General features: G+C 59.8%; 48 protein-coding genes and 1 pseudogene (2 of these 49 running past the window's edge). 15 read left to right on the top strand and 34 right to left on the bottom strand.

Annotated elements, in window-relative coordinates:
- A protein-coding gene (locus tag KSX58_RS02680; RefSeq protein WP_117836941.1) for a DNA translocase FtsK crosses the window boundary here: on the bottom strand, window positions 1-1,214 show its beginning. It extends 1,591 nt beyond the left edge of the window; only the first 1,214 of its 2,805 coding nucleotides appear in the window; it begins with the start codon at window positions 1,212-1,214; the stop codon falls past the left edge of the window.
- A 262-nt stretch (window positions 1,215-1,476) separates the two neighbouring features.
- Between KSX58_RS02680 and KSX58_RS10370 the strand changes: the two are divergent.
- The 3 genes and pseudogenes from KSX58_RS10370 to KSX58_RS10355 form a co-directional block, all read left to right on the top strand.
- Window positions 1,477-1,926, top strand: a pseudogene (locus KSX58_RS10370) (glycosyl hydrolase); the annotation flags it as partial.
- Between the two features lie 40 nt (window positions 1,927-1,966).
- Window positions 1,967-3,046 (top strand): glycoside hydrolase family 26 protein, encoded by a 1,080-nt coding sequence (locus KSX58_RS10365; protein ID WP_254882470.1) that lies wholly within the window; start codon window positions 1,967-1,969, stop codon window positions 3,044-3,046.
- Window positions 3,047-3,051: 5 nt separating this feature from the next.
- The gene (locus KSX58_RS10355) at window positions 3,052-4,485 is read left to right on the top strand and encodes a carbohydrate binding domain-containing protein (RefSeq protein WP_249746602.1); all 1,434 of its coding nucleotides are present in this window, start codon (window positions 3,052-3,054) and stop codon (window positions 4,483-4,485) included.
- A gap of 128 nt (window positions 4,486-4,613) precedes the next feature.
- Here the strand turns inward: KSX58_RS10355 and miaA are convergent, their stop codons facing one another.
- Both miaA and miaB read right to left on the bottom strand, forming a co-directional pair.
- Window positions 4,614-5,624: a tRNA (adenosine(37)-N6)-dimethylallyltransferase MiaA gene (miaA, locus tag KSX58_RS02670; RefSeq protein WP_035010731.1), complete on the bottom strand. Its 1,011-nt coding sequence runs from the start codon at window positions 5,622-5,624 to the stop codon at window positions 4,614-4,616.
- Window positions 5,608-7,062: a tRNA (N6-isopentenyl adenosine(37)-C2)-methylthiotransferase MiaB gene (gene miaB, locus KSX58_RS02665; protein WP_033499694.1), complete on the bottom strand. Its 1,455-nt coding sequence runs from the start codon at window positions 7,060-7,062 to the stop codon at window positions 5,608-5,610. The genes miaA and miaB overlap by 17 nt, the downstream gene beginning before the upstream one ends.
- A gap of 190 nt (window positions 7,063-7,252) precedes the next feature.
- Between miaB and KSX58_RS02660 the strand changes: the two genes are divergently transcribed.
- Complete coding sequence (locus KSX58_RS02660) at window positions 7,253-7,936, top strand: GTP pyrophosphokinase family protein (protein WP_021913827.1); 684 nt, start codon at window positions 7,253-7,255, stop codon at window positions 7,934-7,936.
- 71 nt (window positions 7,937-8,007) lie between these two features.
- On the opposite strand, the gene KSX58_RS02655 is transcribed toward KSX58_RS02660, so the two are convergent.
- The 3 genes from KSX58_RS02655 to KSX58_RS02645 all read right to left on the bottom strand — a co-directional run bounded on the left by KSX58_RS02655 (window position 8,008) and on the right by KSX58_RS02645 (window position 10,853).
- Window positions 8,008-8,982 (bottom strand): DMT family transporter, encoded by a 975-nt coding sequence (locus KSX58_RS02655; RefSeq protein WP_038444633.1) that lies wholly within the window; start codon window positions 8,980-8,982, stop codon window positions 8,008-8,010.
- Between the two features lie 102 nt (window positions 8,983-9,084).
- Window positions 9,085-9,966, bottom strand: a complete 882-nt coding sequence (locus KSX58_RS02650) for a Bax inhibitor-1/YccA family protein (RefSeq protein WP_003810620.1) — start codon at window positions 9,964-9,966, stop codon at window positions 9,085-9,087.
- A gap of 116 nt (window positions 9,967-10,082) precedes the next feature.
- On the bottom strand, window positions 10,083-10,853 hold the full coding sequence (locus tag KSX58_RS02645; protein WP_021913829.1) for a DUF5067 domain-containing protein: 771 nt from the start codon (window positions 10,851-10,853) through the stop codon (window positions 10,083-10,085).
- Window positions 10,854-11,087: 234 nt separating this feature from the next.
- On the opposite strand from KSX58_RS02645, the gene KSX58_RS02640 reads away from it, so the two are divergent.
- The 3 genes from KSX58_RS02640 (at window position 11,088) to KSX58_RS02630 (ending at window position 15,310) form a co-directional block, all read left to right on the top strand.
- Window positions 11,088-12,389, top strand: a complete 1,302-nt coding sequence (locus KSX58_RS02640) for a sensor histidine kinase (protein WP_172790501.1) — start codon at window positions 11,088-11,090, stop codon at window positions 12,387-12,389.
- Window positions 12,386-13,078, top strand: a complete 693-nt coding sequence (locus KSX58_RS02635) for a response regulator transcription factor (RefSeq protein ID WP_081028284.1) — start codon at window positions 12,386-12,388, stop codon at window positions 13,076-13,078. The genes KSX58_RS02640 and KSX58_RS02635 overlap by 4 nt, the downstream gene beginning before the upstream one ends.
- Before the next feature lie 129 nt (window positions 13,079-13,207).
- On the top strand, window positions 13,208-15,310 hold the full coding sequence (locus tag KSX58_RS02630; RefSeq protein ID WP_034984639.1) for a DUF262 domain-containing protein: 2,103 nt from the start codon (window positions 13,208-13,210) through the stop codon (window positions 15,308-15,310).
- 63 nt (window positions 15,311-15,373) lie between these two features.
- Here the strand turns inward: KSX58_RS02630 and KSX58_RS02625 are convergent, their stop codons facing one another.
- Both KSX58_RS02625 and KSX58_RS02620 read right to left on the bottom strand, forming a co-directional pair.
- Window positions 15,374-16,078 carry a response regulator transcription factor gene (locus KSX58_RS02625; RefSeq protein WP_217735872.1) on the bottom strand — a complete coding sequence of 235 codons (705 nt, stop codon included), beginning with the start codon at window positions 16,076-16,078 and terminating at the stop codon, window positions 15,374-15,376.
- The gene (locus KSX58_RS02620) at window positions 16,078-17,292 is read right to left on the bottom strand and encodes a sensor histidine kinase (RefSeq protein ID WP_003810629.1); all 1,215 of its coding nucleotides are present in this window, start codon (window positions 17,290-17,292) and stop codon (window positions 16,078-16,080) included. The genes KSX58_RS02625 and KSX58_RS02620 overlap by 1 nt, the downstream gene beginning before the upstream one ends.
- A 216-nt stretch (window positions 17,293-17,508) precedes the next feature.
- On the opposite strand from KSX58_RS02620, the gene KSX58_RS02615 reads away from it, so the two are divergent.
- The 4 genes from KSX58_RS02615 to KSX58_RS02600 all read left to right on the top strand — a co-directional run bounded on the left by KSX58_RS02615 (window position 17,509) and on the right by KSX58_RS02600 (window position 21,574).
- Window positions 17,509-18,495: an ABC transporter ATP-binding protein gene (locus KSX58_RS02615; RefSeq protein WP_113736316.1), complete on the top strand. Its 987-nt coding sequence runs from the start codon at window positions 17,509-17,511 to the stop codon at window positions 18,493-18,495.
- A gap of 44 nt (window positions 18,496-18,539) precedes the next feature.
- Window positions 18,540-19,790, top strand: coding sequence for an ABC transporter permease (locus tag KSX58_RS02610; protein ID WP_038444645.1), 1,251 nt, complete (start codon window positions 18,540-18,542; stop codon window positions 19,788-19,790).
- A complete protein-coding gene (locus KSX58_RS02605) occupies window positions 19,777-21,066 on the top strand; it encodes an ABC transporter permease (RefSeq protein ID WP_038444647.1) in 1,290 nt (429 codons plus the stop codon). Before KSX58_RS02610 ends, KSX58_RS02605 begins: the two co-directional genes overlap by 14 nt.
- Window positions 21,067-21,181: 115 nt before the next feature.
- Complete coding sequence (locus KSX58_RS02600) at window positions 21,182-21,574, top strand: VOC family protein (RefSeq protein ID WP_011743401.1); 393 nt, start codon at window positions 21,182-21,184, stop codon at window positions 21,572-21,574.
- Window positions 21,575-21,598: 24 nt separating this feature from the next.
- Here KSX58_RS02600 and KSX58_RS02595 read toward each other — a convergent pair whose 3' ends face one another.
- Both KSX58_RS02595 and KSX58_RS02590 read right to left on the bottom strand, forming a co-directional pair.
- Window positions 21,599-22,960: an MATE family efflux transporter gene (locus KSX58_RS02595; RefSeq protein WP_038444648.1), complete on the bottom strand. Its 1,362-nt coding sequence runs from the start codon at window positions 22,958-22,960 to the stop codon at window positions 21,599-21,601.
- A gap of 100 nt (window positions 22,961-23,060) precedes the next feature.
- Window positions 23,061-23,726 carry a sugar O-acetyltransferase gene (locus tag KSX58_RS02590; protein WP_021913840.1) on the bottom strand — a complete coding sequence of 222 codons (666 nt, stop codon included), beginning with the start codon at window positions 23,724-23,726 and terminating at the stop codon, window positions 23,061-23,063.
- 140 nt (window positions 23,727-23,866) lie between these two features.
- On the opposite strand from KSX58_RS02590, the gene KSX58_RS02585 reads away from it, so the two are divergent.
- Entirely contained in the window at window positions 23,867-24,889 is a 1,023-nt protein-coding gene (locus tag KSX58_RS02585) for an AraC family transcriptional regulator (RefSeq protein ID WP_217735873.1), read from the top strand.
- Window positions 24,890-24,970: 81 nt separating this feature from the next.
- Here the strand turns inward: KSX58_RS02585 and KSX58_RS02580 are convergent, their stop codons facing one another.
- The 15 genes from KSX58_RS02580 to KSX58_RS02510 all read right to left on the bottom strand — a co-directional run bounded on the left by KSX58_RS02580 (window position 24,971) and on the right by KSX58_RS02510 (window position 43,707).
- Window positions 24,971-25,189, bottom strand: a complete 219-nt coding sequence (locus tag KSX58_RS02580) for a peptide synthetase (protein ID WP_217735874.1) — start codon at window positions 25,187-25,189, stop codon at window positions 24,971-24,973.
- The gene (locus tag KSX58_RS02575) at window positions 25,186-25,413 is read right to left on the bottom strand and encodes a hypothetical protein (protein ID WP_003810648.1); all 228 of its coding nucleotides are present in this window, start codon (window positions 25,411-25,413) and stop codon (window positions 25,186-25,188) included. The genes KSX58_RS02580 and KSX58_RS02575 overlap by 4 nt, the downstream gene beginning before the upstream one ends.
- Window positions 25,414-25,577: 164 nt before the next feature.
- Window positions 25,578-26,606, bottom strand: coding sequence for a LacI family DNA-binding transcriptional regulator (locus tag KSX58_RS02570; protein ID WP_217735875.1), 1,029 nt, complete (start codon window positions 26,604-26,606; stop codon window positions 25,578-25,580).
- 26 nt (window positions 26,607-26,632) lie between these two features.
- Entirely contained in the window at window positions 26,633-29,332 is a 2,700-nt protein-coding gene (gene acnA / locus KSX58_RS02565; RefSeq protein WP_039775401.1) for an aconitate hydratase AcnA, read from the bottom strand.
- 78 nt (window positions 29,333-29,410) lie between these two features.
- Window positions 29,411-31,885: an HAD-IC family P-type ATPase gene (locus tag KSX58_RS02560; protein WP_217735876.1), complete on the bottom strand. Its 2,475-nt coding sequence runs from the start codon at window positions 31,883-31,885 to the stop codon at window positions 29,411-29,413.
- A 137-nt stretch (window positions 31,886-32,022) separates the two neighbouring features.
- A complete protein-coding gene (locus tag KSX58_RS02555; protein WP_039775405.1) occupies window positions 32,023-32,616 on the bottom strand; it encodes a sugar ABC transporter substrate-binding protein in 594 nt (197 codons plus the stop codon).
- Window positions 32,613-33,878, bottom strand: a complete 1,266-nt coding sequence (locus tag KSX58_RS02550) for a class I SAM-dependent RNA methyltransferase (protein ID WP_085380414.1) — start codon at window positions 33,876-33,878, stop codon at window positions 32,613-32,615. The genes KSX58_RS02555 and KSX58_RS02550 overlap by 4 nt, the downstream gene beginning before the upstream one ends.
- Window positions 33,878-34,618, bottom strand: a complete 741-nt coding sequence (locus KSX58_RS02545) for a DUF3159 domain-containing protein (protein ID WP_085380415.1) — start codon at window positions 34,616-34,618, stop codon at window positions 33,878-33,880. The genes KSX58_RS02550 and KSX58_RS02545 overlap by 1 nt, the downstream gene beginning before the upstream one ends.
- Window positions 34,619-34,647: 29 nt before the next feature.
- Window positions 34,648-35,496, bottom strand: a complete 849-nt coding sequence (locus KSX58_RS02540; RefSeq protein WP_011743413.1) for a DUF3710 domain-containing protein — start codon at window positions 35,494-35,496, stop codon at window positions 34,648-34,650.
- A gap of 121 nt (window positions 35,497-35,617) precedes the next feature.
- The gene (locus tag KSX58_RS02535; protein WP_003810666.1) at window positions 35,618-36,478 is read right to left on the bottom strand and encodes an exodeoxyribonuclease III; all 861 of its coding nucleotides are present in this window, start codon (window positions 36,476-36,478) and stop codon (window positions 35,618-35,620) included.
- A gap of 73 nt (window positions 36,479-36,551) precedes the next feature.
- On the bottom strand, window positions 36,552-38,561 hold the full coding sequence (locus KSX58_RS02530; protein WP_039775414.1) for an ABC transporter ATP-binding protein: 2,010 nt from the start codon (window positions 38,559-38,561) through the stop codon (window positions 36,552-36,554).
- A gap of 21 nt (window positions 38,562-38,582) precedes the next feature.
- Entirely contained in the window at window positions 38,583-39,551 is a 969-nt protein-coding gene (locus KSX58_RS02525; protein WP_003810669.1) for an ABC transporter permease, read from the bottom strand.
- A gap of 20 nt (window positions 39,552-39,571) precedes the next feature.
- Window positions 39,572-40,498, bottom strand: coding sequence for an ABC transporter permease (locus KSX58_RS02520; protein ID WP_070122475.1), 927 nt, complete (start codon window positions 40,496-40,498; stop codon window positions 39,572-39,574).
- Between the two features lie 327 nt (window positions 40,499-40,825).
- Window positions 40,826-42,478 (bottom strand): ABC transporter substrate-binding protein, encoded by a 1,653-nt coding sequence (locus KSX58_RS02515; RefSeq protein WP_039776239.1) that lies wholly within the window; start codon window positions 42,476-42,478, stop codon window positions 40,826-40,828.
- Window positions 42,479-42,780: 302 nt separating this feature from the next.
- Window positions 42,781-43,707, bottom strand: a complete 927-nt coding sequence (locus tag KSX58_RS02510) for a tyrosine recombinase XerC (protein WP_035010681.1) — start codon at window positions 43,705-43,707, stop codon at window positions 42,781-42,783.
- A 166-nt stretch (window positions 43,708-43,873) separates the two neighbouring features.
- Here KSX58_RS02510 and KSX58_RS02505 point away from each other — a divergent pair, with 166 nt between their 5' ends.
- From KSX58_RS02505 to KSX58_RS02495, 3 genes are read left to right on the top strand one after another with little or no spacing between them, the layout of a single operon-like run.
- The gene (locus KSX58_RS02505; protein WP_085380999.1) at window positions 43,874-44,719 is read left to right on the top strand and encodes an ABC transporter ATP-binding protein; all 846 of its coding nucleotides are present in this window, start codon (window positions 43,874-43,876) and stop codon (window positions 44,717-44,719) included.
- The gene (locus KSX58_RS02500; protein ID WP_198051544.1) at window positions 44,716-47,562 is read left to right on the top strand and encodes an ABC transporter permease; all 2,847 of its coding nucleotides are present in this window, start codon (window positions 44,716-44,718) and stop codon (window positions 47,560-47,562) included. Before KSX58_RS02505 ends, KSX58_RS02500 begins: the two co-directional genes overlap by 4 nt.
- 34 nt (window positions 47,563-47,596) lie before the next feature.
- Entirely contained in the window at window positions 47,597-47,854 is a 258-nt protein-coding gene (locus KSX58_RS02495) for a DUF6725 family protein (protein ID WP_021913854.1), read from the top strand.
- A gap of 97 nt (window positions 47,855-47,951) precedes the next feature.
- Here KSX58_RS02495 and KSX58_RS02490 read toward each other — a convergent pair whose 3' ends face one another.
- From KSX58_RS02490 to rplT, 9 genes are all read right to left on the bottom strand, one after another.
- Window positions 47,952-48,989 carry a prephenate dehydrogenase/arogenate dehydrogenase family protein gene (locus KSX58_RS02490; RefSeq protein WP_113736385.1) on the bottom strand — a complete coding sequence of 346 codons (1,038 nt, stop codon included), beginning with the start codon at window positions 48,987-48,989 and terminating at the stop codon, window positions 47,952-47,954.
- Window positions 48,986-49,966, bottom strand: a complete 981-nt coding sequence (locus tag KSX58_RS02485; RefSeq protein WP_033499758.1) for a prephenate dehydratase domain-containing protein — start codon at window positions 49,964-49,966, stop codon at window positions 48,986-48,988. The genes KSX58_RS02490 and KSX58_RS02485 overlap by 4 nt, the downstream gene beginning before the upstream one ends.
- Before the next feature lie 69 nt (window positions 49,967-50,035).
- Window positions 50,036-50,596 (bottom strand): hypothetical protein, encoded by a 561-nt coding sequence (locus KSX58_RS02480; protein WP_011743422.1) that lies wholly within the window; start codon window positions 50,594-50,596, stop codon window positions 50,036-50,038.
- Between the two features lie 150 nt (window positions 50,597-50,746).
- Entirely contained in the window at window positions 50,747-52,678 is a 1,932-nt protein-coding gene (typA, locus tag KSX58_RS02475) for a translational GTPase TypA (protein ID WP_039775427.1), read from the bottom strand.
- A gap of 191 nt (window positions 52,679-52,869) precedes the next feature.
- Complete coding sequence (locus KSX58_RS02470; protein ID WP_011743423.1) at window positions 52,870-54,225, bottom strand: MFS transporter; 1,356 nt, start codon at window positions 54,223-54,225, stop codon at window positions 52,870-52,872.
- Window positions 54,226-54,292: 67 nt separating this feature from the next.
- Window positions 54,293-55,102 carry an NUDIX domain-containing protein gene (locus KSX58_RS02465; protein WP_138296735.1) on the bottom strand — a complete coding sequence of 270 codons (810 nt, stop codon included), beginning with the start codon at window positions 55,100-55,102 and terminating at the stop codon, window positions 54,293-54,295.
- Window positions 55,103-55,229: 127 nt separating this feature from the next.
- Window positions 55,230-56,069 (bottom strand): ParA family protein, encoded by an 840-nt coding sequence (locus KSX58_RS02460; protein ID WP_011743425.1) that lies wholly within the window; start codon window positions 56,067-56,069, stop codon window positions 55,230-55,232.
- 98 nt (window positions 56,070-56,167) lie between these two features.
- Complete coding sequence (gene xerD, locus KSX58_RS02455) at window positions 56,168-57,121, bottom strand: site-specific tyrosine recombinase XerD (RefSeq protein ID WP_003810696.1); 954 nt, start codon at window positions 57,119-57,121, stop codon at window positions 56,168-56,170.
- Window positions 57,122-57,366: 245 nt separating this feature from the next.
- Window positions 57,367-57,671, bottom strand: the 3' portion of a protein-coding gene (gene rplT / locus KSX58_RS02450; protein WP_003810697.1) for a 50S ribosomal protein L20. The gene runs 79 nt beyond the window's last position; the window shows 305 of its 384 coding nt (coding positions 80-384); its start codon lies off the right edge, out of view; its stop codon occupies window positions 57,367-57,369.

Raw genomic sequence — 57,671 nt, 5'->3', positions numbered from 1 at the left:
TCGCCGGTCGCGGCATCCACCATGACTTCCTTGCCGCTGGAGGTGCCGTCCTCGTCGATGACGGCCCATGGGTCGCTTGGAGCGACGCCAACCGGCTTGATTTCGCTGGACGGCACCGGCTCGGCGACGCTGGGCATGGTGCCGCTCGCGGTGCCGATCGGCGCGGACGAGAAGGAGCGTCCGCGACCGTTCTGTGGCATGGCCGTGGTGCCGGACGGTGCAGCGGCGGAATAATCATCTGAATCATAATCATCGGCACGATAATCGTCCGAAGAAATGCTGCGTGGCGAATCGACCTGTTGGTACGGCTCGTCGACGATGGTTTCTGCGGTCTGTCCGTGCCGTTCGGCGGCATTAAGAAACGCTTCGTCGCCGGCGTAATGGTCAAGGTCGCCATCATCGACGTTCTTGCTCTTATGGGATGCGAAGCGTTGCTTCATACGCGTAAGGAAGCCCGGCCTATCGTCGTTTTCTCCATCCGCATCGGTGCCGTCGTGGGCGGGAACGCCTTCGGCGAAGGCGAGTGTCGTGTCCCCAACGCGTACTTCGTTCGGGAACTGTTCGGCCTCATCGTCAATGTCATCACGGTTTTTCGGCGTTCCAACAAACTTGGCCGCCAGAGCCTTCGCCTTGTCCGGTATCTGCGTGACCCGGGTATGGGTGATCAACAGCAACGAAAACAGGATGACGACTACGAAAATCGCAATGGAAAAGCCTTTGGAAAGCCCCCACGCCAACGGACAGCCAAGCACATAGCCAAGCAGGCCGCCTGCCCGTTGCAGCAAAGACATATCGAACTTCTGGGAGTCGGAGGCAATCGCCGCGTCAAGAATAGAGCAGACGGACCAGAGGATCATGAACCATCCGAGGGCCATATGGAGGTTCTCATCCTTGTTTTGCGTCTTGCGCATCAGACTGAACACCACAAGCGCCAGGAATACCGGCAGAATCACGCTGGTCAATCCGAACAGTCCGGAGGCCATGGCATGTAGGACCTGTCCGAAAGCGCCCTGGACACGGAACCATTCGGATGCGCAGAACAGCACCGCGAGAATGGCCATGATGAAACATGCGATGTCGCGGCGATATTTACGCAGTATGCCGGCGATCGGCGAGGAATCGACCTCGTCCATGACTTTGGTATCGCCGGAACGCGATTTGCCTGCGGAACCCTTGCCGCCTGATTTCGGGTTGGAAGATGCTGTTCGTGCCATAACAGAACTTGATTTTACCGATGTCCGACGTCATGACACGGCATTAACCAAATCGAACAATTATTCGAACTTAATCGAACATGCTTTTTCAGCGAATCAAACATTGTTAAGCGTTTATTCAGCGCTGTAACTGAAATACAAGCAATTCCGGCGGAACACGCCCTCGTGCACTTAAACGATTAAATAACTAGCGCGGATATTAACGCGCTTAATCCCAATGTTGGGGTGCGCGTGGAACATCAAGGAAGATAAGTGAAGGACCATGAAAACCACAGTCACCAAACTGCTGGCAACGGTTGCGGCGACATCGACCATTTTTGGCATGAGCACCCTCCCAGCCTTTGCTGCAGAAGGAAAATCGGCATCCAATGGCAACTCCGTGAACATCAGCGACGTCAACGCCACAGCAGAAACCCGCGCCTTGTTCGACAAGTTGAAAAACAGCGGAAAAGGAGATCTTCGTTTCGGACAGCAGCACACCACCGACGAGAACATAAGCTCAAGCGCTTCACAGGGAGACGTCTATGAGATGACCGGAAAATACCCGGCCGTCTTCGGTTGGGACGCCGGTCTTGCGCTGCGCGGCGCGGAGAAGCCTGGATCAGGTGCCGACAAGAACGCCAACGCCAAGGCGCTCGCCCAGAACATCACCGATGCGGACAGCAAAGGCGCCATCGTGACACTGTCCGCACACTGGTACAACCCCAGGCACCGGCAAGGATTTCAACGACACCACTGCCGTTGCTTCCGAACTGCTTCCCGGCGGCAAATACTCCGACACCTTCAACAAGGAGCTCGACGCCATCGCCGCCACCGCGCAGCAGGCCAAACGCAGCGACGGCACATTGATTCCAATCATCTTCCGTCCACTGCACGAGAACAATGGCAGCTGGTTCTGGTGGGGCGCCACGCATGCTTCCGCTAGTGAATACAAGGAACTGTACCGCTACATCGTTGACTATCTGCGTGACGTCAAAGATGTGCACAATCTGCTTTATGCCTACTCCCCCGGCGGCGTATTCAACGGTGATTCCACTGATTATCTCGCCACCTACCCGGGCGACCAGTGGGTGGACGTACTCGGTTATGACGAATACGACTCCGATGATTCCGCAGACGATTCCAGCGCATGGATCAACACTGTGGTCAAGGATATGAAGATGGTTTCCGACCAAGCTTCGCAGCGTGGCAAAATCGTGGCGCTCACCGAATTCGGACGTTCCGGCGACCGCAAGTTCAAGGAATCCGGCACCGGAGACAAGGACACCAAGTTCTTCTCCGAACTTGCCGAAGCACTTGCCGAAAACGTGCCAAGCACCGCATATATGATGACTTGGGCCAACTTCGGTGGAGGTGGAGACAATTTCCAGGCGTATACGCCGTGGAAGGGCTCCGACGGCGAAGCCGATTTCAAGGCGTTCGCGGACAGCAACAAGAACCTCATGGCCTCCAAGGACAACGTCGACTATTCGAACGCCCCGGCAGCCGCCATGCAAAATGGCTCCGCGCGTATCGTCACTCCAGTGGACGGCAATCGTGTGACCGACACCAAGGTGGTCGTCCGGGTCAAGACCGAAGGTGTGAAATACTCCGACCTTGATCTTAATTCCGCCATCGTGACCACCGATCGAGGCCAGAACGTCAAACTCAAGTATTCCTGCAATGGATATTTCACGGGCATACTGGATTTGAACGCGGCCGGTATCAATCTTGACCAGTCCAAACTCACTTTGACTCCGCAGGTCAAGACCAAGGACGGCAAGACACTCGCAGCGGCCGACGGCAACGGTTCCGTCACAGTAAAACTGGTGCCAAACCAGAGCAGACGGTAGACAACGTGGAGGACTTCGACTCCTATGACAACGAAGCCGAATTACAGTCCGTCTATTCGCCGAGCCACAGCACGAAATCGAATCTCACGCTGGTGGACATCCCCGAGGACAATGGCACCAAGGCCGGTAACATCCACTATGATTTCGTGAGCTATCCGGAGTATAACGGCTTCCAGCGTTCCCATACGCCGAAGCAGGACTGGTCCGGCTTCTCCAAGCTGAACATGTTCCTCAAGGCCGACGGTTCGGATCACAAGTTTGTGGTGCAGGTCAATGCCGGCGGCGTGACCTTCGAAGCCTATCCGAAGATCGATGGCACGGACGGACACGTCGTCTCACTGAACTTCGGTGACGCCGACGGCAACGGAGGCGACTTCGCACCGGCATCCTGGGACACCGCGCATGCGGGCATGAAACTCTCGCAGAAGCTGCTGTCCAAAGTCGGTTCGTTCGCCCTGTACATCAACGACAATGGCGGCAACCGTCCGAAGAGCGGCGATTTGACGCTCGACTCCATCAAGCTCGACGGCAAACGCGACGCTTACGCGCCGAACACCAATCCGACGCCGGGCAACACAGCCAAAGCGCAATCCGTGGATGATTTCTCAGGCTATTCGGATGATGCCGCAGCACAATCGGCTTGGGGCAACCGCGGACATACGGAAGTCCTATCCCTCGATGAAGGCCCGACCGATGGGTCCAAGGCGCTTCGCTTCAAGTACGACTTCTCCAATGGAGGCTGGTACGATGTGGCGAAATATCTTGACGGCGCGAACTGGTCCGGCGAATCCGTATTGGCTTTCCAAGTCAAGGGGGATGGTTCCGACAACGCCATCGGCCTGCAGATCGGCACAAGCGATGGCAAATACTTCCTCGCCAGCGTCAAACTTGACTTCACCGGCTGGAAGCAGATTGAGATTCCATTGGTCGATAACGCCAATCTGACCCAATCCTGGCCGGAGGACGCCAATAAAGACAATCCGATGACCGAAGATGATCTGGCCTCCATCAAGGAACTGGTGTTCGCCTCCCAGCAATGGAATAGCGAAAGCGATGGGCTTGATTCCTCCATCGCCGATATCAAGGTCGAGCCCGCCGAGAATACGTCCAACGAGCAAACCCCGAAGGACGAAAGCAAAACCGAGGTCAAGGCCGACAAGGAGCAGGAACAGTCCGAGGACACCTCCGCGGATGTGACCGCCCAAGATCCGGCCACTTGCCCGATTTCAGACGAAGATTCCAAGGGCTCGACCGGCAATACGACGGTTACGGTCAAGCCCACGCCCGACACCAAGGAACCGGCCGACAACACCGGCAAAGATGGCCTGTCCCGCACCGGTTCAAACATAATCTCTGCCATTGCTGCCGTGGCCGTACTGCTGCTGGGCGGCTGCGCCATGCTGATCGCACGCAAGCGGAAGGGAGGCGATATCGAATAGTCCAATAGGAATGAACTTTCTCACGTAGGACATTACAAAACGGGAGTCCCGCAATCCAACTGGTTGCGGGACCCCCGCCCGTATTTCCGCAGAACCCTGCAAAAAGAGGCTCCGCAGTGATGAATCATTTAGGCGATATCGCCAAGATGATGCTGCGTGTACGCATCCGCCTGCGCGTCGATCGCGTCGTAATCGCCGGCGTCGGCATGCTCGATGATGGCCATGGCATTGCCCAGCAGCGCGGGGTTGAGAGCCTGCAGCCAGTGGATACGCGGATCGCGGCCAAACCATCCCATCTGTTTGCGTGCCAGACGCTTCGTCTTCTGCGCGATGCTCATGAACGTGTCATTTAAATCGCACAGGCCATCCAAATAGTCGACAACCTGCTGGTATCCAAGAGCCTTGCCTGCGGTGATGCCAAGCCGGGGACGGATACGCTCCACTTCCTCGACGAAACCGTTCTCCAGCATCTGCTTGGTACGGATGTCGATGCGGCGGTCAAGTTCCTCACGCGGCAAATCAAGGCCGATCTGCACGGTGGGAATCACATACCGGTAATGCGGCAGGCTCGCCGAATACGGCCGGCCCGTCACTTCGATGACCTCAAGCGCGCGGATGGTGCGTCGAGGATTGTGCGGATCCATGCGGGCCGCGGCTTCGGGATCCTTTGTCTTGAGCTCGTCGAACAGCGCACCGGCGCCTTCGACCTTTTCACGTTCCTCGAGGCGTTTGCGCACCTCTGGGTCAGTGCCAGGAAAGGAAATGTCGTCGATGGCGGCACGGGCGTACAGACCGGAACCGCCCACGAGGATAGGGCGCACTCCCCTGGCCTGCAGTTCGGCGATTTTGGCGCGGGCGATCTCCTGGAAACGTGCCACGGACATGGCGTCGTCCGGTTCGATGATGTCGATCAGGTGGTGCCTGACCTCGGCCTGTTCCTCAGGACTCGCCTTGGCGGTGCCGATATCCATGCCCTTGTACATCTGGTAGGCATCGGCGTTGACGATTTCCGCCTGCTCGCCCTTGGCCTCCAACGCCTTGGCAATGGCGATGCCAAGCCCCGTCTTGCCGGACGCAGTGGGACCGACGATGGACACGACCTTACGGGTTTCGGGCTTGCTTTCAGTGGCGGACGGCATAGGTTTGCCCCGCTTCCGGATTCGGATCGGCGATGAGATTGTGGCGTCCCGCATGGGTGACGGTGGCGGTCACGAAATCACCCACCTGCGGCATCGACTCGCCTTCCGGCACGCCGACATGCACGAGCACGCCGGTTTTCTCACGTCCGGTAACACGATGGGTGGCGGCATCCTTCTTGCCGGATGCGCCGGTGACCATCACCTCGACGTCACGGCCTTCGAAAGTCTTGAGATTCTCTTCGGTGATACGTTCCTGCAGCGCCACAAGACGTTCGAATCTGTCCTGCACCACGTCATGCGGAACCTGCTCCATCTCAGCCGCCGGCGTGCCGGGACGCGGCGAGTAGATGAACGTGAACGCGGAAGCGAATCGCGCCTCCTCCACCACGCGCAGGGTTTCCTGGAAGTCCTCCTCCGTTTCGCCGGGGAAGCCGACGATGATGTCGGTGGAAATCTGCGCGTCCGGCATGGCCTCGCGAATCTTGCGCAGAATGTCGAGGAACTTGGCGGAACGGTAGGAGCGGCGCATCGCACGAAGAATCCTGTCGGAACCCGACTGCAACGGGAAATGCAGCTGGTGCATGACGTTCGGCGTCTCGGCCATTGCTGCGATCACGTCGTCGGTGAAGGCCGCGGGATGCGGCGAGGTGAATCGTACGCGTTCCAAACCGTCAATCTCGCCGCACGCGCGCAGCAGCTTGGAGAAGGCAAACCGGTCGCCGATGCCGTAGCCGAAGGAGTTCACATTCTGGCCCAGCAACGTGACTTCCTTGGCGCCTTCGTCCACGCATTGGCGGATTTCGGCGAGGATGTCTCCGGGACGGCGGTCATGTTCCTTGCCGCGCGTGGTCGGCACGATGCAGAAGGTGCAGGTGTTGTTGCAGCCTACGGAGATGGCCACCCAGCTCGACACCTTCGACGCACGGTCGGTTGGCAGCTGGCTTGGGAAGTAGTTGAGTTCCTCCTGCACCTTCACCTGCGCATGGCCTTCGATGCGGGCCTGGTCGAGCAGCTGAGGCAGGGATCCGATGTTCTTGGTACCGAACACGGCGTCGACCCACGGGGCTTTTTTCGCGATCTTCTCACGGTCGAGCTGCGCCATGCAGCCGCCGACCGCGATCTGCAGGTTCGGGCGTTCCCTCTTCAATTCGGCCCACAGTCCGATGGTGCCGTACATGCGTTCGGCGGCGTTTTCGCGCACCGCGCAGGTGTTCATGACGATCAGGTCGATGTCATGGTTGAGATACTGTTCCTCGGTGGCGGGCACGTAGCCGTCGGCCTCAAGCACGCCGGCGATGCGTTCGGAATCATGCACATTCATCTGGCATCCGAGCGTATGCACGTAGAACACGCCCTTGCCACGCGTGGGGGTATCGTTCGCCGCCGGTTCGGCCAGTTTCGAGGCGCGCTCCGCCTCGGTCATCATGTCTTCATTCATAACGCACCATGCTATCGGCAGGGCGGCACAGGCGTTTCGGAACGCGGGAACGCCCCGTTCTCGGCGCAATCGCAGGGCATTGACCCTCTTCGATACACAGCATACGTTCAGTTTTGCGGAAAGCGAGGCGGTACACTGTTCTTCCGTGATACTTGACAGGCAAAATCGAATTAACACCACCGAATTGCAGATGCGTCTGAAGAACGTCGACGTCGGCGAGGGATCCCTTTCCCCCGAACAGATCACCGAGTTCATCGACCAGATGCAGGTGTATGAGGGTGCGATGTACGAGATCAGCACCAAATTGGAGATTCTTGACTCGGAATTCCAGGTGCGCTTCTCCCATAATCCAATTCACCATATGGAACGCCGTCTCAAATCGCTTAACTCGATCCTCGGCAAGCTGCAGCGCCGCAACCTGCCGTTGACCGTCGACGCCATCAAGGACAACCTGTTCGACGTGGCGGGCGTACGCGTGATCTGCAACTACCGCGACGACGTGTATTCCGTGGCGAATTATCTGTCCGCGCAAAGCGACATCCAAGTGCTGCGTGTCAAGGATTACATCAAGAACCCGAAGCAGAACGGTTACCGTTCGCTGCATGTCATCTACGCGGTGCCGGTGTTCCTGTCATCCGGACCGCACTACACGCCGGTAGAGGTTCAGCTACGCACCATCGCCATGGATTATTGGGCGAGCCTGGAGCATGCGCTGCGGTATAAGACGGATCTGCCGGACGCGAAGCTTGCCGAGCATTCGCAGACGCTGTTGGATTGCGCGCGCAGCCTGCAGAACATCGAGACGCAGATGCAGAACATCCATCGCGACATCAACAGCGCCCCGCGTGTGGGTGAGGCGCCGCAGGCGGACTGATGTTTTCGGAAAATGGCGATTGACGGACAAATCATTGCCTGTCAATCGCCATTTTTCGACGATATCGAACGTTATTCGCGCTTACGCAGCAATCGTGGTATTTTCACCGGAACCTGTGCGAGCACGGTGCCGATGAAGATCAGCGCGCAGCCGATGTAGGCTCGTGTGGTCATGACTTCGCCGAGCAGCAACGCGCCGCCCACCGCGGAGAAGAACGATTCGAGCGACATGATCACGGCCGCGCGCGACGGCGGCACCAGCTGCTGTCCGACCACCTGCAACGTGTATGCCACGCCGGCCGAGCCGATGCCGGCGTACACGATGGGAAACCAGCTTTGCATGGCGCCGGCCCAGTCGATGGAGCCTTCGCATAGGGAGCCGATCCAGCTCAGCAGCGCAGTGGTGGAAATTTGTCCGAAGGACAGCAGAATCGGATCCATCTTCTGTCCGAACGTGTCGATGACGAGAATATGGCCTGCGAATAGAACCGCAGTGGACAACAGCACCACGTCGGCAAGGGTGATCGAGCCGAATCCGTCGGTGATGCACAGCAGATAGAAGCCGACCACGGCGATGGCAACGCTGACGATGACGTTCATGGTCACGCGGCGGCGCAGAATAAGGAAGGCGAGCAGCGGCGTCATGACGATGTAGAGCGCCGTGATGAAGCCGGAACGGCCTGCGGAACCGGAATAGAGGATGCCGTATTGTTGGACGGTGCTGGCGGTGAACAATACGATGCCGCAGATGACGCTGACGACCACGGGATTGCCCAGGCATTTCGGCATGGCCACGGTTATACCGTTGCCAAGCGTGACGGTTGGACACTCATTCGATTCACGGCGTCGGCGTTCCTGTTCGGCGATGCCTCGACGGCGGAACCACAGCAACGGTATTAATGACAGCGCGCCCAATGTGAATCGTGTGGCCCCGAAGAACAGGGGGCTCATGGAGGCCATGCCCTGCACTTGGGATACGAATGCGAAGCCCCAGATCATAGCCGTCAGAACAAGGCAGGCCATGCCGCCAATCTCTTTCCTCTGCATGACCCACTACCCTATGGCACGTTTTTCGCCGACAGAAAAGCCTGACCATATTCTGGTCAGGCTTTGTTTGAGGGTTCAGCGCAGAGGACGTCGCGGGATTTTTCAGTCGCGATCGCCGAAGAGCTGGAGAATATACAGGAACATGTTGATGAAGTCCAGATACAGGTTCAGCGCGCAGATGATGGAGACCTTCTTGACCATGTCCTCACCCTGGCCTGCGTACTGGGCGAACAGCGCGCGAGTAGCCTGGGCGTCGTAGACGGTCATGCCGGCGAACAGCACGAGGCCGATGGCGGAAATAACCATCAGCATGGTCTGTCCGGGAGCGAAGATCATAAGCAATACTTCGGCGACGATCAGCACGATGAGGCCGACCAGCAGAATCGGACCGGCTTTGAGCATGTTGACCTTGGTGGTCATGCCCAGCATGGTGAGCGCGAAGAAGAAGCCGGCGCACAACGCCAGGGAGATGCCGATGGTGCCAAGATCATACGCCATGAAAATGGTGCTTAGCGAGAAGCCCATGATCGCGGCATACACGTAGAACATGACGCGTGCGGTGCTCGGCTTGATCTTTTCAATGCGGGCGCCAAGATAGATGGCGATCACGATTTCGACGACGAACGGCGCCCAAGCGCCAATGACGCCAAGCGACTGGATGAGCGCGATGTAGGCACCGGTGGCTTGGGTGAGGATGGCCACAGCCGCGGTGACGAGCAGGCCGATGGTCATCTCACCGTAGGCACGGGTGACGGAAGCATGTTCGGCACGCTCATAGGAGTATGTCGCCTGAGCCGGAATGGTGGCCGCCGGAGCGCCCTGCGCATACATGTTCTGCGGCGCGTACTGGTATTGGTTCTGACCGTACGGATTCTGGCTGTACTGCCCGTACGAATTCTGGTTCGGATTGTATTGGTTCTGCCCATACGGCTGGCCGTTGAATCCATTGGCGTTGTTGCCTTGGGGCTGCTGACCGAATGTCATAATCGCTCCTTAACTCGATTACGCATCACAGTACGGTACTTTTCTGACTATTTCATGAGAGCCCACGTCTTACGGTGCCGAGCTGAAACTACCGGCACCGTATATCCAATGCGCAATCAGACCGTGAACTTGTGCACCACTTTCGCGCTATCGTTCAGGTCGAACAAATCAGTGACGTCGACCGTCACTTCGGAATCGTCTTTCAAGGTATATCCAATCGTCACGGTTCCGGTGGCTCCGGGCTGGACTTCGGCGAAATCAGAATTGGAATCGTATCCGGCAGGGTTCTCGCTGTAAATGGCGGTGTCGAGAGCTTGCCCATTTTGGAACACTTGCGGGCTGGCGAGGATTGCAAACGAATTGTTTTTATCCGTGTTGTTGGTCCATTCGAATGTGACCAACACCGTGGGCTGATTGTTATAGTCGTTGTTGCTACGTACCGCGGAGACGATTTTCACATGCATGGTCTTCAAATCGCCTTCCATATCCTGATCGCCCTTCGGCTGATTTTTTGCGGAGCCTTTTGCGGATGATTGTGAGCTTGACACGCCGGTGGCCTCGTCTATGGCCTTGCTTGCTGCGGACTGCATGGCCAGAGTAATGACGATGGCCAACACCGACAGCACCGCAGCGACAATCGCCAATGCCTTGCCGCGTTTTTTACCGCGGAACGTGCCGACCAATGCCACAATCGCAAGAATCACGCCAATGAAACCGAAAATCGCAGCAATGTTGTTGATAATCGGAATGAAGCTCAGCACGAAGCCAAGCGCGCCGAACACCACGCCGACAATGCCGCACACAGTCAGTCCCTTCTCTTCCTGATAGACCGGCTGCAGCGGGGGTTGGGGTTGGATGGGCTGCTGCGGGGCGATGTAACCACTCATGATCGTTCCTTCTTCTCGAATCGGTTGAGACACTTTCGAGGGTACGGAATTCCGCGCTGGACCGGTATTGGACGAAAGGTCATTCCCATCTGCACTTTGGGGCGTGCGAAACGCACGGAAGAACAATGGCGTCTTTCGGGGACGGGCCCAATAATGGTAGGTATGAGCGAGACGACGAATTCCCCGACCCCCATCGAAGTGCCGGTACGTACCAGAGGCTGGCAAAGCATGGTGATGGTGGTCTGCGCGGGCTTCATGTGCTTGGCGCAGACCGCGTTCGCCGCGCAACGGTTCGGCCAGGATTCCGCCGTATACGTATGGATGGTGTTCTGCATGCTGGTGGCGTTCGCCATCGGGTTTCTGCTGCTCGCCCGTTCCCGTTATCCGCGTGCCACATTCGTCGCCGCGTGTGTGGTCGTGCTGGTTTTCCCATACGATCCCATTCTCGCTTTGATGGCGTTGACCGCGCTATTGGCCCGCCGTAATGACATGAAGACCACGGTTCGCGCGATCGTGGCGGGCGGTTTCGTCACGCTTGCCGCGCAGGTACGCGACGCGTTGCGGCCGCCGGAGGCATCCATCTGGCATATGGTGTTCGCCAAACCGGATACCGGCAGCCAATATGGCACCGACCTAATCATGCTTGCCGATGACCGCACCATCGTCATCACCGCGATAGTGGCTGCATTGTTGGAGCTGGCCATCGCGACTTTGGCGGGGTTGCATATCCGTTCTCGCGCCTTGGCATCGCTGGCCACGGCCAAGGCGGACGCGGCGGACGCGCAGGTGGCGCAGCTCAAGACCACGATCGACAGTCAGCAGCTGGCCGACGCGATCGCTGCCGAAGCGCATGACACGCTTGCCCATTCGCTTTCCCTGCTGGCGTTGAATGCGAGCGCGCTGCAAGCCGAGTCGAAGAAGCTCGCGGCCGAAGCGGGAAGTCTGGACGCCGGCCAACTGGCCGGGCAGGCCAGCCGAATCGCGGACAAAACCGAGGAGATTCGCAAACAGGCGGCAGGAGCGTTGGACGAGGCGCACAGTGTCATCGACATGCTGCGTCATCCGGAGCAGGCGAAGGCGCAACTGGCGCCGTCCGATGAGACGTCGTTGACCCGTGAATCGTTGGATGCGCTTCTCGGAGACGCACGTGCCGCCGGCATGCGGCTCAACACATGGATTGACATCCAACAATTGGGCCAACTCAACAGGGAAACCGGCAAAATCGCCTATCGAGTCCTTCAGGAGGGGCTGACCAATGCGAGCCGTCACGCGCCGGGAGCCCCGGTATCGTTGGAACTCACCGTGAACCCCACCGTAGGCGTGCACGCGCATGTGTCCAATCCAACTAATCCGTCCGTTCCGGCAGCATCGGCGGATGCCACGCGTCCCGCCATGGATTCCAAAAACGCTTTCCGTACCGGTGCCGGATTGCCGGGATTGGCCGAGCGCGTCCGGCAGGCCGAAGGAACATGTCGATTCGGTTTTGACGCACGACACGCGTTCCATGTTGATGTGCAGCTACCATGGGTTGAGTGAGCAGCGAAGAGAACAGCGATGACAGGCCGATAACGGTTGGCGTGATTGATGACGATCCGATGATTTGCCAGGCCATGCGGCTGATTCTCGAAGATTATTCCACCGGCAGGCTCAATGTCGTTTTCACCTGCACCGATGGCGGTCAAGCGGTCGACGAGGCCGGCAGGCATCATCCGGATGTGGTGTTGATGGATATAGCCATGCCCGGCATGGACGGCATCGAGGCGACACGAAGACTGCGCGCACTTCCGCAGCCGCCGCATGTGCTGATACTGACGTCCTTGAGTCCGAGCGGGACCGTGGAGCGGGCCGTCGAGGCAGGCGCCGAGGGTTTTGTCTCCAAAACCGATGCACCGGAGGACATCATCCGCCGCATCACCGATGTGTGCGACGGTCTGCCGCAATTCAATCCATCCAGCCAACGGCAGCTCATCAACGATCTGAACATGCAGCAACCGCAATCGCGCCGGGACGAGGCTCGCGCCATGCTCGACGCTCTGCCTGAGCGGGAACGCGAGGCGGTGGTTCTCGCAGCCGACGGGTACACCAATGCCGAAATCGCGGAACGAATGTTCATTTCGGAACGTACCGTCAAGGCGCACATCTCATCCGCGGGAGACAGATTATGCATGGGCCGGGTACAGATGGCGCGTTTGGTTGAACGTGCGGATCTGCCGGACCAATTATGAGGCGAAGGATTCTACGGCAGTGGAGACTCCGTTACGTCCATGAAACGCCGGTGCACCCCCTCCCATAAACTAGAAAACAGTATGCCGCACCTGCGGTGCAAACGTTATCAATGAGGGATGGCGGTCGATATGGCGATCAGCGCGACGGAAAAACCCCTAGGCAAAGTGTTCACTTCCGATTACCAACTCACCATCCCTTCGTTCCAACGCGCGTACACGTGGCAGGCGGAGAACATCGAACAGCTCGTCAACGACCTTCAGGACGCCTGCGCCGACCCGGACACGCCTTACTTCCTCGGCTCGCTCATCCTCGTCAAGGACGGCCCCACCCAATACCAGGTCATCGACGGCCAACAGCGCCTCATCTCCCTGTCAATCATCGTCTCCGTGCTGCGCGAACTGGAAGACGACCCCGACCTCATCGACAGCCTCAACGACCTCATTTTGGAACCAGGCGACAAACTCCGCGGCATCAAAGCCGAGCCACGACTCACCCTGCGAGAACGCGACACCGACTTCTTCCGCATGTACGTGCAGGAAGGCGATTTGGAAGGCCTGTTCGATCTGAGGGACAACGACATCGCCTCGCACGCGCAACGCAACATCGCCGTCAACACCCGCCGCACATTCGACCTGCTCGCCGCCATGGACGCCAAAGACCGCCGCCGATTCGCCTCATACCTGGTCAACGGCGTCACCCTCGTCATCGTCACCACCGACGACCTCGCCGGCGCGCACCGCATCTTCGACGTGATGAACATGCGCGGCGTGCCACTGACCGCATCCGACGTGTTCAAAGCGAAAACCATCGCGGAAATATCCCCCGCCGCGCGTAACGCCTACGCCACACGATGGGACGACATCATGGACCCGCTCGGCGATGACTCGCACACGCTCGAAGAGTTCTTCTCCGACCTGCACCTGATCGTCTCGCACAAGGCCGTCTGCACACAGCTGCTTGAGGAATTCCGCAAAGACGTGCTCAAACCATACGTGAAGAAACAGAACGTCATCTCCTTCATCGACGATCTGCTCGCCCCTTATGCCAACGCGTGGCTCATCCTCAACCGTCCGACCGACGCCAACCTGCCAGACGACATCGTGGCCATGCTCGTCTCACTCGCCGACTACCAGACCACCGACTGGGAACCCGTGGCCATGTGGGCGCTCGTCAACTCCATCCGCAACCTCGGCAGCGCCAACGCACAAGTGTTCTCCACACCCGGAAATATCGGAAACGAAACCACGAACGCGCACGACGAACGCCTCCAATTACACGACATCGACAGACTCCACGACGTTCTCGCCGCACTCGAACGCGTCACCGGCGTCGACAGCCTCAACCGGCAAAGCCCACTCGCCCGACGCACACGCGCCGCAAGCGCCATCCGAGACCTCAACAAAGGCCATACCCTCCAACAGATCCGTGGATTCCTCATCACCGACGAGGACCGACGTTCCGCACTCGCGCATCTACGTGGCGAGTTGCAGACCAGTCCCGCCATGAAGAAACTTCTGCTCATCCGCGCCAACGAGCAGAAGGCCGGCTACCGCATCACCCGACCGCGCAGTCTCAAAGCGTTGCCGATCATGCCCGAACAGGTCAGCGCGAAATCCGATTTCGCCGCTTGGCCGGAGTCGGTGCGTGACCATTGGGCAAACCGCATCGGCAATTTGGTGCTTAGTCAGGCCAACGAAACCCAAGTCGCGCCACTCGCCACGTATGCGCAGCGGCGCGACCGCATGCTGTTGTCGGCAAGCTCCAGACGTTTTCCGCTGACAGCCGAACTCGCCAATATCGCCGAATGCACGCCGCAGACGCTGCAATACCGGCAGGATGAGATGGTTCGGCTCATCGCCGACCATTGGAATATTCGTTACGATGCCGACGATACGGATTTGTCGACGTTGAACGAGGAGACGCTCAATGTGAAAGCTACGGTCTCCTCTCCCACGTCCAAACGCGTCAGCATTGCCCAAGTGCTGGAAGCCGGGCTGCTTATCGCCGGAGAGACCTTGGTATGGGAGCGTCCCCGCAAGGGCGAACGTTGGGTAGCGACCGTCACTTCCGAAGGCAAGCTGCGCATGGATGACGGCAGGGAGTATGCCACGCCTACTGCCGCGGCGCGTGCCGTTGGCGGCTCATCAGCGGGTCTTACCGTGTGGAAACGCACGTCGAATGGCCAGAAACTGAGTGACGTTTGGAAGGCGTATCGTCTGCGCAAGCACTGAGGACGCCGAACGACCAGATGGTCAGTCTCAACCAGCCGGATTCAATCAACCGGATTCAGCCGGTCAATGCCAGGCCAGCCATTCGACGGCGAGTTTGGTGCGATTGGAGATGTTGGTTTTGGCAAGTATGTCGCTGATGCGGTTGCGGACCGTGCCTTCGCTGAGAAACAGCCGTGACGCGATCTCACGATTGTCCAATCCCTCGGCCACAAGTTCCAGCACGTCCAATTCGCGTTCGGTAAGGCCGGCGAAACGTTCGGATGGTCCGCTGGAATCGGGGTTCCGAGATCCTTGGACTGCCTGCGCATCATCATGCGACACAACGCGATCGACTGATGAGGATTCGTCTGATGTCGTGGATTGCGGACTGACCCGCAGCTTGCTCAACACTTCGGCGCCCATGACCACTTGTCCGGCCATGACGGCTTGCACCGCGGGTATGACGGACGAAACGTCCTGTTTGATCAAGTAGCCTTTCGTGCCTATTTCCAACGCTTTGGCGATGTATGACTCGTCGGCGAATGTGGTGAGGATAAGGATTCGCGCGTTCGGATGCGCGTCAAGAATCGCCTCCGACGCTTGCAATCCGTCCATTCCCGGCATCTGCACGTCGACCAGCAACACATCGGGGGCATCCATCTCATATTGGGTCACCGCATCCGTGCCGGTGTTGGCGGTCCATGCCACATCGGCGGTGCCGGTGGCTTCGAGAATCGCGGATAATGACAAGCAGACGATTGGATCATCATCTGCGATCGCGACACGCATTAATGCGCTCCTTTCTCCGGTTGCGTCGTTTCCGAACCACTCGCCGGCTTGGGGATGGATACGAACACGCGCCAACCCTCATGATACGGCCCGCAAATCGCGCAGCCTCCCAACGCACGAGCCCGTTCCTCAATGTCCGAAATGCCGATGCCTGTGGAATCGTTCGGTCGAATGAACTGCATGGCGACGGCTTCAGCAGACGATCTTCTCACGGTTCCATCATCCTGCACGCACAGCTGCCACAATGCCGGGAAATCGCGCAGGGTGATTGAAACGTTCCTTGCCTGACTGTGTTTGACCGTATTGTTCAACGCCTCGCGAATCGCAGTGGCGAAGCAGCGGGACACGGCCGCCGGCGCTGAATCGATGCCGTTGACCAGCCTCACCCGCAAGGGGCCGGCGCCGTCCATGCTGTGTGCGGCCGTCTCAATCTGCGAAGCGAAATCCGTACCTTCGTCTTTCAAATCATGCACGGCTTTGCGCACCAAAGTCATAGCCTCGCTCACCGTGTCATGAATTTCACAGAAACGTTGGGCGGATTGTTCCTGTCCGGCAACCTGGGCCACCACGTGCGCCGCCTCGGTCTGCATGATGGCTCGGGTCAGCATGTGGCCGACATTGTCATGGATCTCACGTGCGATGCGTGTGCGTTCGGCAAGCGTCGCCGTGCGTACGGCCAACGCACGATCCTCGTCGTTTTCGGCGATCTGCGAGCGCAGGCGGCGAATCTGGTCGCGGCGGGAATCCTGCAATCGCCGCACTTCGCGGGCGAGGTTCGCGCAGCGCGTGCAAAGCAGGCCGGCAGCGAATCCCAGAACCGTTTGGAGCACCATCAATATGATGATGGACAAGTCGGATGGAACGTGCGAGCCAATCGAACGGAAAATCACTATCGTCATGGGAAGAAGCCACAGCCATCGCGGCACCAACGCTTGCAAGAAGCGGCTGCCATCGACGACAGCGGACGATGATGCCGCGTTGAATGCTGCGATGGGAAGCATCAGATACCACGCCGGCACCAGGCATGCGCCGCAGTCAAGCATGACAATCAACGTCATCGCAAGCCACGAACCCGACGCGTATTCCCCCACCGCGGCACAACACACCGCCACAAGTGCGCCGCACATCAGGTCGAGGCCGACGTCTCCGGATGCGTATACGCCCATGATCATGCCCATGGCCAGGAACACGGCTTGGAACAGCAACCGTTTCATGCCGCCTCCCGTCCGCCGATTCGTGTCTGATTGGTTCGCTTGCTTCCAGAGTAATGCACATGGCGCATGGCACAGCCGGCGGCATCAACGAAGGTGACATTTGTCATGTTCGAAAGTGACATCATTCCGGCAATTGTGACTACGCGCACCATGTCGGGGGCATCCGGCGGCACGACAATGGAATCAGAGGCATGGAGCACGAGAAAGGAGCTCGTCATGGGTGGACGCATGAATGACGCTGCCGATGCGGTCAGCGCGGTCAAGGTCTCGAAACTGGTGAAACGTTACGGAGACATGCTGGCGCTCGACTATTTCGATCTCGACGTGCATCAGGGGGAAATCTTCGGCCTGCTGGGGCCTAACGGCTCAGGCAAGACCACGGCGATCAACTGCATACTTGCGTTGCTCACGTTCGATGAGGGCACTGTGCGCGTGTTCGGCGAGCCGATCAGCCCTACCAGCTATGCGTTGAAGCGGCGTATCGGCATTGTGCCGCAGAACGTGGCCGTGTTCAACGAATTGACCGTTGAGGAGAACATCGATTATTTCTGCTCGCTGTATGTTTCCGACAAGGCAAAACGTCGCATGCTCGTGGACGAGGCGCTGGATTTCGTAGGATTGCGCGATTACCGTACCTATCGTCCGGCGAAACTGTCCGGCGGTCTGCTGCGTCGTCTTAATATCGCCTGCGGCATCGCCCACAAGCCGGATCTGATCTTTTTCGACGAGCCGACCGTGGCCGTCGATCCACAAAGCCGCAATGCGATTCTCGAAGGTATCCAACGACTTAACCGCGAAGGCGCGACGGTGATCTACACCAGCCATTACATGGAGGAGGTCGAGCAGATCTGCGACCGCATCCTCATCATGGATCATGGCCGGCATCTGGCTCTTGGCACCGCGGAGGAACTTAAGGCGATGATCAGCACCGGCGAACGCATCAGCATCGAAACCGATGATCTGGGAGGGCGCTCAGATTCGGCCGATACGACGCTTGCGCGATTGCGCGCATTGCCGTTCGTGACCAACGCCGACTATGACGGCCATGAGCTGACGGTGAACTGCCGCCAGGGCGATCACAATCTCATCGACGTACTGCAGCTGTTGGAGCACGAGGGCACGAATATCGGGCATCTCTCCAGTCGCCAGCCGACGCTCAATGATGTGTTCCTGGAACTGACCGGCACCGCGTTACGCGACTGACTTGGCTTGCAAGGCTTGTGGCAAATCGAAAGGCATGTGACATCATGTGGCAGACGTTACTGATCAATCTCAAACTGCATTTGCGGGAGAAAACGCAACTGTTCTGGCTGTTCGCCTTCCCCATCATCCTGGCCACCATGTTCAACGGCATGTTCGGCAACATCGCGGAAAGTTTCGAGCTGCACACACTTGACGTGGCCGTGGTCGAAGACAACGCGTGGAAGACGTCCTATGGGGCGCAGACGCTGATCGAAGGCATTTCATCCGAATCGTCTGCATTATCGGACAATCACGTGAAAGTGAGTGCCGATGGCAAGAATGGAACGGGACTCATCAACACGACCAAGGTGGAATCGATTGCGCAGGCGGAACAGCTGCTGGCCGACGGCACCGCGCAAGGCATGCTGCGAATCGATGACGGCAGATTGCGATTCTCCGTCTCACAGTCGACGCAATCGTCCGCGTCCGATGTGATGGCGTCGAGCAGCGGCTTGGATATTTCGCTGACGGTGCTGGGCAACATCGTGGACCTGTACAACCGCAACACCGATGTGGTGGTGGACATTGCGAAGCACAACCCCGAAGCTCTGATGAATGGCAAGGTGACCGGCAGCATCGGTTCGGCGAATGGCTATACAAAGGAAATCCAGCTGACGAATTTTAAACCGAGCGGTACGGCACGATATTACTATGCACTGCTGGGATTGGCCGCGTTGATGGCCATGAGCTTCGCCATCAACGTAGTGACGATGACGCAGGCGAATCTTTCGGCTTTGGGTGTCCGCCGTTCCGTTTCGCCGCTTCCGAAATCGCAGCAACTGCTGGCTGGATTCCTGTCCAGTTGGCTGTGTTCGTTCCTGAGTCTGACCGTGGCCATGCTGTATATCCGGTTCGTCTGTCATATTTCGTTGGGCGGACGTGAATGGGCTGGTGTGGGAGCATGTCTCATGGCTTCGTTCGCGGCGAGCGCATTCGGCACGTTGCTTGGCGCGCTGCCGAAGATTCCAACCGGCGCCAAGCAGGGGCTGTGCACGGCGATCGCCTGCACGTTGTCATTGTTCTCCGGACTGTACGGTTCGTTCGCCATGCAGTTGAGCGACTTGATCGCCCAGCGCACACCGGTGCTGAGTCTGCTCAATCCGGCGCAGCAGATCACGAACCTGTTCTACGACATCCTCTATTACGACAATTTCAAACCGTTCTTCACCACCGCCGGCATCCTTGCCGCGATGAGCCTGGTCTGCCTTGCTGCGGCGACCGTTCTGTTGAGGAGGCAACGCTATGAATACCTGTAAGACGGCGCTGAGAATTCTCAAATCACGCAAGATGTACCTGGTCATCTATTTGGGGTTCATCGGCATCATGATGTTCGCCATCAGCTGGCAGATCATGCGTGGCTCGATGACGGGTGGCGATGAGGTGTTCCATCCCGATACGGCACGTGTGGCGGTGGTCGACCGCGATGGCGATGCCGATGGTATTTCATCCGCGCTGCGTTCCTATCTTGCGTTGGATGGCGAGATGGTGGACCTTGCCGACGATTCCGAAGCGTTGCAGCAAGCCGTCGCTTCGAACTATGTTGATTTGATCGCAATTGTGCCGCACGGCTTCGCTTCGGATTATCAGAAATATCTGGATGGTTCGTCAAATGACCAACCGACTGTCGAAACCGTTGTCAGCTACACTTCCGGAGCAGGCTCCCTTTCGCAGCTGGAAGTCAACGAATTCCTGTCATTGACACGCACCGCGTACTTGGGTCAAGCCGGGAAGCAACAGTCGATGGAAACGGCCATGCGGACGGCGTTGGATACCGCGAAAGCAGATGCCAAGACGTCGAAAATAGCGGTGGTGCAATCGCCATCCGCAGATACTGATAATACCAAGCCGGCGGCATCCGCATTCGCCGGCACCATCAAAACGGGACTCTATCCGTTGCTGCTGGTCATGCCGATCTGCACGTTCCTGGTGATTGGCACCTTCAATGACAGTGAGATTCGTCGCCGCCTGTATTCGTCGCCGACGCGTCTGGTGTCGTTGCAGATGCAGGAGATGCTCACCTGCGCCACCTTCGGCTTGGTGGTGTGCGTGGGTTACACGGCGGCGACATTGGTCTTGATGATGGCCGCAGGAGTGCCGTTCGACGGGATTACATCCACGAATGTGGCTTTGACGTTCGTGTCGCTGCTGGCGTACACGTTGATGGCAATCGCCTGCGGTTTCCTTCTGGGGTCGGTTGGTTTCTCGGAAATGGCGGTCAATGCGTTCGCCAACGTATTCGGTCTGCTGTGCATGTTCACGTCGGGTATGGCATTCCCCATCGATATGATGCCCGAACCGATGATCATGATCGGCAAGCTGCTGCCGGGATGGTGGCTGTGCGTGTCCATCGACAACGTGTTCGGGCTTGGCACGGCGGCCGCAACCGGCGTGGATTATGGTTCTTGGGCATCGTCAGTCGGCTTGGTGGCATTGTTTGCAGTGGCGTTCATCTGCCTTGGTCTGGCATTGGGGCGTATCCGTCGCACACGCCCGTCCTTGGCCTCCCCCACCACCACGCAGTTGGCCAAGTAAATCCCCAAGTGTTCCGTTCCATCGGCCGAGTCCCGATGGAACGGAACATCCGCCTTTGCCGTAGGCTCTCAATCAAATCGGATGGAACCGGACGAAATCGGACTAGGCTGAAAGCATGATCGACCACATTACACTTCATGTTTCGAACGCGGAACGCAGCATCGCATTCTATACGAAAGCTCTGTCTCCGCTCGGATACATTCCCAAAGCCCATCACGAACCGACCATCGGTTTCGGCGTGGATGACGGCACGCCCCGTTCGGATTTCTACATCTCCCCGATGGACGATCCGGCGCAACAGCCGATTCCCACGCATATCGCCTTCCGCGCAACGAACGAACAAGCGGTACGCGACTTTTATGAAGCCGCGATCACGGCAGGCGGAATGGATAACGGCAGACCCGGACCACGTGCCTACCATTCCGGGTATTACGCGGCCTTCGTGCTCGACCCCGACGGCAATAACATCGAAGCTGTCACAGACTGGTCGCACACAAGCCAATCATGAAATCGGCCGCCGAATCGCAAAAAGTCATCGGGTGACATTGCGCAGCCAACGGTACTTGCGGTAGTGCAACAACGCGGGAACCATTTTGATGCATTCGTCGGTGTTGAGCAGCGCATACACCACCAACACGGGCAGTTTGAACACGAACGCGGCCAACAGCCCGACCGGCACCACAATCAGCCACATGACGATGGCATCGCACATGAGACCGAACTTCGCATCGCCGCCGGCTGGAAAAATACCGGCGATCGTCAGATTCGTCATGCATCCGCATGCCGCGTAATATGCGCAGACGAACAGCATGACCGACAGGTACCGTGTGGCTTCGGGCGTAAGGTTCGCCCATTGCAAAGCCAGCGGACGCGCCGCGACAATCAACAGTCCCGTCGCGGTACCGACCACGGCCACCAGCACGCACATCCTGTCGCCCATCGCCTTCGCCTGTCGGAAATCTCCACGTCCCAGCAGATTGCCGACCAAAATGCCGCCGGCATTGCCCAGACCAAGGGACAGGCACACCAGCAGATCCTTGACGATATTGGCGATGGAATTGGCGGCGACTGCGTCTGCACCCAAATGTCCCATGATCACGGTGTACATGGTGAAACCACATCCCCACACCAATTCATTGCCAAGCACCGGCAGGCTGTATTTCCAGAAATCCTTCTGCAACGGCCCATCGGGATGCAGCACATGGCCAAGTCGCAGGTAGGGGCCACGACGGGTCGCCACGACCGACCATGTCAGCTCAATCGCACGCGAAATCACCGTGGATATAGCCGCGCCGAAAATGCCAAGCGCGGGAATGCCGAGACTGCCGATACCGTAAATCAGCGCCGCGTTCAACACGACGTGCACGATCACGCCAACCGTGCTGACCGTCATGCCCATCACCGCGGAGCCGGTGTTCTTCATCAGACACAGGTACATCTGGGACAGGCCGATGAACAAGTACGACAATGACGAAATCCGCAGATATCGCGCGCCAAGCATGATCAGCGTGCCGTCATTGGTCATGATGGACATCAACTGTTCCGGCACGAGCAGTGCCGCCAGGAAGAACGCCGTCGACAGCATTCCGGCATACAGCATGACGAATCCCAGCACGCGTTCCACCGCGTCACGGTTGCCGGCACCCCAATACTGCGCCACGAGAATGCTCATGCCCAGGGTCAGGGCCGCAGTGAACAGGCTGAACAGGAACTGGAACTGCGTGGCGAGCGAGACGGCGGCCAACTCGTTTTGCCCTACCCCCGACAACATCAGCGTGTCGGCGCAGGACGACAACGACAGCATGAGCTGTTGGAAAGCGATAGGCAAAGCCAATTTGAATACATGGCCGAGGAATTCCCGGTCCGGCATGATGGTGCGCACGATAGTCTCCATTGGAATACAAGCCCGTTTCAGACGACGGGCAAACGAAAACGTCGGGATATGTAGGCCGACCAGCCTTATCCCGACGTTGGGCCGAATATTGGGCGAGGTTTTACAGCGAATCCTTCCATGCGCGGTATTCGGCGGCCTTGCCCTCCCAGTATTCACGGTCCGCATCAGTGATCTTGCGAATCACATGGCACGGGTTGCCCACGGCCACCGAATGGGATGGGATATCCTTGGTCACCACGGAGCCTGCACCGATCACCACATCATCGCCGATGGTAACGCCCGGACAGACCACCACGCTGCCGCCGAACCACACGTCATTGCCGATGGTGATCGGACGGGCGCCTTCCGGACCGGAAGCGCGTACGGCCGCATCGATTGGATGGTATGGCGTGTACAGGCCGACGCGCGGGCCGAAGAAGACACGGTCGCCGATGGTGATTCTCGCCACGTCGAGGAAGATGCAGTCCATATTGGCATAGAAGTTGTCGCCGATATACGTGTTGCAGCCGTAATCGCAGTTGAATGGCGGTTCAAGGAACGCGCCTTTGCCGAGTGAACCGAACAGTTCGCGGAACAGCCTGTCACGTTCCTCGAACGCGTCGTATGCGGACGTGTTGATGGCGTGCACCAAGCGGCGTTTACGCATGTTCGCTTCACGCTGCATATCACCGCAAATATACAATTCGCCGGAAAGCATGCGTTCCCACTCGTTCGTAGGCACCGCCGCATTATCCACGGCAACGGCCGCACCTTCATTCTCCGCCATTGAAAGCTCCTTGTGAATCTGTTTGTCAATCGTTTGACGTCCTTTGACACCATTCAACACCACCAACATCGACGGCAGCACTTGCAATGTTGTAGAATCATCCTTGTTCTTTGCATTATCTACCGTTTATTAGAGTAGTCATGAACACTGCCGATGAAGAAGCACAGATGGAACGGGACGAATGGGCCTCCCGTGAGGTGATGCCCATCACTAATTGGGGTCGCCGACCCGATGGTTCGGAGATAGTGCAGTATGACGCGCCGATGTTCTTCTCCTTCACCGAGCATTCGCTGCTCCACCAGTACCCCCATATGCGTGCGGAATGCCATTGGCATGTCGACCTTGAACTCACCTACATCATCCATGGGCATATGTGGTATTTCGTCAACGGAGAAACAGTCCGGCTCGATGAGGGGCAGGCGATTTTCGTCAACTCACGTCAGCTGCATTACGGTTTCACCAAGGACGGTTCCGATTGCGAATTCTCCTGCACGTTGCTCAATCCGGCTAAAATGTGCGCCTCATTCGAAGTGTACGACCGTTTCATCGCGCCGTTGATGGCGGAGAACACGATGCCATATGCCGTCATCACCGACGACACGGCCCCCGGTCGGCGGCTGCTCGCCACCATCCGACAGCTTCATGCGGCGAAATTCGGTCCGCTGGAGCGGTCAGAGCGGTCAGCCGAACCGTTGCCCGCCGACGATATGACGCTAACCGACGATACCGAGGCGTTGACGGTGCTCAGCTGTTTCTATGCGGTCGTCCGCGACATACTGGCGATCGCCGGCAGTCATTGCGCGACTTCCACAGCGCCGCATCCCCGCATCGTGACGCTACGCAAGATGATCGATTACGTGCAGAGATATTACGTGCGTCCGATCACCTTGAAGCAAATCGCATCGGCCGGATCGGTGGGACGCACCACTTGCGCATCGATATTCCGCGAATCGCTCAACCAGTCGCCGATTGAATTCGTCAACGACGTGCGCGTGCGCGCCGCAGCCAACCTGCTGGTAACGAGCTCGCTGCCTATCGCCACGGTCGCCAAACAGACCGGTTTCTCATCCGCCAGTTTCTTCTCCCGCACCTTCCACCGGTTCATGGGCGTCACCCCCATCACGTACCGAACCACGCATACCAAGCGGAAATCCGAGGAATAAAAACAATCGGCTGCATGCCCTACGCCGTCACGCATAAGGACACGCAGCCGATTGCGTCACATCAAGCCGGAAAGGACACGTTCACTTCCTCTTCAGTCCGCGGGCGATGGAGGCGTTGCGCACCTCGACCGTGCCGTCGGTGGCGAAGACGCCCAACGACTCGTCCGGACGCTCGTACATGCGCACGTTCAACGCCACCCCATCCACGTACAACGTGCCGATGGTGTCGTCGACGACGAGACGGATGTGGTACGTATGCCCCGCCTCGAGGCCGATGGGCCGTTCCAGGCCGATGTTCATGACGTGAACTGGTCCTGCTCGTCGTCGCCGCCGCGCGGGACCGCCACGCCGCAGTCACGGTAGTCGACGAAGTCCTTGGTGGTGGCGAGGTCCCAGCCGAACGGCTCGCCGAACGGTTCAGGGTTGCGGTTGTCCCTCTGGTGGAACAGGAAGAACTCGTCGCCCTTGCCGAACGGCATGCAATCACCGAACCACGTGCCGGGGAACTGGTAGTAAAGCTTCATTGGCCTTGCCTTTCCTTGTGTGGCGCCTTTGGAAGGCAGTCACCCATGACCGTCATCGCAATGACGCTATTTCGCTTCGTATTGCTTCGTTTAAGCGCTTAAATAATTTAAACGCTTAAACGAGATATAGCATTGAAAATCGGAATGTCAAACGATTGACGTGTCTACAACGTCCGCACTGAATCCCGAGGCACTGCCGGGCATTGGACATGAACCGGCTTGAACCGTTCGGAGACTATCTCCGATTCGTCATTGTCGGCTCCGCAACGACGCAACAGGGTACGCACGCCCATCACGCCGAGATCGTACTGAGGAAGGCCAACAGTGGTCAAAGCGGGATGCATGTGGGCCGAAATCACTTCCTGGTTGTCGAAACCGACCACGGAAATATCGTCCGGCACGCGTTTCCCCGATTCCCGCAACGCGTCGTACAGGCCGAGCGCGGTGCGGTCGTTATGGCAGAACACTCCGGTCGCACCCGTCGCCAACACCTGTGCTGCCGCTCCGTAACCGCCTTCCTGATCGGCGGTCACGGACAGCACCAGCGAAGGGTCGAAATCGACGTCGAACCGCGCAAGCGCGGCCTTGTATCCCGCAAGACGGCCAACCGAAGCGGGTGACGGCGCGGCATCGTTGACGAATGCGATACGCCGGTGTCCGGCTTCCAACAACAGCCGTGTGGCGGTGGCGCCACCCTGCACTTCGTCCGGCACCACCGCGGGGAACCGTCCGCGCTCGTCATAGCAGTTGACCAGCACGGACGGCATTCTGCCAAGCTCGTCCGGCGGAGTGATTGAACCGTGTACCCATTTCGAGTAGATGATGCCCTCGACCTGGTGTTCGAACATGAACGAGAAGGTTCTGCGTTCCACGTCTTTTCTGCCGTCGGTATCCACCACCAGCAGAATTTTCCCATTGCGCCAGGCTTCGTCCTGCGCGCCTTGGATCACCTGGCCGGCGAAGGGCGATGTGGCCACTCCGTCGCTGATGAAGCCGATGATGTCGGAGCGGCCTCGGGCCAATCCGCGGGCGAGCGCGTTGTGATGGTAGCCGAGTTCGTCAGCAGCCCTGCGCACCTTGCGGCGTGTGGATTCCGTGATCCGCACGTCCCGGTTGTCGTTCACCGCCCATGAGGCGGTTGCGATGGAGACACCAGCCGCTTCGGCCACGTCCCGCAATGTCACTTTCGCCATGCCCGCGTATCAGCCCCGTCCGACGCCTAGCGCATCAGGTTGCGCAGGACGTACTGGAGAATACCTCCGTTGCGGTAGTAGTCCGCTTCGCCTGGCGTATCGATGCGAACGACGGCATCGAATTCGGTCGTGGAACCGTCCGCGTGGGTGGCGGTGACGTGGACCGTCTTCGGGGTGACGCCCTTGTTGAGTTCCTCGACACCGGAGATGTCGTAGGTTTCGGTGCCGTTCAGGCCGAGGCTCTCATACGATTCGCCTTCGGGGAACTGCAATGGCAGCACGCCCATGCCGATGAGGTTGGAACGGTGGATGCGTTCGAAGCTTTCGGTGATGACGGCTTTGACACCCAACATGACGGTGCCCTTGGCGGCCCAGTCACGGGAGGAGCCGGTACCGTATTCCTTGCCTGCGAGCACGACGAGCGGCACATCATGGTCGATATAGTCGCGAGACGCTTCGAAGATCGTGGTCGGCTTCTTGTCGAGGAAGTCGTAGGTGTAGCCACCAGGGGTGATTTCCTCGCCGACGGAGGCGAGCAACTGGTTGCGCAGGCGGATGTTGCCAAACGTGCCGCGGACCATGACCTCATGGTTGCCTCGACGGGAACCGTAGGAGTTGAAGTTCTTCGGTTCGACGCCACGGTCGGTCAGGTATTTGCCTGCCGGGCTGGAGGCCTTGAACGCGCCTGCCGGGGAGATGTGGTCGGTGGTCACGGAGTCGCCGAGCAGTGCGAGCACGCGGGCGCCGTGGATGTCCTTGACCGGATCCGGGGTGGCCTTCATGCCGTCGAAGAAGGTCTGCTTGCGCACGTAGGTGGAGTTCTCATCCCATGCGAACAGTTCGCCTTCCGGCACGTCAAGGCCCTTCCAACGGCGGTCGCCTTCGAACACGGAGGCGTAATCCTTGAGGAACATCTCGCGGCTGACGGTGCCATCCACCACTGCGGCGACTTCCTCATTGGTAGGCCAGATGTCCTTCAGGTACACGTCGTTGCCGTCCTGGTCCTTGCCGAGCGGCTGGGTTTCGAAATCGAAATCCATAGTGCCGGCGAGCGCGTAGGCGATGACAAGCGGCGGGGACGCGAGGTAGTTCATCTTGACGTCCGGGCTGATGCGGCCTTCGAAGTTACGGTTGCCGGACAGCACGGAGGTGACGGTCAGGTCGTTGGCGTTGATGGCCTCGGAGATTTCCGGCAGCAGCGGACCGGAGTTGCCGATGCAGGTGGCGCAGCCGAAGCCGACCAGCTGGTAGCCGAGCGCGTCGAGATCATCCTGCAGACCGGCGGCCTTCAGATAGTCGGCGACGACCTGGGAGCCCGGAGCAAGTGACGTCTTGACCCACGGCTTGGGCTTCAGTCCCTTGGCATGCGCGTTGCGGGCGATCAGGCCGGCGGCGATCATGACGGACGGGTTGGAGGTGTTGGTGCACGACGTGATGGACGCGATCGCCACGTCGCCGTTCTTGATATCGAAGTCGCCGCGGAAGTCAGTGGATACCGCGATCGGCTTCTGCACGGTTTTGTCGGTTTCGTATGCCGGTAGCGTGGCTTCGAACTTCTCTTTCGATTCGGACAGCCTGATGCGGTCCTGAGGACGCTTCGGGCCTGCGATGGACGGCACGACGGTGCCGAGGTCGAGTTCCAGGTATTCGGAGTACTGCGGTTCTACGTAGTCCGGATCGGTGGCGTCGCCCCAGAGCTTGTTGGCTTTCGCGTAGGCTTCGACGAGAGCGATCTGCTCTTCGGAACGGCCGGTCAGACGCAGGTAGTCGAGGGTGACGTTGTCGATCGGGAAGATGCCACAGGTGGAGCCGAATTCCGGTCCCATGTTGCCGATGGTGGCGCGGTTGGCCAGCGGCACGGAAGCGATGCCTTCGCCGTAGAATTCCACGAATTTGCCGACCACACCGTGCTGGCGGAGCATGTCGGTGATGGTGAGGACCACGTCGGTGGCGGTGACGCCTTCCGGAATGGAACCGGTGAGCTTGAAGCCGACGACGCGCGGCACGAGCATGGAGATCGGCTGGCCGAGCATGGCGGCTTCGGCTTCGATGCCGCCGACGCCCCAGCCGAGCACGCCCAGACCGTTGACGGTGGTGGTGTGCGAGTCGGTGCCCACGCAGGAGTCGAGGTAGGCGAGGTCGCGACCGCGCTCCCCTGCCTTGGTCATGACGACTTTGGCGAGGTATTCGATGTTGACTTGGTGGATGATGCCGGTTCCCGGCGGCACCACGCGGAAGTTGCGGAAGGCCTGCTGGCCCCAACGCAGGAACTGGTAGCGTTCGCCGTTGCGCTGGTATTCGATGTCCATGTTCTGTTCGACCGCGTCGGCCACGCCGTACTTGTCGATCTGCACGGAATGGTCGATGACCATGTCGGACTGGACCTGCGGGTTGATGACTTCCGGATCTCCGCCAAGCTCCTTGACGGCGTCACGCATGGTGGCGAGGTCGACGATGCACGGCACGCCGGTGAAGTCCTGCATGACCACGCGGGACGGGGTGAACTGGATCTCGTGGCTCGGCTGTGCGGCCGGATCCCAATCCAACAGGGCCTTGACATGATCATCCGTGATGTTGGCGCCATCGATGTTGCGCACCAGGTTCTCAACAAGAACCTTCAACGAATACGGGAGATGATCGATGCCCGGCAAATCCGCGATACGGTAAAAGTCGTAATCCTTGCCGCCCACCTTCAGGGTGTCGAGCTGGTCGTCGCGCACAGACATGCTACCTCCGAGCTTTTGTGGCTGGTTGAAACTTTCCAGCAGCCGATTATCCGTTGCCAACGATACAGCCTCGTTACTTCAGCACTGGCGTGTCTTCTTGAAACGTGAGAAAATGGCGACCATTTTCGGCACGCACCACAGGCACAGCACGAAAATGATGGCGGACACCACAAGCGCGATGCCCGTCGCCGCGAGCATTTCGCCGGACGGTATCACGAGCGCGAAGAAACGCGCGACGGGCGGAATGAACATGCCGGCCACGCCCGCCACGGCGAACGCCAATACCAGACCGCCTCTCCACGAGTTGAGTGGACGGGCCACGCGCGCCAGTACGAAGATGCCCATCATCAGCAGGATAATCGCGTTGACGCCACGAAGCATGCCCAGCTGCGCGGCGGAATGCTGTGCGTCCCAGCCCATGAACTTCGGCAACAGCCACGAATCGGCGAGAATCGACAGAGCCGTGGCGATGCCTCCCGGCAATGCGAAGTGCACCACGCGCCTGAGGAAGCCCGGAATGTAGCGGCGCGTGTTCGGCGCAAGCGCGAGGATGAACGCCGGCATGCCGATGGTGAGTGCGCCGATGTAGGTGATATGGCGGGGCAGGTATGGGAATGGGATCTGCGTCAGCACCACGCCGAGCGAGATCAGCGCGGAATATACGGTTTTGACGAGGAACAGGCTGGCCACGCGTTCCATGTTGGCCATGACCTGGCGTCCACGTGCCACCACATCGGGCAGATGCGAGAATTTCGAATCGACGAGCACCACCTGCGCCACGGCCTTGGTGGCGGGTGCCGCGTTGCCCATCGCGATGCCCAGGTCGGCCTCCTTGATGGCGAGCGCGTCGTTCACGCCGTCGCCGGTCATCGCCACGACATGATCGCCTAGGTGCAGCGCCTGGACGATCGCCTTCTTCTGGTCGGGCAGGACACGGCCGAGCACGTCCACGTTCTCCAGTACTTTCGCCAGTTCCGTGATGTCGGTGGGCAGTTCGCGCGCGTCCATGAAGCGTGGCTCCGCGTCTCCGGTGAGCCGTACTTTTCTTGCGATCGCACCGACGGTGACGGGATTGTCGCCGGAGATGATGCGGCAGCGCACGCCCTGCTCGCGGAACCAGGCGAGTGTGGCTTCGGCGTCGTCGCGAATGTGCTCGGAGCATAATACCAGCGCGACGGGCCGCGATGCGGGATCGATGGCGGGATCGCTTTCGTAATCGGCGGGCGCCTTGCCGTCATGCCGTGCGATCAGCAGCACGCGGTTGCCGTCGTGTGCGGAATCGTTGACCAGTCGAAGAACGTCGGCGTAATCGCCATCCAAGTGGGACAGCACGACTTCCGGCGCGCCCATCGTCCATACCGCGCCGTCATCGGCAATCGAGCTCCATTTGCGTGCCGACGAGAACGGAACGCGCGCCGCGACGGGACCGGCGGAGAAACCCTGCTTGCCCAGTCCGTTGAGAATCGCCAATCCGGTGCCGTTCGGCTGTCCTTCGTTCGACAGGTCGTACAGCGCTTGTTTCACGGCATGTTCGTCAACGGTATTGGCGCCAACGCCATCCAGCATGCGTATTTCGTTGAGCATGATGCCGCCGTCGGTGACGGTGCCGGTTTTGTCGAGGTTCAGGCAGTCCACGCGTGCGAGGGTCTCCACGGATTCGAGCTCCTGCACGAGCGTGTTCTTGCGTGCCAAACGGATGGCGGCGAGCGCGAAGTTGAGCGAGGTGAGCAGTACGAGGCCTTCGGGGATCATGCCGACCACGCCAGCCACGGCGGACACCACGGAGGAACGCCATTGGCCGGTGGAGACGGCTACGTCCCAACCGCCGACCGCGTGCACCTGCGACCAGATGAGCAGCACGCACAACGGCACGACGAGGAAGGTCATGAATTTGAGGATGGTGTTGATGCCCTTGTTGAGGTCGGACACGGTCTTTTTGTAGACCTTCGCCTGCGCGGTCAAGGTGGCGGCATAGCTGTGCGCGCCGACCGCGTTGACCTTGACCAAGGCCATGCCGGAGACCGCGGTGGATCCGGAATAGATGTCGTCGCCTTCGTTCTTGCGCACGGTGCGCGATTCGCCAGTGAGCATGGATTCGTCGAGTTCCAGGCCCCAGGTGCGCACGATCTGCGCGTCGGCGGGAACCTGTTCGCCGGAGCGGATCCACATGAGGTCGCCGAGCACGATTTCGTTGTGCGGCACTTCGACGTCCTTGCCGTCGCGTCGTACGAGATAGTCGGAGGCTACGAGGATGGAAAGCTTGTCGAGCGTTCGTTTGGCTTTCAGTTCGGTGATGATGCCGATGCCGGTGTTGATGAGGATGACGAGGCCGAACACGGCGTCTCTCCATGATCCCGTGACCAATACCATGACCATGGCGGCGAAGATGATGCCGTTGAACAGGGTGAACACGTTGGCTCGCACGATGTCGGCGAACGAACGTGACGTGGACGATTTGACGGCGTTGACCTGCCCGCTTTCCGTAAGGGCGGCGACTTCCGCTGCGGTGAGCCCCTTTTCACTGGTTTCAGGCATGGTTTGACTTTCGCTCATGCTGCCAGCATACCGCTTGGCGATGCGCGCCCGCAGGCTTTTCCCGTAAAGCTCCGGCAAAATTCAGGGTTTTCTCAGGGTGCGTTCAGCGCCACGCATCCGAACCGATTCGAACTCACCCGAATGCGTGGAGCGGTTCACTGTTTGCCGCCGTGGCTGATGGTGGTGACGAGGATTGTTCTGTCGTGCGGGTCGTTGTTGGCTATGCCGGCGACCGCGTCGGCGAGCGGCGTCGCATCCGTCATGCGGTCGTTGATTGTGAGCGTCGCCGCGAACAGCGTGCTGTCGGTCGGCGTGGCGATCGGGTTAAGCAGTGCCACTGGAATGCCCGCCTGTCTTGCGGTTGTCAGCGTGTCGTACCAGCCGTCATGGTTCACGCCGGACACGTCGATTCCCGAAATGACGATGATGCTGACCATGCGTTGCGCCATATCCTCGACCGCTTGCCGGGCGGTGTCCTGCATGTCGACCGTGCCGGCGACCGGCAGATACACCGGCCTGAGCCCGCCCGCCTCCATGGCATCCAACGCCAGGCGATCGGTCTGTTCGTCTTGGGAGCCGATCATGGCCACGTCGAGACTGTTGCGGTCCTTCATGCTGTGGGCGACCGCATCGCCTGCGGACTGCGTATCTCCCACCGCGGCATTGTTCGGCGTGCAGCCGGCCAGCATGGAGATGCCGAAGACGGCTGCAAGGAGACCGGCTGCGGCACGCCGCGCGAAACCGGTCATCGTGTGGCTTTCCTGAATAGCGCCACCGTTTCGACATGGTGGGTGGTCGGATAGATGTCGAATGCGCGAATATCGGCAAGATCGTATCCGAGCGAGGCCAATGTGGCGGTGTCGCGTGCCAGCGATGCCGGGTCACAGGCGATGTATACGACGCTTCGCGCGCCGGATTCGGCGATCTGCCTGCATACCTTCGCACGTGCGCCGGCACGCGGCGGATCAAGCACCACGATATCGGGTTTGGCCAAATCGTTGCGTACGTTGGCAAGCGTCTTGGCCACATCGCCCACACGGGCGTCGACATTGCCCAAATGGATGGCCCTCAGATTGCGTTGCGCGTGTTTGACAGCGGTCTTGCCACCTTCCACGCTCAGCATGCGCGTGCGGCCGGCGCTTAACGTGGCCAACGGCAGCGTGAACAGGCCGGAACCGGAATACAAATCCCACAGGCATGCGGAAGCGGCGCCGTCAAGCTCGCCATGCACCAAGGACATCACATGGCCGGTCAACGCGATCGGCGCGTGACGGTGCATCTGCCAGAATCCGCCGGCGTCCACACCGTATTCGAATTCACGTCCGCACACCGTCACCTTTTCGGTAAGCTCGCGATTGCCCGCCGTCACCTCGCCATCGACGAGCACGGCGTAGTTGTCGGCGATTTTGGCATTGCCGCGAGGCTCGGGAACAGACAGACGAATCTGCGATCCGGGAGTGAATCCCCCATCCCACACGTGTTCCTTCTCGGCCACGTTAAGCAACGCGCGACTGGCCAACGGCATGGTGTCGATCGGCACACGCACGTGGGTGCCGCGTCTGCGCATGGACGGTCGGCCGTTCTCGTCCGCAATCATCTCGATGCGGGTACGCCAGTGCAGCCCCTGCTCCGCCTCATCCTCGGGCATGCGCTCGATCGGCACGTCAACGTCGACATGGCCGAGACGTCTCATCTGTTCGACGATGGACATGGATTTCCATTTAAGCTGTCCGGGCAGTGAGACGTGCACCAAATCGGCACCGCCGACGCCGCCGCCCATGGCAAGCGGACCCGCCAACGGCCATACGGGTTCGACGCGGTCCTCGCTGGCTTCCAGCACTTCCGTCACTTCGCCAGTCCAAAAACGGTCCTCGCGATCATGTGGCTCGTCCAACACGACGCGTACCAGCTCGCCCGGCAACGCGAATCGCACGAACACGACGCGTCCGTCGATGTGGCCGACGCAACGGCCTTGGTCGGCATATCGTTCGATGCGGATGGTCGATTCCATCAGTGCTGTTCCTCCGTTTCGTTGTTGTCGTCCATCGCGTCGGCGTTTGGTTCGGCCAACGTCTTATGCCGATGCATAGGGGTGGCCACGATGAGGTACGACACCCAGATGGCCAACGCCCAGAACGGAATGCCCATGAGCAGACGTGCAGTGCCGAGCCAGCCGACCTGGTTGGACAGGTACAACGGCACCTGCACCACCAGTCGTAGGGAGAACACACCGATCCACAACGCGGTGATGATGGTGTACGCGCGGTTCAATGCCTTGTCGCCACGCCAATCGGCAAGCCATGCGCGCAGATGCTCGGTTGGCAGTGTCCGGATGAATTCGATCACCAAGCCAAGTCCCGGTACACGTACCATCAACGAAATGGCGAGCAGCACGATGTAGAAGGCGTTGGTCAGGAATCCGAACATGTAGTAGTTGCGCGCCTCGTGGCTGTTCCATGCCCAGATCAGGCAGATGCCGACTGCCAGAAGGCCGGAGACGGCGCCCATGACGGATTGGCGTTGGCATAGGCGGACGATCACCTGCAGTACGGCGAGGGATGCGGATACGCCGATGGTCAGATGCAGGTCGGAGGTGATGACGAACATCACCACGAACACCACGCCCGGCAGCATCGATTCGACGACGCCGCGCGGACCGCCGATCGCGTCGATGACGGAGAAATCGTCGGCATCGCCGGCGTCGGCGAGCGCGCCGAGGCCGGTTCTTTTCTTGGTTTCGGTTTCAGCCATGCGTTTGTGTTTTCGTGGTCGTCGTTCGCTCAGCGCACTTCGGAGAACATCGGTCCACGCGACAACGTGGTCTTGACCTCGACCTGCTGGTCGGAGTCAAACGGTCCCTTCGGCTGGCCTGGAATGTCCATCGTCCTGCCTGCCTGTTCGGCTTCGGCGGCTTCCTTGGCGGCCTTGCGTTCGGCCGGGGCGACCGGCGGATGCATCGGGATGAGGTCACGCGGGGCCAGCGGGTCCTCGCCGCGTTCCACGACGATGTTGGAGAAAAGCTGGTTCAGCGCCTTGGTTTCGGCGTGGTCCGGATCGGTGGCGGCTTTGCCGGAGAAGATGCCGCGCAGCATCCACCGCGGTCCGTCCACACCGACGATGCGGGTGACGACCTTGCGTCCGCCCTTGACCACGACCGGCAGTGTCAGTTCGGTGCCGAACACGCCGTCGGTCTCCTTGGCGTCTTTGTTGGCCTCAACCAGGTCGGCGCGCACGTCATCCCACAGTCCCATGGTCTTCGGCGCGGCGAAGGCTTCGATCTCCACGCTGGAGGATCCGTAGGTGATGGTGGTGCCGAGCACCTGCTGGGTGGCGCGGTTGGCCTTCACGCGCAGTTCGATGCCTTGGAGGAACGGCAGATAGTAGGCGCCCATGTCGAGGTATTCGTCATAGTCGGGCACGTTCTCGTCGTCGACGTCCCACGGACCGTGCTCATCGCCACGGCCGTCGTACTCATCGGACGGTTCCGGAAGGATGGTTTCCTGAATTCCACCGGCGGGCGCCTCAGCGGTTTCGGAGATGGCCTCATCGGCCTTGTCGTTCTCTTCGGCGGCGGCTTCAGCGGCTTCCTCGCTCTGACGCTTCTTCTTGCCGAATCCAAACAGTCCCATGATGTTCCTCATTTCATTACGGTTGCAACCGTGACTAGCCTAGCACCCATGCTTAATACGGGCTGGGAATCGGAGTGTGTCTCCCGTTGCCCGGCATTGGCCGGATGACGGCCGCAAAAACTCACACGTCGTAGGTGATGCTCAGCGGCGCATGATCCGACCATCGCAGGTCGTAGGTCGGAGCTTTGTCGATGACGAATCCGCGGGCCGTTTCGGCGAGTTCGGGTGTGGCGAACTGGTAGTCGATCCTCCAGCCGACGTTGTTGTCGAAGGCGCGGCCCCGCTGGCTCCACCAGGTGTACGGTCCTTGGATGTCTCCGCACAGGGAACGCATCACATCCACGAATTCCAACTCCCCCAGCCATTTGTCCACGTAGGCGCGTTCCTCGGGCAGGAAGCCGGCGTGCTTCTCGTTGGCTTTCGCGTTCTTGATGTCGAGCGGCGTGTGCGCGATGTTGAAATCGCCGCACAATACCGCCTGCTTGCCGCCGTGCGCCGCTTCATCGCGCAGTTGCCCCATACGTACCAGCATGGTGTCGAGGAAACGGTATTTCTGCTTCATTTTCTCCGGATCGTCGGTGTTGCCGGCGTGCACGTACACGCATACGACAGTGACGGTGTACCCTTGCGGGGTCTTCACATCCGCTTCGATCCAACGGCCGGAATCGACGTCCTCGGCAAGTCCCGGCAGTCCGTAGCGTTTGTCGATGACGGGCAGCGCGGAGAGCAGACCGACGCCGGCGCGTCCCTTGATACGGCAGATCTCGTTCATGCGATCAAGCCCGCTTTGGTCGGCGATGCGTCCGGCGGTCGCGTATTCGAAGCCGAATTCGTCGAAGATGGGGTCGATTTCGTTTTGCGGGGCGCGTACTTCCTGCATGCACCACACGTCCGGCGTGTTCTTCGCGGCCCATTGCTCGATGCCTTTGCGTTTCGCCGCGCGGATTCCATTCACATTCGATGTCGTGATTGTGATCGTCATAGCGCCTTAGCCTAGCCGGAATACAAGAAAACCTCCCTTGTGGGAAGGGAGGTTTTCCAGATGGCTGACGCGATCAGTCGAGTCCGAGCTGCAGCTTGCCGCCTGGGATGGCGTCCAGCAGGTCGCGGGTGTACTGCTTCTTCGGATGGTCGAAGACCTCGTCGGTGGTGGCATGCTCCACCAGCTTGCCGTGCTGCATCACCACGACCTCATCGGCGATCTGACGCACCACCGCCAGATCATGGGTGATGAACAGGTAGCTCAGTCCCTTTTCCGCCTGCAGGTCGTTGAGCAGGCGAAGCACCTGGTCCTGCACCAGCACGTCCAATGCGGAGACGGCCTCGTCGCAGACGATCACATCCGGATCGAGGGCCATGGCGCGCGCGATGGCGATGCGCTGCCTTTGGCCGCCGGAAAGCTCGTTCGGATAACGGCTCATCACCGATTCCGGCAGTTCCACCATGTCGATGAGCTCGCGCACACGCTTGGCACGGCTCTTCTTGTCTCCGATGCCGTGGATGCGCAGCGGCTCCTCGATGGACCGGTAGATGGAGTACATGGGGTCGAGCGATCCGTACGGGTTCTGGAACACCGGCTGCACATGACGTCGGAAGTCAAGCAACTCCTTGCCCTTGAATCCGGAGATGTCTTTGCCGTCGTAGGTGACGGTGCCGGCGGTCGGCTCAAGCAGTTTCAGCACCATGTTGGCCACGGTGGATTTGCCGGAACCGGATTCGCCGACGATGGCCAATGTGGTGCCCTTCTTGATGGAGAAGCTCACATCGTCGACCGCCTTGAACATCTCCTTCTTGCGCGGCAGTTTGAATTCCTTGGTCAGGTGATCCACCGTGATGATGGCTTCGCCCTTCTTCAGGGAATCCTCGTTCACCGCGTGCTCCATGACCGCGGTGGCGTCGCCGCCATGTTCCTTGACGGAGATGATGCGCTGCGATGCCAAGGACGGCGCAGCTGCGACCAGACGCTTGGTGTACGGATGCTGCGGATGCTGCAGCACTTCCAGTGAAGGACCGGATTCCACGACCTGGCCCTTGTACATGACCACGATATGCTGGGCGCGTTCCGCGGCCAGACCGAGATCGTGGGTGATGAACAGCACCGCGGTTCCCAGGGAATCGGTCAGCATGTGCAGATGGTCGAGGATCTTCTTCTGCACGGTCACGTCAAGCGCGGAGGTCGGCTCGTCGGCGATGAGCAGTTCCGGACGGCAGGCCAGACCGATGGCGATCAGCGCACGCTGACGCATGCCGCCGGAGAATTCGTGCGGGAACTGGCGGGCACGGGTGGCGGCGTCAGGCAGACCGGCCTCGGACAGCAGACCGGCGATGCGGTCGTCCATGGTGGAGCCGACCACATACTTCTTGGCGATGTACCATGCGTCATCGTCCTTCACCCCGGCTTTGATCAGGCCATCGGCCACACGCCAGCGGGTTTCGGATCCCGGAACCCATTCCTCGGCGAACCGGGCCATGATCTTGTCAAGCTCGTCACCGCTCTTGCCGATCTTGACAAGAGCCTCCTTGGCCGCGGCGATCAGATCAGGCAGTTCCTTGGAACCAAGGAAGGTCTCATCGTCATTGCCCTTGAGCTCCACTTCGTCACCGGCCAGGGCCTTGGCGAATTCGGAACGCTTTTCGTGGTCGATGTCCATGTTGTTGGCCACCAACGCTTCCTTGACCTGGGTGCCGATGCGCCACACCGGGTTCAGGTTGCTCATCGGATCCTGCGGGACAAGACCCATCTTGCTACCACGGAGCTTGTCGAAATCCTTCTGCTTGAAGCCGGAGATCTCCTGGCCATCAAGCTTGATGGAGCCGCCGACCACATGGCCGGTTCCCGGAAGCAGGCCAAGCACGGCCATGGCGGAAGTGGATTTGCCGGAACCGGATTCGCCGACGATGGCCACCCACTGGCCGGGATACACGCTGAAGGACGAGTTGCGCACGGCATGCACGGCCTTGCCTTCATCGGTGGTGAAGTCGACCTGGAGGTTCTTGACCTCCAACAGCGGCCCGTGGGCGCGCTGCATGGCCTCGAGGTTGTTCTCGGTATTCATTTCAGTCATCGAATATCCCTTCACTTACACTCAGGCCGTACGGCTCTTCGGATCGAGCGCGTCCTTGACGGCGTCGCCCATCATGATGAATGCCAGCACGGTGATGGCCAGCGCGGCGGACGGGTAGAACAGCACCATCGGGTCAGTACGCAGGATGGACTGCGCGTTGGAGATGTCTCCGCCCCAGCTGACCGTGGTGGTGGGCAGGCCGACGCCCAGGAAGCTCAGTGTGGCCTCGAGCACGATGTAGGTGGCCAGCGAGGTGGTGCCGACCACGATGATCGGAGCCAGCGAATTCGGCAGGATGTGGCGGAACAGGTTGCGGATCGGGGTGGATCCCAGAGCGGTGGACGCCGTGTTGAATTCAAGGTTCTTGGCTTCCATCACAGCACCTCGCGCGATTCGTGCCACGGAGGTCCAGCCAAACAGCGTCATCACCAGAATGATCTTCCAGATGGAGCTGCTCGTCTTGAACATCTGGAGCACCACGATGGCGCCAAGCAGAATCGGCAGCGCGAGGAAGATATCGGTCAGTCGGCTCAGCACGGCGTCGACCCATCCTCCGAAGAAGCCGGCGATTGCGCCGATCAGCGTTCCGAGCAGCACCACCAGCAGTGTGGCGAACACGCCGACGCTCAGCGAGGTGCGGGTGCCGTAGACCACACGGGAGTATACGTCGCAACCTTGCAGGTCGAAGCCGAACGGATGGCCTGAGGAAGCCGGCTCAAGGGAATTGTCGAGCGTGCAGTAGTTCGGGTTCTGCTTGGTCAACACGCTCGGGAACAGCGCCACGAACACGATGAAGATGATCAGCAGTCCGGAGATGATGAACAGCGGGTTCTTACGCAGGGTTCGCCATGCGTCGGCCCACATGTTCGAAGCCGGTGCGGATTCGTCCATCGAGTCGACGGCCTTCAGGGGCGTCTCATCGAGCGGTGCCACATAGCGTTCCTGTCCCGGAAGCACGGTGGAAGGATTGGTCTCATTCATTTCGGTCATTTCTTGTTCCCTCCCTCGACTCACGCGTAACGGATTCGCGGATCAAGCGCGGCGTACAGCATGTCGACCAGCAGATTGCAAACCACGAAGATCAGCATGAGCAGCGTCACGATGGACACCACCAGGTTGCCTTCTCCCTTAAGGATGCTCTGATAGGTCAGGTAGCCGATGCCATGCACGTTGAAGATGGTTTCGGAGATCATCGCGCCGCCCATCAGTGCGCCAAGATCCTGGCCCAGATAGGTGACGACGGGGATCATGGAGTTGCGCAGCACGTGGCGCAGCATGACGGATTTGTTGCCCATGCCCTTGGCGCGCGCGGTGCGCACATAGTCGAGGGCGATGTTGGACGAAATCTCCGTACGGCTCAGACGGATGATGTACGCCATCGATACCGAGCCAAGCACCATGGCCGGCATCAGCAGATCAAGGAATCCTGGATTCGCTCCGGCGGTGACCGGCAGCAGATGCCACTTCACACCGAGGAAGTACTGGCAGAGGAAGCCGGTGACGAAGGTCGGCACGGAGATGAGCAGCAGGGAGAAGATCAGGATGACGGTATCGCACCACTTGCCCTTCTTCAGGCCGGAGATCACACCGAAGATCACGCCGAAAACCGCTTCGAACACGAAGGCCATCAGGGCGAGCTTGATGGTCACAGGGAAGGCGCGGCCGATCACGTCGATGACAAGCTGTCCGGAGAAGGTCTTGCCGAAGTCGAGGGTCAGCGCGTTCTTCAGGAACAGCAGATACTGGACGATGAACGGCTTGTCCAGATTGTATTCGGCACGGATCTGGGCCGCGACCGCTTCGTTGACCGGCTTGTCGCCGAACATCGCCTTGACCGGGTCGCCCGGCAACGCGAACACCAGGGCATACACCAGAAGCGTCGTGCCGAGAACCACAGGGATCATCTGCAGAATGCGTCGCAGAAGATACTTGCCCATTGGTTTCTCCTTTTGATTACTCACTCGTTCGCCAGCCGTTTGCGGCTTCGTCCCCTACGCTCACGCGTATAGGACATGAGGCCCGGGGCGGCCGGCGCTTGCCCCGTTACGTATCAGTGATACTGCACCACAGTGCTTTATATTGCAGTTTCATGAAAGACAGCTGAAAATATACCCCACGCGCGGACATCTTCTGTTGATGTCGCATGTCCAGCCGTCATGGACCTCCGATGGAAGCCCCGTTTATTACGCGGAAAGGAAGGAACGGATATTCGAATCCGTTCCTTCCTTCATGTCGATCCTACGAAATCAAAATCAGAGAACGGCTCACTTGCCGGACTTGGTCATGTTCTCGTAGACCGGCAGGTTCTGCCAGTTCATCTCGAAGCCGGAGACACCGGTCGAGGCCACACCATAGGCATTGGCGTAGTACAGCGGAACGGCCGGCAGGTCGTTGAGCAGCACTTCCTGTGCCTGCTGGTACAGCTTGTTGGCGTCTGCGACGGACTTGGAGGCAGCGGCCTTGTCGCACAGCGCATCGAACTCCGGGTTCTTGTAGTCGCCATCGTTGGAGCCGTTGCCATCGGCAGCGGCGGAGGCGAAGTTCTGCACCAGGTAGTTTTCGGCGGACGGGTAATCCGGCTGCCAGCCGCTACGGAACGCGCCGTTCACCTTGCGGTCGGACACGGCGGTGCGGAAATCGTTGAAGGTCGGGTACGGGTTGGTGGCGGCCACGCCGGCGCCCAGCACGTTGTTGATGGAGTTGACCACGGCGGTGTAGATGACTTCGTGGCCACCATCGGCGTTGTAGGCGAAGGTGAACTTGTCATCGGAGGTCCACGGGCTGATGGCGTTGGCCTTCGCCCACAGTTCCTTGGCCTTCTTCTCGTTGTACTTCAGGTTGCCGGAGCCCTTGAGGGAATCGGAGTAGCCCGGGGTCAGCGGGGAGGTGAAGTCGGCGGCCGGGGTGCCGGTGCCGTTGAGCACCTTCTTGCAGATGTTCTCGCGGTTGATGGCCATGGAGACGGCCTGGCGACGCAGGGTGCCTTCCTCGGTGTCGGCTTCGAAGTGCTTCAGCTTGGCCGGGATGGTGAACTGCTGGATGACGGAGCCGGCCTTGTTGTAGGCCTGTACGGTGGAGTCCTTCTGGAAGGTCTTGGTGGCGGAGGCCGGGACGGACTCCATCACGTCGAGGGAACCGGACTGGATGTCGGCGTAGGCGGCCTCATCCTTGGTGTAGACCTTGAAGGTCACGCCGTCGTTCTTGGCGACGCGGTTGCCCTTGTAGTCGGGGTTCTTCACCAGCACGATCTGGTTGTCGTGGTCCCAGGACTGGAACTTGTACGGGCCGTTGCCGACCGGCTTCTCGCCGAAGGCCTTCGGATCCTTGAAGAAGGATTCCGGCAACGGAGCGAATGCGGTGTAGCCGACCTTGATGGCGAACACGGAGTCGGAACGGTTCAGGTCGACGGTGAATTCATGGTCGTTGACGACCTTCAGGCCCTCGAGCTGTTCGTCGCCCTTGAGCTTGTCTCCATCCTGGAGCTTGTCGTAGCCCTTGATGGTGGAGAAGAAGGAGGAGCCGAGCTGTGCGTTCTTGGCGTTGGCCGTGTAGCTCCATGCCTTGGTGAAGGATTCGGCGGTCACCGGGGTGCCGTCGGTGAACTTCCAACCATCCTTGAGCTTGATGGTGTACTGGGTGGCGTCATCGTTGGACTTGATGGACTCCGCCACTTCGTTGGAGGCGTTGCCCTTGGCGTCGAAGGAAATCAGACGTGCGAACAGCAGGTCGAGCGGCTTGCCGCCGCCGGTCTCGTTGCAGTCGCCTGGGATGAGCGGGTTCTGCGGTTCGGAATTGTATGCGGTGATGACGTTGGAACCCTTGTCAGCGGTGGAGTCACCGTTGGAAGAGCCGCAACCGCTGAGCAGCATGCCGAATGCGCATGCGGCCGCAGCGAAAGCCAGAGCTTTCTTCTTCATGGAATTCATATTCTCCTTATCCATTATTTCCAGAGCCGTAAGACCCTGTTCAAAAAGAAGGCGGGCGTCAATACCGTGGCATCAACGTCCGTCTTCGTTCTGATGGTGGGTTCATTATCACTCGATTGAGGGACAACCGCTCCATATCCGAGGGAGGCCCATGCAAAATAGCCAAATCAAAACTCATCATCTGATAAAACAATCCGTTTTTCCCTCTTATCGCCGGAACAACTTATCCGCATCGTGCGTATGGACGGACGCGGACATATCCGTTCGCTGTCAGCGTACTTTGCCAATCCGCGTCACGCCCGTGGAAACGCCTGCCCGTATCGTGCCTTCAACTGTTCGATGGACACGTGTGTGTAACGTTGTGTGGTCTTCAGCGAGGAATGCCCCAGCATCTCCTGCACCTCACGCAGGTCCGCTCCCCCGTCGAGCATATGGGTCGCCGCACTGTGGCGCAACGCATGCGGACTGATGTCAGGCACGCCGGCCTCCCGTGCCCGGTCGTGCACCACCTTGCGCACCATACGTTGACCGATCCGCCCGCCCTGCGATCCCAAAAAGAACGCGTCGTCCGACATGTCACCGCATAGTACGGGACGGCCATGTTCCAGCCAATCACGCAAGGCCTTGTCGGCTGGTGCACCGAATGGCATGACACGCTGCTTGTCGCCTTTGCCGGTCACTTTCACCGTGCGGTTGCCGAATGTCACGTCGGCCACGTCGAGTCCGACCAGTTCCGCCACACGCATGCCGGTGGCATAGAGCAGTTCCAGCATGGCCGCGTCACGCAGCGCGATCGCCTGTTTTTTCATATTCGGTTCCTGCGATCGCGCCTCCATGCCGTCCTCATCAACGCGGTCCATCAGCTGCTGCGCCTGCGTTTCGTTCAATACCGCCGGCAGCGTATCGGGGATTTTCGGCGTCTGCAACGAAGCCGCCGGGTTGGCGGACGCCATGTCATGGTCGTACGCCCATGCGAAGAATCCACGCACGGCGACGGTTTTGCGCGCCATGCTGCTGCGTGCGTGATTTTTGGACGATTCGGCCATCCACAGGCGCAAATCCTCGATGGTCACCTCATTCAGATCCACGCAACCCTGTTTCCGCAACGCCACCAAGCATTCCTCGACATCGCTGCGGTACGCCCTGCGGGTGTTTGCGCTCAACCCTCGGTTGGCTTTCAGATAGGCGTCGAATCCGTCCAACGCATCATCGAAACACATGCAAACCACCTTCCGGTTCGTCTGAAATGAACAGACACCACGCAGACACCGTATAAATGCCATTCCGCAGCGCGATCGAATGTCATCTCACGCGATGGCACGATTCCATTATGTCCCCATACCGATAGACTGATGACGATTAGGCATCCTACGAACAGGCGGTATTATGACTCGTCATTCCATTCATGACGTACAGCATCCGACAGCCGAAAACCCCGATGATGGGATTGTGGCCCGCGCCATCGACCTGACCAAGGTCTACGGCTCAAAAGACAACGAAGTGATGGCGTTGGATCATGTGAATGTGGAATTCAAGCGCGGTGAAATGACCGCCATCATGGGCCCTTCCGGTTCCGGCAAGTCCACGCTCATGCATTGCATGGCCGGGCTCGACACCCCTTCGTCCGGCAAGGTGATCGTGGAGGGACTCGAGGTCTCCTCCATGAACCAGAAGCAGTTGACGGACCTGCGCCGCGAGCAGATTGGCTTCATCTTCCAATCGTTCAATCTGGTGCCGACGCTGTCCGCCGAGGAGAACATCCTGCTGCCGTTGCAGATCGCGAAACGTCCGATCGACCGCGAATGGTTCAACCAGGTGGTCAAGGTGGTCGGTCTCGAAAAGCGTCTTACCCACCGTCCAAGCCAGCTGTCCGGCGGCCAGCAGCAGCGCGTGGCCTGCGCCCGCGCCATCATGGCACGACCGTCCGTGATCTTCGCCGACGAGCCGACCGGCAACCTCGACTCGCGTTCCAGCCGTGAAGTGCTTGGCTTCCTGCGCGATTCGGTACGCGACTACGGCCAGTCGATCGTCATGGTCACCCACGATCCGCGTGCGGCCTCCTTCGCGGACCGTGTGCTGGTGCTCGCCGACGGCAACATCACCCGCGACATGCAGCATCCGACGTACAACGAGATTCTTGAGGTGTTCGCCGGCGACGACGACATCGACGATGTTTCCAAGTACGCCGCCTCCACCGCCGTTCCGACCGTGACGGAGGACTCGCAGGCATGATTCGCATAGGATTGCGCGACGCGCGCAGCCATTTCGGCCGTTTCATCATGTCGATCGTGGCCATCGCGCTCGGCGTGAGTTTCGTGGTCGGCTCGTTCTGTTTCCGCGAAATGCTCAACAACCAGGTTTCACAGATGATGTCCACCAATGCGGACCATGACGTGTACGTGCGCGGTTCGCAGGAGAAGAAAAAAGATTCGTCGGCGATGTCGATGGGATCGACGAAAAGCTACAACGATGTCGACGTCGATCTGGCGGGTACGATAGCCAAGGTCGACGGTGTTTCCTCGGCACGCGTCGTGCACATGCTGTCCGGCGTGGTGCTGCTCGACAAGCATGGCGATGCGGTGACCACCATGGGGTCTCCGACGCTCGCCATAGGCATGGGCAAGTCGTCGCCGTGGCGGTCCGCCAAGTTCACGACCGGCACGTGGCCGAAGAACGGCGATGAGATCGCCCTTCATTCCTTCGCCGCCGAACAGTCGGGTCTGAAGGTCGGCGATAAGACGAAAATCGTCTATCCGGACGGCGCTCATAAGGTGACCGTCAGCGGCATCTTCACCACCGATGCCAGCCAGGCAGGCGCCATCATCATCGCCATCGATCCCGTAACGGCCAAGGAACAGGCGAACAAGCAATCGGACGATCCGGACAAGACTGCGTTGATCAGCGTCTACGGCAATAAGACCATGCCGCTTGACGACAACGCGCAGCAGCAGCTGGCGGACCGTATCAACAAGGCGCTGCCGAGATCGGCGAAGGCGCATGCCATCACCGGTGACGAATACCGTGACGAATCAACCAAATCCACGCAGGACGCGCTCGGCTTCATCCAACCGCTTATTCTGATTTTCGCGGTGATCGCATTGTTTGTCGGCTCGTTCATCATCGCCAACACGTTCTCCATGATCGTGCGCGAGTCGATGCGCGGCTATGCGCTGCTGCGTTCCATCGGCGCTTCTCCCCTGCAAGTGTTCTCCACGGTGATCGTGCAAGCTCTGTTGCTGGGCCTGGTAGGTTCGCTCGCAGGCATCGGGCTCGGCTGGGGCATGGTCAAACTCATCGCATCCGGTTTGGCGAATATGGGTATGCCATTGACCGGCGCCACCAATCCGACCGTTTCCGACATGCTCGTCGGCCTTGTGGTCGGCATTGTGGTGACGTTGATCGGTGCGGCCCTGCCGGCGCGAAATGCGGCGCTTGCCCCGCCGATTCAGGCGATGAACGAAACCGTCAATCCGGAAAAGCCTGTCCTCGCACGTGGCATCCTCGGCACCGTCATGGTGCTGTTGGGCTTCCTGAGCTGGGGTTTCACCTACGCTTTGGCCGCCGCGGATGGTGACGGCGGTCCGACGCCGTGGAAGGCGCTCAACAGTATCGCTGTCGGCTGGCCGCTCGGTATTGGCGCGGCGCTGGCCGTGATCGGCGTGATTGTGGCGGGACCGGCATACGTGTCCACCGCGGGCGCGGTGCTCGGCTGGCTGCCATCGAAGGTCTTCACCGTGACTGGGCGTCTCGCGCAACGTAACATTTCTCGTTCGAAACGTCGCACGTCCAACACCGCAGCCGCCCTGTTCGTGGGAGTGGCGATTGTCAGCTGTCTGGGCGTGGTGGCCACATCGGCGAAGGCTTCGGTCAATTCGCTGGTGGATACCGGGCTCAAAGCCGATTTCGCCGTATCTTCGGCTTCGGCCGGGCAGATTCCCGACCAGGCCATCAAAGACATCAAAAAGGTCGATGGCGTGAATCATGTGGTGTCGAACCGTGTGGTGCTTGGTGTGAAATATGACGGCAAAGCCATCAACGGGTTCACGTTCGCCACACAGCCGGAGCTGTTCACCAAGATCTTCGCCGCCGAAACCACCGAAGGTGATGCCGCTGCCGCGTTGAAGGATGGCAAGCTGCTCGTCGGCAAGACCATTGCCGACGATCGTGGATGGCATGTGGGTCAGAAGGTCAAGGCCACGGCCGAGAACATCGTGGTAGACAAGGAGGCCACAGCCAAGGCGCAGGCCGATTACCAGGCCAAGGTGCAGGCGCATGTGCAGGAATTGCAGTCGCAGGCCCAGCAATTGGCCGCATCCGGCGACTTGGCAGGAGCGCAGGCCAAGGCTTCGGAAATCGAACAGTACACGAACGACGCCAAGAACGTCGATCCGAAAACGCTGGTCAAGACGAAGAAGGTCACCACCGGAAAGACGCTGACCATCGGCGCGATCGTGTCGAATTCCGTATACCGCGATTTCGCGATCGTCAACGACGATTTGGCCGAGCAGATCGGCAACAAGCAGACCATGTTCGTCATGCAGGCGTTCGTCACGGACAAGCGGGGCGCCGACACGGCCCAAGTCAAGAAGGCCCTGAAGAAAACAATCAAGAAATACTACACAATCGTCGTGTTCGATCGTGACGAGTACAAGTCCACGATGAGTTCGATGATCGATCAGATGCTCATGGTCCTGTACGCGTTGCTGGCTTTGTCCATCATCATCGCCATTTTCGGCATCGTGAACACGCTGGCGTTGAGCGTGTCGGAACGCACCAAGGAGATTGGTCTGCTCCGTGCCATCGGCACGTCACGTGGCCAGGTGCGTGGCATGCTTGGCATCGAAGCGGCGATCATCTCCGTGTTCGGCACGGTGTTGGGTTTGGTCGTCGGCGTCGCCGCGGGAGTGGTGATTCGTGCGGTCTACGCGTCCGAAGGTTTGGAGACGCTGGCGATTCCGTGGTTGCAGCTGCTCGTGTTCCTGCTGCTGTCGATTGTGGTCGGTCTGGTGTCCAGCATCTCCCCCGCCTCCCGCGCGTTGAAGCAGCCGGTCCTTGACGCCGTGGCGAGCGAGTGAGACAGTTGGAGCGGAACATCGAAAGGAGGCAGCAATGCCTATTCCCAATGAGATTCCAGTAGGAGCGCGCATCGTGGTGCGCACCTTGGAAGGCGTCGATCCCACCGATCATCGTATGAAGTTCCGCGATTACGTAGGCCACGTACGTTCGTGGGACGGTCAGAAACTGGAGATGACGCGCGATGCGGCGGCGAACGGCTCACGTCCCGAGCAGCGTGTCACGATTCCCGCCGACGAAATCGTGACGATCAAGCCGGTGCCGGAACGTTCCATGACTCGGCCACGTCCGTAGTCGCATACCTCCCCCTACCGCGCGCAAAGACAAGAGCGCCGCAATCGCACTGATTTTCTGCGATTGCGGCGCTTTTGCATAGCGATGGCGTCAGTCGTCAGACCACGGAACGCGCCTGCGCGATCGCGGTACGCTCGCCGTCGAATCGCACGATATGCTCGCCTCTGCGGGCGGATTCCAGCAGCGTGCGCTGCCAATCGTTTTCGGGAATCGACAGTTCGACCGTCGCGCAATGTTCGGCGTACTCCGGCTGCCTGCTGGCGGCCTTGTAGTCGCGGAACGGTTGGCCTTGGGCGAAGAAACGGTCCATTTGCTTCACGTCGCCTTCCGTGGGGCGCACGCCGGTATCGGCCATGTCATGCAGCACGTTGGCCACCAACGTCAATCGGTTGGCCATGTTGCGTAGCAAAGTCTCCACGTTGGCCGCGTCCTCCTCCACCATGGCACGTGTGCGGTTCGGATCGGTCAGCGCCACGCGCGTCATGTCACGCCAGGACCCGGCTGCGAGCGCGGCCGCGATGTTGCGGTTCGGGTTGGCCACCAGCTCGTTGATCATGGCGGTGGCGATGACGTGAGGCATATGTGAGATGAGCGCGGCGCAACGGTCATGGGTGGCGTCGTCAAGTACGATGAGCCGGTTGCCGCAACGGTTCACGATCATGTCGGCCACGGCGCGGAACCGGCGGTATTCGGTGTGTTCGTCGACGGTGATGGCCCAGAGCGCGTCGTCATAGAGTGTCGGGTCGGATGCCTCCCAGCCGGACAGTTCGTTTCCGGCCATCGGGTGTGCTCCGACGTAGCAGCCGTCAAGACCAATGGCTTTGACTTGGTCGCGGACCATGCCTTTGACGCTGCCCACGTCGGTGAGCGTGGTTGTTTCCGTGTCGATCAATGGTTTCAATGCGCCGAGGATTTCGGGCATGGCCTTGAGCGGGTTGCACAGTACGAGCACGTTCGGTTTGGTTTCGGCGAGTGCCGCCAAGGTGGGTTTGCAGATGATGCCGTCGGCTTCGGCGGTGGCGTAGGGGCGGTCGTTGTGGTTCCATGCGGTCACTTCGCAGCCGGCGTTGACGAGTCGGCGTGCCAGTGATCCTCCGATAAGGCCGAGTCCTACGATTGCGATGCGTGGCTTCACCACATCAGCTCCCTTCTGACGGTTTCGTCGTTCTGCCAATCGTCCGGCAGGTGGCTGTCGTCAAGTCGTACGCCGCCTTGCGGCAGCATCCATGAGGTGACGGGCGGGTTGGGGCGTTCCCTGCGAGGGTAGACGGCGAGTGTTTTGGCCCAGTCGCCATGTTCTGCGATTTCCACAAGCGCGTCGCGGAAACGTTCCTCCCAAGGGGCGGCGTCGAGGGTGACGATGAAGCTGTATGTGCCGGTGCGTCCTTTGATGGGCCGTGAGATGAAGCTGGTCATGTTCAGTCCCGCGTCACGGAACACGTCGAGCAGGTTGGCGAGCACGCCTGGGCCGGTGACGAGCGGGATGAGCGTCAATACCGATTCGTATTCGACGTTAGCTTCGGCGCGTGGTTTGGCGAGCAGCCGTGCGACTTCGGCGCGTGGCGCGAGCACGAGGAAGTCGGTGGCGGCTCCTTGGTAATCCTGGATGGCGGTGCCGATGCGGGTGATGTCGTACAGTTCGCCGCAGATGGCGGGACCGAAGGCGATTTCACCTGGGATAAGGTCCCGGCAGGCCGCCGCGTTGGATGTGGCCGGCTGTGTGGAGAGCCGATGTTCGGCGATGAATCGTTTGCATTGCGCGAGACCGTGCGGATGGGCGGTGGCGATGCGCGCTTCGGCTGGATCGGCTCCTTGCGCCACGTATGCGTCGAATTCGACGTTCACACCGACGCGTGCGAATCCGACAAGGTCCTTCGCGTCGATCAGGGCGTCGAGGTTGGGGACCACGTACCCTTCGACGTTGTTCTCCCAGGCCACGATTCCCCAGCCGTCGCCGTGCTGTGCGGCGTCAAGAATCTGCGGCACATCGTCCATGGGCATCAGGTCGAAGCCTTGCGGTTCGAGCCGTGCCAACTCTTGGGCGGCATTGACGGCCGCCTGATGGGTGAAGGTGCCTTGTGGCCCCAGATAGAACAGCTTGCGTGCGCTCATTGCCGCCTGTGCCTCCTTGTTGCGGGTCATCCTAAGCACCTTAGCGCATTCGCGAGGCTGTGGAGGGGTCTAGTCCACCGGTTGGGCGGTGTCATGGTCCGGTTCAGACGATTCGTTCTGGTCATATTCCGTGGAGTCATCCTCAGTGCGCGGCGGCATCGTGAACCAGCTTTTGGGCAGCGCCAGCATGATCAATGGAATCAGCACCACGCCGTATAGCCAGAAATAGCCGGCGTTGTTGCTGAAATACGGCAACGTCGCCGTCTCGCCGAATCCGACGGGAATCATGGCGTCCCCGCCCGGACCGTAACCGGCCATGACGGTCCAGACCACCAGTGACGAACTGATCAGATGCAATGCGAGGCCCGATACGCCATCACGTGAACGCGCCGACCATGTCGAGATGATGACCAGAGCATATGCGATCACAAGACCGTAGGGAATATTCGCCGACGCGCCCATGCGGTGCGCCATCGTGCCGATCACGCCGACGACGGCACCGGCGAGCAGGTCAACCAAAAACCGCGCCCATACCGGTAGACGATGCGACCACGGCAGCAGCCTGCGGTCGATGCCGTCCTGTGATTGCGATTGCGGTTCCGGCTGTGTTTCCTGCGTGCGTTGCGTCATGTCTTCCACTATGCCCTACGTTCCTTACAAAACAGCAAGAAAGGCAAGAGATACGCGGAAAACCGCCGACATCTCTTGCCTTTCTTAAGCGTTTAGCGCACTAGCGGAACACACTACCGTGCCCGCGAAGCGCCAAAACAATGCGAAGAATCACTTGTTATTCTGAGCGTTGTTCTGGCGACGCTGCTTGGCGCGCCACTTGTACCAATCCTCACGGCTCAGAATGATCTTGCGCACGCGGATGGATTCCGGGGTGACTTCCACGCACTCGTCCTCGTTGGCAAAGTCCAGGGACTCTTCGAGGCTCATCTTGATCGGCGGGGTCAGGGTTTCCAGCACGTCTGCGGTGGCGGAACGCATGTTGGTCATGTGCTTGGCCAGCGTGATGTTCACATCCAGCTCGTCCGGCTTGTTGTTGATGCCGACGACCTGGCCCTCGTACACCGGGGACTGCGGCTCGACGAAGAAGTTGCCACGTGCCTGCAGACGCTGCATGGCGTACGGAGTGGCGATGCCCTGACGGTCGCAGACCATGGAGCCGTTCTGGCGGGTCACGATCTGGCCGGCCCACGGAGCGTAGCCAGCGGAGATGGAGGAGGCGATGCCGGTGCCGCGGGTGGCGGACAGCAACGCGGTGCGGAAACCGATCAGACCACGGGAGGGCACGGTGAACTGCAGACGGACCCAGCCGGTGCCGTGGTTGGTCATGTTGTCCATGCGGCCCTTGCGGTCGGCGAGCAGCTGGGTGACGGCGCCCATGTACTCTTCCGGCACGTCGATGGTGGTGTTTTCCATCGGCTCGTTGACCACGCCGTCGATGGTCTTGGTGACCACCTGCGGACGGCCGACGGTCAGCTCGAAGCCTTCACGGCGCATCTGCTCGGCAAGCACGGCCAGTGCGAGTTCGCCACGGCCCTGCACTTCCCAAGCGTCCGGACGGTCAGTCGGCAGCACCTTGATGGACACGTTGCCGATGAGCTCGCGATCGAGGCGGTCCTTGATCATGCGGGCGGTGAGCTTGTGGTCCTTGCCTTCGGTGCCGGCAAGCGGGGAATCGTTGATGCCGAAGGTCATGGAGATGGCCGGGTCGTCAACGTGGATAAGCGGCAGCGGACGCGGATCGTCCGGGTCGACGATGGTCTCGCCGATCATGATGTCGTTCACGCCGGCGACGGCGACGATGTCGCCAGGGCCTGCGGATTCGACCGGGGTGCGCTCCAGGCCCTGCGTACGCAGCAGCTCGGACACGCGGAAGTTCTCGATGGAGCCGTCCACACGGGACAGACCGTAGGTCTTGCCCTTCTCAAGGGTGCCGTTGTAGATGCGGACCAGACCGAGTCGGCCGAGGAAGTCGGAGGAGTCGATGTTGGCGACGTGGGCCTGCAGCGGCGCGCCTTCCTCGTATTCCGGAGCCGGAATGTTCTTGATGATGGCCTCGAACAGCGGCTCGAGGTTGTCGTTGTCCGGCAGGCCGCCGTTTTCCGGCTGGTTTTCGGAAGCGTAACCGGCCTTGGCGGCGCAGTAGATGACCGGAAGGTCGAAGAGGGAATCCTCATCGAGGTCGATGCCTTCCTCGATGACGTCCTGGGCCAGGCCGAGCAGCAGGTCGGAGGATTCGCCGACGACTTCGGAGATTCGGGCGTCCGGGCGGTCGGTCTTGTTCACGCACAGGATGACCGGAAGCTTGGCTTCGAGGGCCTTGCGCAGCACGAAACGGGTCTGCGGCAGCGGGCCTTCGGAAGCGTCGACGAGCAGCACGACGCCATCGACCATGGAGATGCCACGTTCCACTTCGCCACCGAAATCGGCGTGGCCAGGGGTGTCGATGATGTTGAGGGTGATGCCTTCCGGATGGCCGTACTTGGCGGCCAGCGGGCCGGTGTACTGCACCGCGGTGTTCTTGGCGAGGATGGTGATGCCCTTCTCGCGTTCCAGATCGTTGGAATCCATCACACGGTCCGGGACTTCCTCACGCTCGTTGAACACGTGGGACTGGGCCAGCATCGCGTTGACCAGGGTGGTCTTACCGTGATCGACGTGTGCCACAATCGCTACATTTCGGATATCGCCGCGAACCGCCATCGAAACCTCTCTTAGTGTTGCTGTTTTCTTACGTAAACGTTCGGTACGTACATGCTATCGGTACTTAAAAATCCGTACTTACACACAAACCGAGCCAATTCTAGCGAAGCATTACGACACATGAAAAACGGCGGACCTGTCAGATCATGCCGACAGGCCCGCCGTCAATCACGCGAAGAGGCGCGCGGACCTTAATCCTCAAGCTCCTTGCCAGTGCGTTCAGGCAGGCACAGGGCCGCCACGCAGGCGAGAATGAACGCCACGGCGAAAACGATGAACGCCACGGCCTTGTTGCCACCGGACAAGGTCAGGAACCATGGCATCAGCAGTGGCGCGATGATCGCGGCCACACGACCGCAAGCCGCGGCGGCACCGGAGGCGGCGCCGCGCAGACGTGTCGGATAGATTTCCGGAGTCACCGCGTACAACACGCCCCAAGCGCCAAGGTTGGACGCGGACAGCAGCATGCCGAAGCCCAGCACAGCGGCCACGGAACCGGCTTGGGAGAAGGCGAACGCTGCCACGGCGGACACGGCGAGGAACACGCTCAGGGTCTTCCTGCGGCCCCAGATCTCCACCAGCCATGCCGCGAGGAAGTAGCCGGGCAGCTGTGCGATGGCGATGGCGAGCGTGTAGCCGAACGACTTGGTCAGCGAGCCGAACTGGTCGGCCAGTAGAGACGGCATCCACGTGAACGCGCCGTAGTAGGAGAAGTTCACGAAGAACCATGTGGCCCAGATGGCTGCGGTGCGCGCAAGATACTTCTTGCCGAACAGCTCGCGGGTTTTGATCTTCGGCAGCGGCTCGCCCTTCGGGGATGCGACCGGTTCGACGCCTCCGGCCTGTTCGAAGTAGCGCACGGCCTGCTCGGCCTCATCCTCACGTCCCTTGGATTCGAGGAATCGCACGGACTCAGGGATATGAATGCGCGTCACGATGGCGTACAGCAGCGGCAATGCTCCGATGAGCAGCGCCCAGCGCCATCCCCAATCGCCGGTGTTCGGAATGACGAAATAGCCGATGCAGGCGGCGATGATCCAGCCGATTGCCCAGAAGGATTCCAGCAGCACCGTCATACGGCCGCGTTGTTTGGTCGGAGAGAATTCCGAGACCAATGTGGAGGCGACCGGCAGCTCGGCGCCCAGGCCGAGGCCGATGACCAGTCGAGCGATCAGCAGAGCCGCCAGCGACCATGACAACGCCATACCGCCATTGGCCAGACCGAAAATCACCAGCGTCGCGGAGAAGACCGTCTTGCGGCCAACGCGGTCGGCCACGAAGCCGCCAAGCGCGGCGCCGATCGCCATTCCGACGAAACCGATGGACAGCACCCAGCTTTTCTCGGTCGGCGTCAGATTGAAATGCGGATCGGCCGCGATGGCGGCCACGACGAACGACACCAGACCAACGTCCATCGCGTCGAACGCCCATCCAATACCCGAAGCCACCAACAGCTTCCTGTGCGCCTTGTTGAACGGCAGTCGGTCAAGACGCTCGTTGCGAGTCAGCGAGACCTCTCCCCCGACGGTTTGTTGCGATGCGGACATCAACACCCCTTTATCATTGTTTTCCTATTGTGTCGTGAGCTCGTTCAAGCCCGACGATGGCAGGCGATCACGCCGTCATCAATGCGGATAACGCGTCGTCATCCTGGAAAGCAATTCGAGTGTCGTCCGATTCGGATGCCGTTCCGGCTTCGGTCCACAAATCCGTTCCCGGCTTCCGGCTGTACCGGTAGACCGCCGCCGGCCTGTTACGGCCGATCCGCAGTTTCTCACCGGTGTCTTCCAACAGTCCGGAAGCGAGCATTTTACGGCGGAAATTCGCCAAATCGATACGCTGTCCGGCAATCGCCTCGTACACGTCATGCAGTTGGCTCAACGTGAATCGCTCGCCCACCAATCGAGTGGCGATGTCAGGCGATTCGATTTTGCCGCGAAGCCGGTTCATGGCGTATTCGACGATGGTGCGATGGTCGAACGCAAGTTCCGGAAGATGGTTGACGGGGAACCACTTGACGTTGTCCCCTCCGGCGAAGTCGATTCGTCCATCGGCCTCGCCCACCAGGGCCCAGTACACGATGGACACCATCGGCAGACCGCCATGCGAACGTGCCGGATCGCCGAACGTGTAAAGCTGCTCAAGATATTTCGGATGCAGCGACGTCGTCGATTCCAGTGCGGCATACGCCGACTGTTCCAATGAATGGTCGGCCCTCAGACCGCCTCCCGGCAACGCCCATTGCCCCAAAAAAGGCTGACGGACGCGTTTGACCAGCGGCATCCACAGGGTGGAGCCCATGCCGGACGAAGCGGCACCAGCGCCCACATCTGACTGCGGAACCGGTCCCAAAGCCAGAATCACCACGGATACGCCGACCTGCGGAGGCTGCTTGCGCCGTTCCGAGACATTGCCCATGATCAATTGATGGCCTCTTCCAATACTTCGAATTGCTTACAGGAAAGGAGTCTAACACTTATAGTCAACATGACTATAAGTGTGTCGAGTCGCTCATAAACACCAAGAGCCCCCAACGGGGCTCTTGCAAAGTTCAGGCCACGATGTCGTTGGCGATCAGCTCGCGGGCCACTTCACGGTATTCCTTCGCCGTCTTGTGGTTCGGCGCGTAGATGGTGATCGGCGCGGCCGCCACCGTGGAATCCGGCAGCTTGATGGAACGCGAAATCACGGAATGGAACACCTTGCCTTGGAACGCCTCGTAGATACGCTGCAACACCTCCTCGCAATGCAGGGTACGGGTGTACATGGTGACCAGCACGCCATACACTTCAAGGCTCGGATTGATGCGCGACTGCACCTTCTCGATGGATTGCATGAGCAGCGCCACGCCACGCAGCGCGAAGAATTCGGCAGCGACCGGAATGATCACACCGTCGGCCGCGGTCAACGCGTTCACCGTCAGCAGGCCCAACGATGGCTGGCAGTCGATGATGATCACGTCGTACTCGTCCTTGACCTGGCGCAGCACACCGGCAAGCACCTGCTCACGTCCCACTTCGGTGACCAGTTGCACTTCGGCGGCGGACAGATCGATGTTGGCCGGCATAATGTCGAGATTCTCGAAATCGGTGTGGTGAATCACGCTGTGCACGTCCATGCGCGGATTGAACAACGCCGTGTACACGGTGTCCTCCACCGCGTTGGCGTTGATGCCGAGACCCACCGTGGCGGCGCCTTGCGGATCGAAGTCGACGATCAGCACGCGCCTGCCGTATTGGCTTAGCGCGCCGCCGATATTGATGGAACTGGTGGTCTTGCCGACGCCACCCTTCTGGTTGCACATGGCGATGACCCTTGCCGGACCGTGCGTCTGCAGCGGCTCCGGTGCGGGAAACGTCTCATAATCACGTCCAAGCAAATCCGTAGGCATACCGTTTACCTTACCAACATCCTCGTGTCAAAAACTCCACTGTTTCCATGCTAGCCCATCATCGCCGTCAGAAACGGCAGCAACACATGCATCTCATGCTATCTTGCCCTTGGATGCGAGGTCAGATATGTCTCGATGAGGTTCTCCGGGCTTACATGCGTGTAGATCTGCGTGGTGGTGACGCTCGCGTGACCCAGCAGTTCCTGCACGGTGCGCACGTCGGCCCCGCCTTGGATCAGATGCGTGGCGAAGGAATGGCGCAATGTGTGCGGATGCAGGGGCTTGTCGATATGCGCGCGTTCCCCGGCCGCACGGATGATCTCCCACACCGATTGCCTTGACAGTCGTTTGCCGCGCTTGTTGAGGAACAACGCGCGTCGTTCGGTGGGCCCTTTCGCCTTCGACTCGAGCTGCGGCCGTCCGTTTTTGAGGTATCTTGCGATCGCCTCACATGCGTAACTGCCGACCGGCACCAGACGTTGTTTGGAGCCTTTGCCCATCAATCTCGCAACGTTCGATTCCAAGTCGACATCGTCAAGATTCGCGCCGCACGCTTCCGACACGCGGGCTCCGGTGGCGTACATGAATTCCAGCAACGCCTTGTCGCGCAGCATCGCGGGATCGTCGGGCATGTCCGCCATGCCTTCGGATTGAGGCCGATTCTGCGAGACGGGGATCGCGTCCAGCAAACTGGCCACCTCGTCCACAGTGAGCACGTCAGGCAGCGTCGTCGCGCCTTTGGGAGCCTTGACCTGTGCCGCAACGTCATTGGATACCACATGTTCGTTCAGTGCGAAGCGATGGAATGCATGGATGCTGGCCAGTCTTCGTGCCTTGCTGCGCGCGGATTCTCCGGAATCGTCAAGAAAGGCGATGTATCGTTCCACGTCCTGCGTGGTCACTGCATTAAGGTCTTGAATGCCTTGCGTCGCAAGCCAGCCGTTGTATTTGCGCAGGTCCGAGTCATATGCGCGCACCGTGGCTTTCGCAAGTCCTCGTTCCACGTCGATGTACGCGAGGAACTGATCAATCAAGCGTTCGATATCCGTCATCGTGGTCCTCCGTTTGCATCGTCATCATTTGTCGTGTCCGTTCCGTCACGTTCCCGTACGGAACGCGTTGCCCGCATGGAGGATTCCAAGGACGTTCGTTCCAAGTGGAAGCCGTCATTGGATGGAAATCAACATTCCGGAAAGTCTATTCAAAGTATCCGGTATGGGGAACGCGATACGCAAGAACCCCCGTCCGTTTGCCGGATCGGGGGTTCTGAAGTTCACAGGTGAACCGTCGGGGAAACTCAGGCTTCCTTCGGAGCGTTCACGTCAGCCGGAAGAGCGGCCTTGGCCTGCTCGACGATGGCCTTGAAAGCCTCCGGATCGGAGACGGCCAGCTCGGCGAGAGCGCGACGATCCAGCTCGATGCCGGCAAGGTGCAGGCCCTGGATGAAGCGGTTGTAGGTGATGCCTTCGGCGCGGACGGCAGCGTTGATGCGCTGGATCCACAGCTTGCGGAAGTCGCCCTTGCGAGCCTTGCGGTCGCGGAAGTTGTAGGTAAAGGAGTGCAGCAGCTGCTCCTTGGCCTTACGGTACAGGCGGGAGCGCT

It is taken from the genome of Bifidobacterium sp. MSK.17.10, from assembly GCF_019129655.1.
In the GTDB taxonomy this organism is placed as follows: domain Bacteria; phylum Actinomycetota; class Actinomycetes; order Actinomycetales; family Bifidobacteriaceae; genus Bifidobacterium; species Bifidobacterium adolescentis.
The sequence above is the reverse complement of the archived record's forward strand: the minus strand, read 5'-3'. Positions and strand labels throughout refer to the sequence as shown.

Coding starts and splice junctions, on each gene's coding strand:
- KSX58_RS02645 (WP_021913829.1), bottom strand. CDS start 10,853: ATGAGTGGTTACATCGCCCCGCAGCAGCCCATCCAACCCCAACCCCCG.
- KSX58_RS02615 (WP_113736316.1), top strand. CDS start 17,509: ATGGGTGGACGCATGAATGACGCTGCCGATGCGGTCAGCGCGGTCAAG.
- miaA (WP_035010731.1), bottom strand. CDS start 5,624: ATGCCGTCCGCCACTGAAAGCAAGCCCGAAACCCGTAAGGTCGTGTCC.
- xerD (WP_003810696.1), bottom strand. CDS start 57,121: ATGACGGATATCGAACGCTTGATTGATCAGTTCCTCGCGTACATCGAC.
- miaB (WP_033499694.1), bottom strand. CDS start 7,062: ATGAATGAAGACATGATGACCGAGGCGGAGCGCGCCTCGAAACTGGCC.
- KSX58_RS02570 (WP_217735875.1), bottom strand. CDS start 26,606: ATGGCGAAAGTGACATTGCGGGACGTGGCCGAAGCGGCTGGTGTCTCC.
- KSX58_RS02480 (WP_011743422.1), bottom strand. CDS start 50,596: ATGACGCAACGCACGCAGGAAACACAGCCGGAACCGCAATCGCAATCA.
- KSX58_RS02525 (WP_003810669.1), bottom strand. CDS start 39,551: ATGACCGAAATGAATGAGACCAATCCTTCCACCGTGCTTCCGGGACAG.
- KSX58_RS02510 (WP_035010681.1), bottom strand. CDS start 43,707: ATGTGTTTCGATGATGCGTTGGACGGATTCGACGCCTATCTGAAAGCC.
- KSX58_RS02575 (WP_003810648.1), bottom strand. CDS start 25,413: ATGAAGCTTTACTACCAGTTCCCCGGCACGTGGTTCGGTGATTGCATG.
- KSX58_RS02590 (WP_021913840.1), bottom strand. CDS start 23,726: ATGGCGGAGAATGAAGGTGCGGCCGTTGCCGTGGATAATGCGGCGGTG.
- KSX58_RS02470 (WP_011743423.1), bottom strand. CDS start 54,225: ATGTCCGCATCGCAACAAACCGTCGGGGGAGAGGTCTCGCTGACTCGC.
- KSX58_RS02560 (WP_217735876.1), bottom strand. CDS start 31,885: ATGAGCGAAAGTCAAACCATGCCTGAAACCAGTGAAAAGGGGCTCACC.
- KSX58_RS02640 (WP_172790501.1), top strand. CDS start 11,088: ATGGTGGTCTGCGCGGGCTTCATGTGCTTGGCGCAGACCGCGTTCGCC.
- KSX58_RS02655 (WP_038444633.1), bottom strand. CDS start 8,982: ATGCAGAGGAAAGAGATTGGCGGCATGGCCTGCCTTGTTCTGACGGCT.
- KSX58_RS02660 (WP_021913827.1), top strand. CDS start 7,253: ATGCGTCTGAAGAACGTCGACGTCGGCGAGGGATCCCTTTCCCCCGAA.
- KSX58_RS02515 (WP_039776239.1), bottom strand. CDS start 42,478: ATGAAGAAGAAAGCTCTGGCTTTCGCTGCGGCCGCATGCGCATTCGGC.
- KSX58_RS02620 (WP_003810629.1), bottom strand. CDS start 17,292: ATGAAACGGTTGCTGTTCCAAGCCGTGTTCCTGGCCATGGGCATGATC.
- KSX58_RS02505 (WP_085380999.1), top strand. CDS start 43,874: ATGACTCGTCATTCCATTCATGACGTACAGCATCCGACAGCCGAAAAC.
- KSX58_RS02520 (WP_070122475.1), bottom strand. CDS start 40,498: ATGGGCAAGTATCTTCTGCGACGCATTCTGCAGATGATCCCTGTGGTT.
- KSX58_RS02460 (WP_011743425.1), bottom strand. CDS start 56,069: ATGCCTACGGATTTGCTTGGACGTGATTATGAGACGTTTCCCGCACCG.
- KSX58_RS02605 (WP_038444647.1), top strand. CDS start 19,777: ATGAATACCTGTAAGACGGCGCTGAGAATTCTCAAATCACGCAAGATG.
- typA (WP_039775427.1), bottom strand. CDS start 52,678: ATGGCGGTTCGCGGCGATATCCGAAATGTAGCGATTGTGGCACACGTC.
- KSX58_RS02545 (WP_085380415.1), bottom strand. CDS start 34,618: ATGGCTGAAACCGAAACCAAGAAAAGAACCGGCCTCGGCGCGCTCGCC.
- KSX58_RS02555 (WP_039775405.1), bottom strand. CDS start 32,616: ATGACCGGTTTCGCGCGGCGTGCCGCAGCCGGTCTCCTTGCAGCCGTC.
- KSX58_RS02530 (WP_039775414.1), bottom strand. CDS start 38,561: ATGACTGAAATGAATACCGAGAACAACCTCGAGGCCATGCAGCGCGCC.
- KSX58_RS02495 (WP_021913854.1), top strand. CDS start 47,597: ATGCCTATTCCCAATGAGATTCCAGTAGGAGCGCGCATCGTGGTGCGC.
- KSX58_RS02580 (WP_217735874.1), bottom strand. CDS start 25,189: ATGAACATCGGCCTGGAACGGCCCATCGGCCTCGAGGCGGGGCATACG.
- KSX58_RS02625 (WP_217735872.1), bottom strand. CDS start 16,078: ATGCGTGTCGCGATCGCAGATGATGATCCAATCGTCTGCTTGTCATTA.
- KSX58_RS02610 (WP_038444645.1), top strand. CDS start 18,540: ATGTGGCAGACGTTACTGATCAATCTCAAACTGCATTTGCGGGAGAAA.
- KSX58_RS02585 (WP_217735873.1), top strand. CDS start 23,867: ATGAACACTGCCGATGAAGAAGCACAGATGGAACGGGACGAATGGGCC.
- KSX58_RS02550 (WP_085380414.1), bottom strand. CDS start 33,878: ATGGAATCGACCATCCGCATCGAACGATATGCCGACCAAGGCCGTTGC.
- KSX58_RS02650 (WP_003810620.1), bottom strand. CDS start 9,966: ATGACATTCGGTCAGCAGCCCCAAGGCAACAACGCCAATGGATTCAAC.
- KSX58_RS02535 (WP_003810666.1), bottom strand. CDS start 36,478: ATGACGATCACAATCACGACATCGAATGTGAATGGAATCCGCGCGGCG.
- acnA (WP_039775401.1), bottom strand. CDS start 29,332: ATGTCTGTGCGCGACGACCAGCTCGACACCCTGAAGGTGGGCGGCAAG.
- KSX58_RS02500 (WP_198051544.1), top strand. CDS start 44,716: ATGATTCGCATAGGATTGCGCGACGCGCGCAGCCATTTCGGCCGTTTC.
- KSX58_RS02600 (WP_011743401.1), top strand. CDS start 21,182: ATGATCGACCACATTACACTTCATGTTTCGAACGCGGAACGCAGCATC.
- KSX58_RS02630 (WP_034984639.1), top strand. CDS start 13,208: ATGGCGATCAGCGCGACGGAAAAACCCCTAGGCAAAGTGTTCACTTCC.
- KSX58_RS02540 (WP_011743413.1), bottom strand. CDS start 35,496: ATGGGACTGTTTGGATTCGGCAAGAAGAAGCGTCAGAGCGAGGAAGCC.
- KSX58_RS02595 (WP_038444648.1), bottom strand. CDS start 22,960: ATGGAGACTATCGTGCGCACCATCATGCCGGACCGGGAATTCCTCGGC.
- KSX58_RS02485 (WP_033499758.1), bottom strand. CDS start 49,966: ATGAGCGCACGCAAGCTGTTCTATCTGGGGCCACAAGGCACCTTCACC.